55 protein-coding genes and 2 tRNA genes (1 of these 57 running past the window's edge) are annotated in these 57,353 nt (G+C 67.4%); 42 read left to right on the top strand and 15 right to left on the bottom strand.

Annotated elements, in window-relative coordinates; translation table 11 throughout:
- From carB to ACSGC5_RS03295, 23 genes are all read left to right on the top strand, one after another.
- Window positions 1–2,188: the 3' portion of a carbamoyl-phosphate synthase large subunit gene (gene carB, locus ACSGC5_RS03405; protein ID WP_434969205.1), read on the top strand. The gene continues 1,100 nt to the left of window position 1, outside the view; only the last 2,188 of its 3,288 coding nucleotides appear in the window; its start codon lies beyond the left edge, outside the window; it ends in the stop codon at window positions 2,186–2,188.
- Window positions 2,185–3,039, top strand: coding sequence for an orotidine-5'-phosphate decarboxylase (pyrF, locus tag ACSGC5_RS03400; protein ID WP_434969204.1), 855 nt, complete (start codon window positions 2,185–2,187; stop codon window positions 3,037–3,039). Before carB ends, pyrF begins: the two co-directional genes overlap by 4 nt.
- Window positions 3,032–3,940 carry a guanylate kinase gene (gene gmk / locus ACSGC5_RS03395; RefSeq protein WP_434969203.1) on the top strand — a complete coding sequence of 303 codons (909 nt, stop codon included), beginning with the start codon at window positions 3,032–3,034 and terminating at the stop codon, window positions 3,938–3,940. Before pyrF ends, gmk begins: the two co-directional genes overlap by 8 nt.
- 60 nt (window positions 3,941–4,000) lie before the next feature.
- Entirely contained in the window at window positions 4,001–4,255 is a 255-nt protein-coding gene (gene rpoZ, locus ACSGC5_RS03390; RefSeq protein ID WP_267189766.1) for a DNA-directed RNA polymerase subunit omega, read from the top strand.
- A gap of 73 nt (window positions 4,256–4,328) precedes the next feature.
- Window positions 4,329–5,522, top strand: coding sequence for a methionine adenosyltransferase (gene metK, locus ACSGC5_RS03385; protein ID WP_434969202.1), 1,194 nt, complete (start codon window positions 4,329–4,331; stop codon window positions 5,520–5,522).
- Between the two features lies 1 nt (window position 5,523).
- Window positions 5,524–7,521, top strand: coding sequence for a primosomal protein N' (locus ACSGC5_RS03380; RefSeq protein WP_434969201.1), 1,998 nt, complete (start codon window positions 5,524–5,526; stop codon window positions 7,519–7,521).
- A complete protein-coding gene (gene fmt / locus ACSGC5_RS03375) occupies window positions 7,518–8,486 on the top strand; it encodes a methionyl-tRNA formyltransferase (protein ID WP_434969200.1) in 969 nt (322 codons plus the stop codon). The genes ACSGC5_RS03380 and fmt overlap by 4 nt, the downstream gene beginning before the upstream one ends.
- A complete protein-coding gene (locus tag ACSGC5_RS03370) occupies window positions 8,483–9,865 on the top strand; it encodes an RsmB/NOP family class I SAM-dependent RNA methyltransferase (protein ID WP_434969199.1) in 1,383 nt (460 codons plus the stop codon). The genes fmt and ACSGC5_RS03370 overlap by 4 nt, the downstream gene beginning before the upstream one ends.
- Before the next feature lie 26 nt (window positions 9,866–9,891).
- A complete protein-coding gene (gene rpe / locus ACSGC5_RS03365) occupies window positions 9,892–10,587 on the top strand; it encodes a ribulose-phosphate 3-epimerase (RefSeq protein WP_434969198.1) in 696 nt (231 codons plus the stop codon).
- 34 nt (window positions 10,588–10,621) lie between these two features.
- Window positions 10,622–10,885, top strand: a complete 264-nt coding sequence (locus tag ACSGC5_RS03360) for a phosphoribosyl-ATP diphosphatase (RefSeq protein ID WP_434969197.1) — start codon at window positions 10,622–10,624, stop codon at window positions 10,883–10,885.
- Between the two features lie 37 nt (window positions 10,886–10,922).
- On the top strand, window positions 10,923–11,762 hold the full coding sequence (hisG, locus tag ACSGC5_RS03355; RefSeq protein ID WP_434969196.1) for an ATP phosphoribosyltransferase: 840 nt from the start codon (window positions 10,923–10,925) through the stop codon (window positions 11,760–11,762).
- A complete protein-coding gene (hisF, locus tag ACSGC5_RS03350; RefSeq protein WP_434969195.1) occupies window positions 11,763–12,527 on the top strand; it encodes an imidazole glycerol phosphate synthase subunit HisF in 765 nt (254 codons plus the stop codon). It begins immediately after the preceding gene.
- Window positions 12,524–12,883, top strand: a complete 360-nt coding sequence (hisI, locus tag ACSGC5_RS03345; RefSeq protein ID WP_434969194.1) for a phosphoribosyl-AMP cyclohydrolase — start codon at window positions 12,524–12,526, stop codon at window positions 12,881–12,883. The genes hisF and hisI overlap by 4 nt, the downstream gene beginning before the upstream one ends.
- Window positions 12,880–13,467: a Trp biosynthesis-associated membrane protein gene (locus ACSGC5_RS03340; protein WP_434969193.1), complete on the top strand. Its 588-nt coding sequence runs from the start codon at window positions 12,880–12,882 to the stop codon at window positions 13,465–13,467. Before hisI ends, ACSGC5_RS03340 begins: the two co-directional genes overlap by 4 nt.
- Before the next feature lie 43 nt (window positions 13,468–13,510).
- Window positions 13,511–13,741 carry a DUF6704 family protein gene (locus tag ACSGC5_RS03335; RefSeq protein ID WP_434969192.1) on the top strand — a complete coding sequence of 77 codons (231 nt, stop codon included), beginning with the start codon at window positions 13,511–13,513 and terminating at the stop codon, window positions 13,739–13,741.
- Between the two features lie 2 nt (window positions 13,742–13,743).
- Complete coding sequence (gene trpC, locus ACSGC5_RS03330; RefSeq protein WP_434969191.1) at window positions 13,744–14,520, top strand: indole-3-glycerol phosphate synthase TrpC; 777 nt, start codon at window positions 13,744–13,746, stop codon at window positions 14,518–14,520.
- Window positions 14,517–15,731, top strand: a complete 1,215-nt coding sequence (gene trpB / locus ACSGC5_RS03325) for a tryptophan synthase subunit beta (RefSeq protein ID WP_434969190.1) — start codon at window positions 14,517–14,519, stop codon at window positions 15,729–15,731. The genes trpC and trpB overlap by 4 nt, the downstream gene beginning before the upstream one ends.
- Window positions 15,728–16,513 (top strand): tryptophan synthase subunit alpha, encoded by a 786-nt coding sequence (gene trpA, locus ACSGC5_RS03320; RefSeq protein WP_434969189.1) that lies wholly within the window; start codon window positions 15,728–15,730, stop codon window positions 16,511–16,513. Before trpB ends, trpA begins: the two co-directional genes overlap by 4 nt.
- Window positions 16,514–16,585: 72 nt before the next feature.
- Entirely contained in the window at window positions 16,586–17,554 is a 969-nt protein-coding gene (lgt, locus tag ACSGC5_RS03315; protein ID WP_434969188.1) for a prolipoprotein diacylglyceryl transferase, read from the top strand.
- 102 nt (window positions 17,555–17,656) lie between these two features.
- A complete protein-coding gene (gene gltB / locus ACSGC5_RS03310) occupies window positions 17,657–22,237 on the top strand; it encodes a glutamate synthase large subunit (protein ID WP_434969187.1) in 4,581 nt (1,526 codons plus the stop codon).
- Window positions 22,230–23,696: a glutamate synthase subunit beta gene (locus tag ACSGC5_RS03305; RefSeq protein WP_434969186.1), complete on the top strand. Its 1,467-nt coding sequence runs from the start codon at window positions 22,230–22,232 to the stop codon at window positions 23,694–23,696. The genes gltB and ACSGC5_RS03305 overlap by 8 nt, the downstream gene beginning before the upstream one ends.
- Window positions 23,697–23,764: 68 nt before the next feature.
- Window positions 23,765–25,213 (top strand): pyruvate kinase, encoded by a 1,449-nt coding sequence (gene pyk / locus ACSGC5_RS03300; RefSeq protein ID WP_434969185.1) that lies wholly within the window; start codon window positions 23,765–23,767, stop codon window positions 25,211–25,213.
- 116 nt (window positions 25,214–25,329) lie between these two features.
- Window positions 25,330–25,680 (top strand): SHOCT domain-containing protein, encoded by a 351-nt coding sequence (locus ACSGC5_RS03295; RefSeq protein ID WP_434969410.1) that lies wholly within the window; start codon window positions 25,330–25,332, stop codon window positions 25,678–25,680.
- A 69-nt stretch (window positions 25,681–25,749) separates the two neighbouring features.
- On the opposite strand, the gene ACSGC5_RS03290 is transcribed toward ACSGC5_RS03295, so the two are convergent.
- Window positions 25,750–25,832: transfer RNA gene (locus ACSGC5_RS03290), tRNA-Leu, on the bottom strand.
- Between the two features lie 38 nt (window positions 25,833–25,870).
- Here ACSGC5_RS03290 and ACSGC5_RS03285 point away from each other — a divergent pair.
- Window positions 25,871–26,491 (top strand): ANTAR domain-containing response regulator, encoded by a 621-nt coding sequence (locus ACSGC5_RS03285; RefSeq protein ID WP_434969184.1) that lies wholly within the window; start codon window positions 25,871–25,873, stop codon window positions 26,489–26,491.
- A 16-nt stretch (window positions 26,492–26,507) separates the two neighbouring features.
- On the opposite strand, the gene ACSGC5_RS03280 is transcribed toward ACSGC5_RS03285, so the two are convergent.
- Complete coding sequence (locus ACSGC5_RS03280; protein ID WP_434969183.1) at window positions 26,508–26,963, bottom strand: hotdog fold thioesterase; 456 nt, start codon at window positions 26,961–26,963, stop codon at window positions 26,508–26,510.
- 50 nt (window positions 26,964–27,013) lie between these two features.
- Here ACSGC5_RS03280 and polA point away from each other — a divergent pair, with 50 nt between their 5' ends.
- From polA to ACSGC5_RS03255, 5 genes are all read left to right on the top strand, one after another.
- Window positions 27,014–29,662, top strand: a complete 2,649-nt coding sequence (gene polA / locus ACSGC5_RS03275; RefSeq protein WP_434969182.1) for a DNA polymerase I — start codon at window positions 27,014–27,016, stop codon at window positions 29,660–29,662.
- Between the two features lie 27 nt (window positions 29,663–29,689).
- Complete coding sequence (locus tag ACSGC5_RS03270; protein WP_434969181.1) at window positions 29,690–31,363, top strand: DUF885 domain-containing protein; 1,674 nt, start codon at window positions 29,690–29,692, stop codon at window positions 31,361–31,363.
- Between the two features lie 61 nt (window positions 31,364–31,424).
- Window positions 31,425–32,489 carry an LLM class flavin-dependent oxidoreductase gene (locus tag ACSGC5_RS03265; protein WP_434969180.1) on the top strand — a complete coding sequence of 355 codons (1,065 nt, stop codon included), beginning with the start codon at window positions 31,425–31,427 and terminating at the stop codon, window positions 32,487–32,489.
- A gap of 4 nt (window positions 32,490–32,493) precedes the next feature.
- Window positions 32,494–33,273: an SGNH/GDSL hydrolase family protein gene (locus ACSGC5_RS03260; protein WP_434969179.1), complete on the top strand. Its 780-nt coding sequence runs from the start codon at window positions 32,494–32,496 to the stop codon at window positions 33,271–33,273.
- Between the two features lie 20 nt (window positions 33,274–33,293).
- The gene (locus ACSGC5_RS03255; protein WP_434969178.1) at window positions 33,294–33,461 is read left to right on the top strand and encodes a hypothetical protein; all 168 of its coding nucleotides are present in this window, start codon (window positions 33,294–33,296) and stop codon (window positions 33,459–33,461) included.
- A 78-nt stretch (window positions 33,462–33,539) separates the two neighbouring features.
- On the opposite strand, the gene ACSGC5_RS03250 is transcribed toward ACSGC5_RS03255, so the two are convergent.
- Entirely contained in the window at window positions 33,540–34,886 is a 1,347-nt protein-coding gene (locus ACSGC5_RS03250; RefSeq protein WP_434969177.1) for a D-alanyl-D-alanine carboxypeptidase family protein, read from the bottom strand.
- A gap of 221 nt (window positions 34,887–35,107) precedes the next feature.
- Here ACSGC5_RS03250 and ACSGC5_RS03245 point away from each other — a divergent pair, with 221 nt between their 5' ends.
- The 7 genes from ACSGC5_RS03245 to ACSGC5_RS03215 all read left to right on the top strand — a co-directional run bounded on the left by ACSGC5_RS03245 (window position 35,108) and on the right by ACSGC5_RS03215 (window position 39,967).
- On the top strand, window positions 35,108–35,440 hold the full coding sequence (locus ACSGC5_RS03245; RefSeq protein WP_434969176.1) for an ArsR/SmtB family transcription factor: 333 nt from the start codon (window positions 35,108–35,110) through the stop codon (window positions 35,438–35,440).
- A complete protein-coding gene (locus ACSGC5_RS03240) occupies window positions 35,431–36,096 on the top strand; it encodes a cation diffusion facilitator family transporter (protein ID WP_434969409.1) in 666 nt (221 codons plus the stop codon). Before ACSGC5_RS03245 ends, ACSGC5_RS03240 begins: the two co-directional genes overlap by 10 nt.
- A gap of 239 nt (window positions 36,097–36,335) precedes the next feature.
- Window positions 36,336–36,896 carry an SRPBCC family protein gene (locus ACSGC5_RS03235; protein ID WP_434969174.1) on the top strand — a complete coding sequence of 187 codons (561 nt, stop codon included), beginning with the start codon at window positions 36,336–36,338 and terminating at the stop codon, window positions 36,894–36,896.
- Between the two features lie 59 nt (window positions 36,897–36,955).
- Window positions 36,956–37,576, top strand: coding sequence for a DUF4166 domain-containing protein (locus tag ACSGC5_RS03230; protein ID WP_434969172.1), 621 nt, complete (start codon window positions 36,956–36,958; stop codon window positions 37,574–37,576).
- Window positions 37,577–37,622: 46 nt separating this feature from the next.
- On the top strand, window positions 37,623–38,267 hold the full coding sequence (locus ACSGC5_RS03225; protein ID WP_434969171.1) for a hypothetical protein: 645 nt from the start codon (window positions 37,623–37,625) through the stop codon (window positions 38,265–38,267).
- Between the two features lie 117 nt (window positions 38,268–38,384).
- A complete protein-coding gene (locus ACSGC5_RS03220; RefSeq protein ID WP_434969170.1) occupies window positions 38,385–39,305 on the top strand; it encodes an AEC family transporter in 921 nt (306 codons plus the stop codon).
- Window positions 39,306–39,406: 101 nt separating this feature from the next.
- Entirely contained in the window at window positions 39,407–39,967 is a 561-nt protein-coding gene (locus ACSGC5_RS03215) for an HdeD family acid-resistance protein (RefSeq protein WP_434969169.1), read from the top strand.
- 75 nt (window positions 39,968–40,042) lie between these two features.
- On the opposite strand, the gene ACSGC5_RS03210 is transcribed toward ACSGC5_RS03215, so the two are convergent.
- The gene (locus ACSGC5_RS03210) at window positions 40,043–40,816 is read right to left on the bottom strand and encodes an SDR family oxidoreductase (protein ID WP_434969168.1); all 774 of its coding nucleotides are present in this window, start codon (window positions 40,814–40,816) and stop codon (window positions 40,043–40,045) included.
- Window positions 40,817–40,944: 128 nt separating this feature from the next.
- On the opposite strand from ACSGC5_RS03210, the gene ACSGC5_RS03205 reads away from it, so the two are divergent.
- From ACSGC5_RS03205 to ACSGC5_RS03190, 4 genes are all read left to right on the top strand, one after another.
- A complete protein-coding gene (locus tag ACSGC5_RS03205) occupies window positions 40,945–41,442 on the top strand; it encodes an NfeD family protein (protein WP_434969167.1) in 498 nt (165 codons plus the stop codon).
- Window positions 41,435–42,364: an SPFH domain-containing protein gene (locus tag ACSGC5_RS03200; protein WP_434969166.1), complete on the top strand. Its 930-nt coding sequence runs from the start codon at window positions 41,435–41,437 to the stop codon at window positions 42,362–42,364. Before ACSGC5_RS03205 ends, ACSGC5_RS03200 begins: the two co-directional genes overlap by 8 nt.
- Window positions 42,361–43,149, top strand: coding sequence for a glycerophosphodiester phosphodiesterase family protein (locus ACSGC5_RS03195; protein WP_434969165.1), 789 nt, complete (start codon window positions 42,361–42,363; stop codon window positions 43,147–43,149). The genes ACSGC5_RS03200 and ACSGC5_RS03195 overlap by 4 nt, the downstream gene beginning before the upstream one ends.
- A 155-nt stretch (window positions 43,150–43,304) precedes the next feature.
- Window positions 43,305–43,688, top strand: a complete 384-nt coding sequence (locus ACSGC5_RS03190; RefSeq protein ID WP_434969164.1) for an RNA polymerase-binding protein RbpA — start codon at window positions 43,305–43,307, stop codon at window positions 43,686–43,688.
- Between the two features lie 85 nt (window positions 43,689–43,773).
- On the opposite strand, the gene lnt is transcribed toward ACSGC5_RS03190, so the two are convergent.
- The 9 genes from lnt to ACSGC5_RS03145 form a co-directional block, all read right to left on the bottom strand.
- Entirely contained in the window at window positions 43,774–45,324 is a 1,551-nt protein-coding gene (lnt, locus tag ACSGC5_RS03185) for an apolipoprotein N-acyltransferase (RefSeq protein WP_434969163.1), read from the bottom strand.
- A 50-nt stretch (window positions 45,325–45,374) separates the two neighbouring features.
- Window positions 45,375–47,870, bottom strand: a complete 2,496-nt coding sequence (locus ACSGC5_RS03180) for a DEAD/DEAH box helicase (protein ID WP_434969162.1) — start codon at window positions 47,868–47,870, stop codon at window positions 45,375–45,377.
- Entirely contained in the window at window positions 47,867–48,628 is a 762-nt protein-coding gene (gene tatC, locus ACSGC5_RS03175) for a twin-arginine translocase subunit TatC (protein WP_434969408.1), read from the bottom strand. The genes ACSGC5_RS03180 and tatC overlap by 4 nt, the downstream gene beginning before the upstream one ends.
- 69 nt (window positions 48,629–48,697) lie before the next feature.
- On the bottom strand, window positions 48,698–48,967 hold the full coding sequence (tatA, locus tag ACSGC5_RS03170; protein ID WP_434969161.1) for a Sec-independent protein translocase subunit TatA: 270 nt from the start codon (window positions 48,965–48,967) through the stop codon (window positions 48,698–48,700).
- Between the two features lie 98 nt (window positions 48,968–49,065).
- Entirely contained in the window at window positions 49,066–50,031 is a 966-nt protein-coding gene (locus tag ACSGC5_RS03165) for a helix-turn-helix transcriptional regulator (RefSeq protein ID WP_434969160.1), read from the bottom strand.
- Window positions 50,028–51,026, bottom strand: a complete 999-nt coding sequence (locus ACSGC5_RS03160; protein WP_434969159.1) for a helix-turn-helix transcriptional regulator — start codon at window positions 51,024–51,026, stop codon at window positions 50,028–50,030. Before ACSGC5_RS03160 ends, ACSGC5_RS03165 begins: the two co-directional genes overlap by 4 nt.
- A gap of 37 nt (window positions 51,027–51,063) precedes the next feature.
- Window positions 51,064–52,026 (bottom strand): FKBP-type peptidyl-prolyl cis-trans isomerase, encoded by a 963-nt coding sequence (locus ACSGC5_RS03155; RefSeq protein WP_434969158.1) that lies wholly within the window; start codon window positions 52,024–52,026, stop codon window positions 51,064–51,066.
- 4 nt (window positions 52,027–52,030) lie between these two features.
- A complete protein-coding gene (locus ACSGC5_RS03150) occupies window positions 52,031–53,071 on the bottom strand; it encodes a tRNA (adenine-N1)-methyltransferase (protein ID WP_434969157.1) in 1,041 nt (346 codons plus the stop codon).
- The gene (locus tag ACSGC5_RS03145) at window positions 53,068–53,748 is read right to left on the bottom strand and encodes an HAD family hydrolase (protein ID WP_434969156.1); all 681 of its coding nucleotides are present in this window, start codon (window positions 53,746–53,748) and stop codon (window positions 53,068–53,070) included. The genes ACSGC5_RS03150 and ACSGC5_RS03145 overlap by 4 nt, the downstream gene beginning before the upstream one ends.
- Before the next feature lie 124 nt (window positions 53,749–53,872).
- Between ACSGC5_RS03145 and ACSGC5_RS03140 the strand changes: the two genes are divergently transcribed.
- A complete protein-coding gene (locus tag ACSGC5_RS03140) occupies window positions 53,873–54,739 on the top strand; it encodes a PAC2 family protein (protein WP_434969155.1) in 867 nt (288 codons plus the stop codon).
- Between the two features lie 25 nt (window positions 54,740–54,764).
- On the opposite strand, the gene ACSGC5_RS03135 is transcribed toward ACSGC5_RS03140, so the two are convergent.
- Both ACSGC5_RS03135 and ACSGC5_RS03130 read right to left on the bottom strand, forming a co-directional pair.
- Entirely contained in the window at window positions 54,765–55,589 is an 825-nt protein-coding gene (locus ACSGC5_RS03135) for an undecaprenyl-diphosphate phosphatase (RefSeq protein ID WP_434969154.1), read from the bottom strand.
- Between the two features lie 14 nt (window positions 55,590–55,603).
- Window positions 55,604–56,905, bottom strand: a complete 1,302-nt coding sequence (locus ACSGC5_RS03130; RefSeq protein ID WP_434969153.1) for a M20/M25/M40 family metallo-hydrolase — start codon at window positions 56,903–56,905, stop codon at window positions 55,604–55,606.
- A 119-nt stretch (window positions 56,906–57,024) separates the two neighbouring features.
- Here ACSGC5_RS03130 and ACSGC5_RS03125 point away from each other — a divergent pair.
- Window positions 57,025–57,109: transfer RNA gene (locus ACSGC5_RS03125), tRNA-Leu, on the top strand.
- The last annotated feature ends 244 nt before the right edge of the window (window positions 57,110–57,353 follow it).

Raw genomic sequence — 57,353 nt, 5'->3', positions numbered from 1 at the left:
CGCCGCCGACACGACCCTCACGACGACCATGAAGTCGGTCGGCGAGGCGATGGCGATCGGTCGCAATTACACGACGGCGCTGCAGAAGGCACTGCGCTCGCTCGAAAAGCGCGGATCCAGCTTCCACTGGGGCGACGAGGATCGTTCTGTGGACGAACTGCTCGAGATCGCCCGCACGCCCACGGATGGCCGCATCGTCGTCGTCCAGCAGGCCCTGCGCAAGGGCGCAACGGTGGAGCAGGCCTTCGAGGCCACCGCGATCGACCCGTGGTTCCTCGACCAGATCGTCCTGATCAACGAGGTCGCGACGTTCGTCGCGCACGCCGGGGAACTGGATGCCGAGACGCTGCGCGTGGCGAAGGAACACGGTTTCAGCGACGCGCAGATCGCCGAGCTCCGCGGGATCTCGGAGTCCGAGGTCCGCGGCATCCGACACGGCCTCGACATCCGTCCCGTGTACAAGACCGTCGACACCTGTGCCGGCGAGTTCCCGGCACTGACCCCTTATCACTACTCGAGCTACGACACCGAGACCGAGGTCAGCGCATCCGAGCGCACGAAGGTCGTGATCATCGGTTCCGGCCCGAACCGCATCGGTCAGGGCGTGGAGTTCGACTACTCCTGCGTGCACGCGTCCTTCGCCCTGAGCGACGCCGGTTTCGAGACCGTCATGGTCAACTGCAACCCAGAGACGGTGTCCACCGACTACGACACGTCCGACCGCCTCTACTTCGAGCCGCTCACGCTGGAGGACGTTCTGGAGGTGCTGCACGCCGAGTCCCGTTCCGGGACCATCCTGGGGGTCATCTGCCAGCTGGGCGGCCAGACACCGCTCGGGCTCGCCAAGGGCATCGAGGCTGCCGGTTACACGATCCTCGGCACAAGCCCGGCAGCCATCGACCTCGCGGAGGAAAGAAGCCTCTTCAGCGGCATCCTCGCTGATGCCGGCCTCATCGCTCCGCGCCACGGCACCGCGGTCGACGTCGACGGCGCCGTCGCAGTGGCCGAAGACATCGGTTACCCGGTGCTTGTGCGACCGAGCTTTGTGCTGGGCGGCCGCGGCATGGAGATCGTGTACGACACCGCCAGCCTGCGCGACTATTTCGTGCGGATCGCCGACCAGGCGATCATCGGTCCGGGGATGCCCCTGCTGGTCGACCGCTTCCTCGACGACGCGATCGAGATCGACGTGGACGCCCTCTACGACGGCGACGAGCTCTATATCGGCGGGGTCATGGAGCACCTCGAGGAGGCCGGCATCCACTCCGGCGATTCGAGTTGCACGCTGCCGCCGGTCTCCCTCGGGCGCACCGAGGTCGACCGGGTCCGCGACGCCACGCTGGCGATCGCGCGCGGGGTCGGCGTTCGCGGATTGTTGAACGTGCAGTTCGCGATCAGCGCCGGCGTGCTCTATGTCATCGAGGCGAACCCGCGTGCGAGCCGCACTGTCCCGTTCGTCTCGAAGGCTCTGGGGATTCCGCTCGCAAAGGCGGCAAGCCGCATCATGGCCGGCGCCACGATCGCCGAGCTCATCGCAGAGGGCTTGCTGCCGGCATCCGACGGTTCCCGGGTGCCGCTGGACGCGCCGGTCGCGGTCAAGGAAGCGGTGCTTCCCTTCAAGCGTTTCCGCACGAAGGACGGCCAGATCGTCGACTCCGTCCTGGGCCCCGAGATGCGGTCGACGGGCGAGGTGATGGGCATCGATCGCGACTTCCCGACGGCGTTCGCAAAGAGCCAGGCCGCGGCGTACGGCGGCCTGCCGCTGGAGGGCACGGTGTTCATCTCGGTGTCCGATGCCGACAAGCGTGCCGTCATCCTGCCGGCGCACCGTCTGCAGGAACTCGGGTTCGAGCTTCTCGCGACCGAGGGCACCGCCGAGATCCTGGCCCGCAACGGCATCGCCGTCGAGGTCGTCAACAAGTACTCCGCGACGCAGGCCTCGGGCGAGACCAATGTCGTGGATCTCATCAACGACGGCCGGATCGACATCGTGGTCAACACGCCCAGCGGCGGCATGGCCCGGGCTGACGGCTACGAGATCCGCGCTGCCGCGGTCGCGGGGGACAAGGCCCTGTTCACGACGATGGCGGTGCTCGGCGCTGCCGTGAGCGCGTTCCCCGTACTGCGGGAGGGCTTCGAGGTGAAGAGCCTGCAGGACTATGCGCGCGAGAGGGCTGAGCGCGCGTGACATCGTTCGGTACGCGACTGTGGGCGACGCTGGGGGAGTACGGCCCCCTCTGCGTGGGCATCGACCCCCATGCGAGCCTGTTGGAATCCTGGGGACTGGGCGTCAGTGCCGACGGGGCACGCGAGTTCGGACTCCGCGTCGTCGAGGCGTGCGCCGGACGCGTGGGCATCGTCAAGCCGCAGGTCGCGTTCTTCGAGCGGTACGGGTCCGCGGGTTTCGCAGCCCTGGAGGAGGTCATGGCGGCTGCTCGCAGCGCGAACCTGATCGTCATCGCCGACGCGAAGCGGGGCGACATCGGTACGACGATGGACGGGTACGCCGCCGCATGGCTCGAGCCGGGTTCCCCGCTGGAGGCGGATGCCGTGACGCTCAGCCCTTACCTCGGCCCGGACTCCCTCTACCCGACGATCTCGGCGGCCATCCGGCGAAACAAGGGCGCATTCGTCCTGGCGGCGACGAGCAACCCCGAGGGCAGGCCCGTCCAGACCGCCATCACCCGGGACGACTCGGCGTCGGATGACGAAAGCGTGGCGTCACGGATCGCCCGGGAGATCGGCGGTCTCAATGTCGGCCTCCCCGGCGCGCTCGGGTCGGCGGGCCTGGTCGTCGGCGCCACCGTCGATCGCGCTGCCTTCGGGCTCAGCGATGTGGTCCTGGCCGGAACGCCCGTCCTTGCCCCGGGGTTCGGAGCACAGGGGGCCGAGCCGGCGGACCTCCCGCGTCTGTTCGGCTACGTCGCGGCCAACGTGATCGCTTCCGAAAGCAGAAGCATCCTGGCGGTGGGTCCCAGCCGGCTCGAATCGCGGATCGAGCAGCGCGCCGCGCTCTATCCTCGAGTCAGCCATGACTGAACGTCCCGCCCCGCCCGAGGTCGATCGCATCGCGGCGTCGCGGCGCGCCGTCGCCGCCCGTCGCGAACGCGCGTCGCTGAAGCAGGATGTCGCGATGAGAGTGATCTCGCCGCAGGAGCTCCTGCGGCGGGCCCTCGCCGCGCCCGACTCGCCGGCGGGGGCGATGCGCGTCACCGAATTCCTGACCGCGATACCCGCGATCGGTGTGGGAAAGCGCGACAAGATCATGGAGCGGCTCCAGATCTCGCCTGCCAAGCGCCTCGGCGGACTCGGAGCTCGGCAACAGCGCGCACTGCGTGCTTTCCTCGACGAGCGCGTTCCGCAGCCGCATCCGCGCGCCGACCGTTCGCGTCTGGTCGTCCTCGCCGGCCCCACCGCCGTCGGCAAGGGCACTGTCGCTCAACACATCCGCACTCATCATCCCGAGATCCATCTCTCGATCTCGGCGACCACTCGCCCGGCGCGGCCGGGCGAACTCGACGGGGAGCACTATTACTTCGTCGACGATGCGGAGTTCGACAGGCTGATTGCCGACGGGGAACTGCTCGAATGGGCAACCGTCCACAATGCCTACCGATACGGAACCCCGCGCGCCCCCATCCGTGCGGCGCTTGAGCGCGGTCAGTCCGTGCTGCTGGAGATCGATCTGCAGGGGGCGCGACAGGTTCGCGCCGCGCAACCGGATGCGACACTCGTCTTCTTGCTCCCGCCCAGCTGGGACGAGCTGGTCAGCCGACTGATCGGACGCGGCACGGAGGACGCCGAGGAACGTGCGCGACGCCTGCGCACCGCTCGTGTCGAGTTGGCGGCCCAGGATGAGTTCGATTACCGCGTCGTGAACGCCGACGTCGCCGCTGCGGCACGCGAGGTCGTAGAATTGATGAATGCGCCCGCGCGCTGAGCGCGACTGCGGCGCCGTAGACCTCTCACCGACATCCGTCGCCAGCGAAGGGATTCCGCCATGGCCGGGAACAATCAGGGCATCATCGAGCCGCCCATCGACAGTCTTCTCGAGAAGGTCGATTCCAAGTACCAGCTCGTGATCTACGCCGCCAAGCGGGCCCGTCAGATCAACGACTACTACTCGGATCTGCATGAGGGCAACCTCTTCGACAACGTGGGTCCGCTCGTCGACTCCACCGTCGAGGACAAGCCGCTCACGATCGCGCTTCACGAGATCAACGAAGACAAGCTCCGCCTGCGTCCGATCGACTGACCCTCACCTCCGCGCGCGCCGGTGTCGTCCACCGGCGCGATACTGATCGGCGTCCACCACTGACGGGAGCTCCATGACCTCGTTGCGTCTGTTCACGTCCGAATCGGTCACCGAGGGTCATCCGGACAAGATCTGCGACCAGATCTCCGACAGCATTCTCGATGCGATCCTCAATGAGGATCCGCGGGGGCGCGTCGCCGTGGAGACGCTCGTGACGACCGGTCTGGTCCACGTCGCCGGCGAAGTCAGCACCTCGGCGTATGTCGAGATCCCCGCGATCGTTCGGGATGTCGTCAACCGCATCGGGTACACGTCCAGCGAGACCGGCTTCGACGGCGAATCGTGCGGCGTGAGCGTGTCGATCGGGGCGCAGTCCTCCGACATCGCGTCAGGGGTGAACAAGGCCTTCGAACAGCGTGAGCGCGGTTCCTCCGACCCGCGGGACGAACAGGGCGCCGGTGACCAGGGCATCATGTTCGGCTACGCGACGACCGAGACGCCGCAGCTCATGCCCGTTGCGGCGTGGACTGCGCACCGGATGGCGGAGCGTCTGGCCGCCGTCCGGCGCTCCGGAGAGCTCGCGTTCCTGCGGCCCGATGGCAAGACGCAGGTCACGCTGGGCTTCGAGGGCGCAGTGCCCCGCACAGTCGAGTCGGTCGTGCTGTCCACCCAGCACCATCCCGACATCTCTCAGGACGATCTGCGGGCCCAGGTCCGCGAGGCGGTCATCGATCCCGTTCTCGAGAGCACGGGGTTGGACCTTCCCGACGTGAAGTACTACATCAATCCGGCGGGCCCGTTCGTCATCGGCGGACCCAAGGGAGATGCGGGGCTGACCGGCCGCAAGATCATCATCGACACATACGGGGGAGCGTCCCGTCACGGCGGCGGGGCCTTCAGCGGCAAGGATCCATCGAAGGTCGACCGTTCTGCGGCGTACGCCATGCGCTGGGTCGCGAAGAACGCCGTCGCGGCAGGTCTGGCAGAGCGCCTCGAAGTGCAGGTCGCCTACGCGATCGGCAAGGCCGCACCGGTGGGCCTGTACGTCGAGACCTTCGGCACCGGACACGTGCCGGATGATGTCATCACCGCGGCGATCCTCGAGGTGTTCGATCTTCGCCCGAAAGCGATCATCGACCAGCTCGACCTGCTTCGTCCCATCTATGCCCGAACAGCTGCGTACGGGCATTTCGGTCGGGAGCTCGCAGACTTCACGTGGGAGCGCACCGACCGCGCCGACGATCTGCGCGCTGCCGCCGGTTTGTGAGATGACCACTCGGCGCATCGCGCGAGTGCTTCTGGACTCGCCGCTGCCGCAATTGGATCGGCTCTTCGACTACGCGATTCCCGACGATCTCGCCCCCACCGCACGCGAAGGTGTGCGCGTGCGCGTTCCGCTTCGCGCGGCGGGCCGCATCGTCGACGGCTACATCGTGGAGCTGAGCGACGAACCCTCCGCAGACCGTCCGCTGTCGGCGGTGGACGCCGTCGTCTCTCCGGTCCCCGTGCTGCCGCGCCGGCTCTACGACCTCGCCCGAAAAGTCGCCGACCGATCGGCAGGATCCGCATCCGACGTTCTGCGCCTGGTCGTGCCCCGGCGTATGGTTCGCGCCGAGAAAGCCTGGCAGAGCGCCGACCGTGCCTCAGCGCCGCCCCTTGGTGCGGACACCGTGGAACGGGCGGCGCACACGTTGCGGGAGTTTCCCGCACTGGAAGAGGCGCTTGCTGCGGGCACGCGCGCGGCGATCACGGCGCCCACAGGGCGCGCGCCGACCCCACAGACGCCGTCGGGGTGGGTGCAGATGCTTGCCGCGTCCGCGGTTTCCCTCTTGGCGCGCGACCGCAGCAGCATCCTGGTGGTGCCCGACCACCGGGATCTCGATCAGCTCGAGCAGGGCCTGATCGCACTCGGGGTCGCAGACGCAGTGGTCAGGACGGATGCTGCGCAAAGCGCGCCCGCCCGCTACGCGGCGTACCTCCGTCTGCTCGAGCCGGTGCCCTCGATCGTGATCGGGAACCGGTCCGCCGTCTACGCGCCGGTCCACGACCTCGGCCTCATCGCCCTCTGGGACGACGGCGATCCACTCCTTCGCGAGCCGCTCTCGCCGGGAGTCCACGCGCGCGATGCCGCCCTTGTGCGCCAGGAGCAGGAGCACTCCGCACTTCTGTTCGCCGGATACACGCGATCGACGGACGTGCAACGGTTGGTCGACATCGGGTGGGTCACCGAGATCACCGCTCGCCGACCGACCTCGCCGCGCGTGGTCCTCACTCCGCTGCGCGAGGGCGAGACCGGTGCCGCGCGGATTCCGTCAGCGGCGTTCACCGCGGCGCGCGACGCGGTCCGGACCGGACCGGTTCTCATCCAGGTCGCCCGCCCGGGGTACGCTCCTGTGCTTGCCTGCGCTGACTGCCGCCGGCCCGCACGCTGCCGCTCCTGCGGCGGACCGTTGCACGCCGCTGCGCGTGGTGCGACGCCGGTCTGCGCAGCCTGCGGGCGGCGCGCCGACGCCTGGACCTGCGCGACCTGCGCGGGGACGCGGCTGATCCTCGTCGGATCGGGCAGCCGGCGCACCGCCGAGGAACTCGGTCGCGCCTTTCCCGGCATCCGTGTCATCGTCTCCGACTCGGAGCACCAGGTCCACGACGTGCCCGCCGCGCCGGCGCTGGTCGTTGCGACGCGGGGCGCAGAGCCGTTCGTCCCGGGCGGGTACCGAGCGGTCCTGCTGCTAGATGGCGAACGGATGCTGCTCGCGGAAGACCTGCGGATCGCTGAGCATTGTCTGCGGTGGTGGTCGAACGCGGCAGCTCTGGCCGCGCCCGGAGCGCCGGTTCACCTGGTCGGCGTCGCCGGTGCGCTCGGACGCGCCCTCGCGACCTGGACGCAGCCCGCCTTCGCGCGCGCCGAACTGGCCGAGCGCGCGGAGCTCCGGATGCCACCCGCGGTCCGGGTCGCTGCCCTGGAAGGCACACGCGCATCGGTGGAGGCTGCCCTGGCAGCCTTGCGCGAGGATCTGCCTCGACTGCGGGCGGCTGACATCCTCGGACCGGTACCGGTGCAGACCGAGACACCGCACGAGAACGGCGTGCGCGCGCTCGTGCGTTTCGACTACCACGATGGCGCAGACGTCGCGCGGTCGCTGCGTGCCGCGGTTGTGGCCGACGCGCTCCGAGGCCGCCGCAGCCGCACGCGCGGCGGAGCCGCACGTGCGACACTGCGGATCCGACTCGATCTGCCCGATCTCACTTTGGAGGCGCACTCATGAGACTCGTTTTCGCGGGAACTCCCGACGCCGCTGTCCCCTCGTTGCGGGCTCTCGCGGACGCCGGTCACGACATCGCCTTGGTGATCACCCGTCCCGATGCGCCGGTGGGGCGCCGACGGACACTGACCCCCTCTCCGGTGGCGAGCGCCGCTACCGCGCTCGATCTTCCCGTGCTACGTACCGCACGCCTCGACGACTCCGCCCTCGAGGCGGTGCGCCTGGCGGACCCCGAGCTCGGCGTGATCGTCGCGTATGGCGCGCTCATCCGTGAGCCGCTGCTGTCCACGCCGCCCCATGGCTGGATCAACCTCCACTTCTCCACGCTTCCGCGGTGGCGAGGCGCCGCGCCCGTTCAGCACGCCATCATCGCCGGCGACGCCGAGATCGGGGCGGGAGTCTTCCATCTCACCCCCGGTCTGGACGACGGCGACGTCTTCGGCGAGATCCGGTTCCCTCGGCCCCCGGAGGCCACCGCGGGCGAGCTCCTCTCCACGCTTGCGGACGCCGGCGCGCGCCTTCTCACCGACGTCGTGCACGACATCGCTGACCGCAGAGCCCACGGCCGTCCACAGCGCGGGGAGGTGACGTACGCGCCCAAGCTCTCCATCGCCGATGGCCGCGTCGACTGGGATCAGCCGCGCGAGCGAGTGGTGTCGCGCATCCTCGGGGTCACACCCGAACCGGGTGCGTTCGCGACCGCAGGCGGAGCACGCCTGAAGATCCTGGCGATCGGCCCTGCGCCCGCGGGCACGCCGCCCCTGCGCCCCGGGCTGGTGAGGGCACACGCCAAGACCGTGGTGGTCGGAACGGGGACCGAACCGATCGCGTTGCAGCGCGTCCAGCCGGCCGGCAAACCCCCGATGGATGCCGGCGACTGGTGGCGCGGCGCCCGCGCCGACGATCTGCAGCTCGACGGTCCCGGGGAATCCGACGCACACCCTGACGTCGCCGGGGCGGACGCATGAGCGGGACCGTCTCGGCTCGGCGCGTCGCATACGACACGCTGCGAGCGGTGCATGAGGCCGACGCGTACGCCAATCTCGTCCTCCCACCCGCGATCGCGCGCGCCCGACTCAGCCCGGGCGACGCCGCGCTCGCCACGGAGCTCACGTATGGCACCCTGCGTCAGCAGGGCACCTGGGATGCCGTCATCGCGGTGGCGGCGAACCGACCCCCGGAATCCCTCGACCCGCCGGTGCGCGACATCCTGCGCCTGGGCGTGCACCAGCTCCTGGCCACACGGGTTCCCCCGCACGCCGCCGTCAACGAGTCCGTCGCTCTGACCCGCTCGGTGGCGGGGGAGCGGGCCGTCGGTTTCGTCAACGCGGTGCTCCGCGCCGTCGGAAAGACCGACGCGGCCACCTGGATCAGGCGTGCCGAACAGGCGGCGCGATCAGACGACGAACGGCTCGCCGTGCGGACCTCGCATCCGGTGTGGGTCATCCGCGCCCTCCGACGGGCACTCGATGACGAGGGACGGGCCGGGGAGCTCCTCGAGCTCCTGTCGGCCGACAACGACCCACCCCGCGTCACGATGACAGCGCTTCCGGGGCTCGCCGCGATCCCCGAAGACGCCGAGCCTACCCCGTTCTCCCCCCACGGTTTCCGGGCGCCCAGCGGTGACCCCGGACGGCTCGTCGCGCAATCCCAGGGGACGGTGCGTGTCCAGGATGAGGGTTCGCAGTTGGCGGCGCTCGCCCTCGCGGAGTCGGGGCCGATACGCGCGGGGGAGCGGTGGCTCGACCTGTGCGCCGGACCCGGGGGGAAGACCGCGCTCCTGGCTGCCCGTGCACTTCAGGCGCAGCAGGCGGGAACCGCCGTCCAGCTCGAAGCGAACGAGGTGTCGACGGCGCGTGCAGGGCTCGTCCGCCGCTCGCTGGAGGCGATCCCGCTCGCGGTCCCCGTCTCGGAGCAGGACGGTCGCGACCGCGCCGGCTCGGCCGAGTACGACCGGATCCTCGTCGATGCTCCGTGCACCGGGCTCGGCGCCCTGCGCCGTCGACCCGAGGCGAGGTGGCGTAAGTCCCCTCAGGACGTTGCGCCGCTCGCTGAGCTTCAGCGCGCGCTGCTCGACGCCGCGATCGCCGGCCTGCGTCCGGGCGGCGTCGTCGCATACGTCACCTGCTCACCTCACCTCGCCGAGACACGCGACGTCGTGGCGGCGGTGGTGGGCCGCTACGGGGACAGCGTCCAGGAACTCGACGCCCGGGACGTGCTGCGTCGGGTCTCGGGGTCGCCTCTCGACCTTCCCGCGCCACGGGCTGGAAGCGGCCGAGCGCAGCTGTGGCCGCACCGCCACGGAACCGATGCGATGTCGATCACCCTGCTGCGCCGAACGGGGTGACACAGCGAGTCGCCCATAATGGAGGGGTGAGTTCGCATGACGCCGCAACGCAGACGGGCGCGGTGCGCATCAATCCCAGCATCCTCGCCGCCGACTTCGTGAACATGCAGGCCGAACTGCAGCGCATCGCCGCCGCTGATTTCGTCCACGTCGATGTCATGGACAATCACTTCGTCCCGAACCTCACGTTCGGACCGCAGATGGTCGAGCGGATCCAGGCCACGTCCCCCGTGCCGCTGGATGTGCACCTGATGATCGATGACGTCGACCGGTGGGCGCCCGGCTACGCCGAGCTGGGGGCTGCGTCGGTGACGTTCCACACCGAGGCCACGACCGAGCCGGTGGCCCTCGCGCGCAGGCTCCGATCAATCGGCGCACGCGCCGGTATCGCGCTCAAGCCCGCCACCCCCGTGGAGCCCCTGTTCCCCTACATCGACGAGTTCGACCAGATTCTCGTGATGACGGTGGAGCCGGGCTTCGGCGGTCAATCCTTCATGGCCGACATGATGCCCAAGCTTCGCCTGCTCACCGACGAATGTCGCCGGCGGGGCTCGTCGGTCTGGCTCCAGGTGGACGGCGGTATCTCGGATTCGACGATCGAGCAGGCAGCCGCCGCGGGAGCCGATACCTTCGTGGCCGGGTCGGCGGTGTTCGGGGCAGACGAGCCCGATCTCGCGATCTCACGCCTGCGCGCGCTCGGCACCGGCGCGCATCGGCACTGACCGACGATCGCGCGCGGTTCGCTACCCTGGCATAGTGAAGTCGTTCGAGGAGCTGTTCGCCGAGTTGACGGTGAAGGCGCAGGTCCGCCCCGAAGGGTCGGGCACGGTTGCCGAACTCGACGCAGGCATCCACACGATCGGGAAGAAGATCGTCGAGGAAGCCGCGGAGGTCTGGATGGCCGCCGAGTACGAATCGGACGATGCCGCCGCGGAAGAGATCTCGCAGTTGCTGTACCACCTGCAGGTGCTGATGCTCGCGAAGGGGCTTTCACTCGAGGACGTGTACCGACATCTCTGAACCCGTCGCCCCTCCCGCTTCGACCCGAAAGACCCCCATGCTGCGAATCGCCGTGCCCAACAAGGGTTCGCTGTCCGAGACATCCGCCGCCATGCTGAGCGAGGCCGGGTACACCGGCCGCCGCGACCCGAAGGACCTTCACGTCATCGACCCCGCCAACGAGGTCGAGTTCTTCTACCTGCGCCCGCGCGACATCGCCACATACGTCGGGTCCGGCGCCCTCGACGTAGGGATCACCGGCCGGGATCTGCTGTTGGACGCGCGCATGCCCGCTCGCGAGATCGAGGCGCTGGGCTTTGCCGATTCCACGTTCCGGTTCGCCGGCCCTCCCGGCCGCTTCAGCGACATCACCGACCTCGAAGGGATGCGTGTCGCGACGGCCTATCCGGGTCTGGTGGACTCCTTCCTCGATGACCGCGGGATTGCCGTTGACCTGGTGCCGCTCGACGGCGCCGTGGAGTCAGCCGTGCGGCTCGGCGTCGCGGACGCGGTCGCTGACGTGGTCTCGACGGGCACGACGCTCAAGCAGGCGGGGCTGGAGATCTTCGGGCCCGTACTCCTCGAGTCCGAGGCCGTCCTGATTGGAGGGCCGAGGCAGGTCGAGGGCACCGAGACGCTTCTGCGGCGTCTGCGCGGCGTGATGGTCGCACGCCGGTACGTCCTGATCGACTACGACCTTCCGGCCGACCTGGTCGACCGCGCCGTGGAGATCGCCCCGGGCATCGAGTCACCGACGATCTCGCCGTTGCGCGACCCGTCGTGGGTCGCGGTGCGCGTCATGAGTCCTCGCAAGGGCGTCAACCAGGTGATGGATGCGCTCTACGCGATCGGCGCTCGCGCCATCCTCGTGACCGAGATTCACGCGGCGAGGCTGTAGATGGCCGTCGCGACCCGTGTCATTCCGTGCCTCGACGTTGCCGCGGGCCGTGTGGTGAAGGGCGTCAACTTCCTGAACCTGCGCGACATGGGCGACCCCGTCGAGTTGGCTGCGACGTACTTCCGCCAGGGCGCAGACGAGATCACGTTCCTCGACGTCACCGCGACCGTCGATGAGCGCGCGACGACCTACGATGTCGTCCAGCGCACCGCCGAGGAGGTCTTCATCCCCCTCACGGTGGGGGGTGGCGTGCGTTCCGCCGACGACGTCGCGCGACTTCTGGGCGTCGGGGCCGACAAGGTCGGTGTCAATTCGGCGGCGATTGCGCGGCCGAGCCTTATCGACGAGATCGCCGATCGCTTCGGAGCCCAAGTGCTCGTGCTCTCACTGGATGTCACACGTTCGGATGCCGTTCCCTCGGGTTTCGTCGTCACGACCCACGGTGGTCGGACCGAGACCGCGCTCGACGCTCTCGCCTGGGCCCGGGAGGCGATTGATCGCGGTGCGGGGGAGCTCTTGGTCAACTCGATCGATGCTGACGGTACTCGTGAGGGCTTCGATCTGGAGCTCGTCTCCCTGATGCGCGAGGTCTCTTCCGTCCCTGTCATCGCCTCCGGCGGCGCCGGGGCCGTCGAGCACTTCGCACCGGCCGTGCACGCGGGAGCGGATGCCGTGCTCGCGGCGAGCGTGTTCCACACCGGTCAACTCACCGTCGGCGAGGTCAAGACCGCCCTGGCCGCCGAGGGCGTGGAGGTGCGTCGATGACCGATCTTGAAGCGCGCATCGCTGCCGTCGCGTTCAACACCGATGGGCTTGCCCCCGCCATCATCCAGCAGTGGGATACCGGCGAGGTGCTCATGCTCGGGTGGATGGACGCCGAGGCCCTCCGACGCACGCTCAGTACCGGTCGGGTGACATTCTGGTCCCGCTCTCGCCGCGAGTACTGGCGCAAGGGCGACACGTCGGGTCACGTTCAATATGTCCGGGGTGCGCGGCTGGACTGCGACGGCGACGCCCTCCTGATCCAGGTGGACCAGATCGGCGCCGCGTGTCACACCGGTACGCGCAGCTGCTTCGACACGACCGATCTGGAACCGACCGTCGGCAGTGAGACGTTATGATCGCGCGAGCTCGGCTGATCGGTGTCGTGGCGTTCCTGCTGTCAGGGGCCACCGGGCTCATCTCGTCCACGCAAACGTGGCTGTTGGTGCTGCTCAGCGACGGAGCGGCCGAACCTCTGGCCGTTCCCGGTGCGTCCGCGGTCGTACTCCTTGCGCCGCTGAGCCTCACGGCGCTGGCGCTGGGAGCTGCCGTGTCGATCGTCGGGCGAGTGCTGCGCCCCGTGTTCGGTGTCCTCGGAGCGGCGCTGGGCGTCGTCCTGATGATTCTGACCGCGCCGGTGGTCTTCGGACCGCCGCTGAGCGCCGTCGCCACCGAGGTCAGCGCCGTGACGGGGATCCGTGGCCAGAACGCCATCGACGAACTGGTCGAGGGGATCTCGACGACCGCGTGGCCCGCGCTGACCCTCGTCGCGGCCGTCATCCTCGCAGCCGGCGGACTCTGGGTCGTGATGACCGCGCACCGGTGGCCCGAGGGTGGCCGACGGTACCGGGCAGGCCGGGGAGATCGTGCACGCCACGGCGAACCGCTCGATGCCATCGACTCGTGGGACGACCTTTCGCGTGGCGAGGACCCCACGACCTGACCGCTAGACTGAGCCAGAGCCCGAGCACTACCGGAGGAGATCCATGAGCAACACCATCGGCGACCCCGGCCACGGACACTCGCCGGCGGCCTGGACGGCTGTCGTCATCATGCTCGCCGCCATCGCGCTGGGCACGGTGGCGTTCTTCCTCGACATCCCGTGGCTCGTATGGGCTTCCGTCGCCCTCGTCGTTGTCGGCCTGCTCGTCGGCTGGATCATGGCCAAAGCGGGATATGGCGTCGGCGGCTCCCGGTACAGCGCGAAAGAGCATTGAGCATGCTCGCCGACCTCACGGCCGGCGCACTCGAGGACGCCCGGACGCGCGAATCCGTGCGGCCGCTCGCCGATGTCGAACGCGTCGCTCTCTCGCGCCCAGCCCCCCTCGCGGCATTGACGGCGCTCGCACCGGCGCCCCAGGTGCGCATCATCGCGGAGGTGAAGCGCGCGAGCCCCTCGCGCGGCGACCTCGCAGCGATCCCTGACCCTGCCCATCTCGCGTCGCTCTATGAGCGCGGTGGCGCATCGGCGATCTCGGTCCTGACCGAACAACGGCGCTTCAAGGGCAGCCTGGACGACCTGACGGCGGTGCGTGACGCGGTCAGCCTGCCGGTGCTGCGCAAGGACTTCATCTCGACCGAATACCAGGTGTTCGAGGCCCGCGCCGCGGGAGCGGACATCGTGCTGCTGATCGTGGCAGCCCTTGACCAGCCAACCCTCACGCGCCTGCTCCGCCTCATCGAAGACCTCGGGATGACCGCGCTGGTCGAAACCCATTCGCTCGACGAGGTGCAGCGAGCATCCGACATCGGTGCCCGCCTGATCGGAGTGAACGCGAGGGACCTGTCGACCTTCGAGCTCGACCGCGACCTGTTCGGTCGCCTCCGCGACTCGCTCCCGACGGATGCGATCGCGGTCGCGGAGTCCGCGGTGCTCACCCCCGACGACGTCGCCCACTACCGGGCTGCCGGCGCCGATGTCGTGCTCATCGGCGAGGCGCTGGTCACCGGCGATCCCGTCGCAACCCTCAAGACGTTCCTGGAGGCAGGATCATGACGACGAGCCTGCGAGAGCAGCGCGGTCCGTTCTTCGGCGAGTTCGGTGGGCGCTTCATGCCCGAATCGCTGATCGCCGCGATCGATGAACTCACCGCCGAGTACGAGGCCGCCCGGGTGGACCCCGCGTTCCAGGCGGAGTTTCTTCGGCTGCTCGGCTCCTACGCGGGCAGACCCTCGGCGCTGACCGAGGTGCCGCGGTTTGCTGAGCACACCGGCGCCGGCCGCGTCTTCCTCAAACGTGAGGACCTCAATCACACCGGATCGCACAAGATCAACAACGTGCTCGGACAGGCGCTGCTGACGCAACGGCTCGGCAAGACCCGGGTGATCGCCGAGACGGGAGCCGGCCAGCACGGCGTCGCGACGGCCACCGCAGCTGCGCTTTTCGGTTTCGAGTGCACCATCTACATGGGCGAGGTCGACACCCAACGCCAGGCGCTCAACGTCGCACGCATGCGACTTCTCGGCGCCGAGGTCATCCCCGTCACGACGGGGTCGCGGACGCTGAAGGATGCGATCAACGAGGCGTACCGAGACTGGGTCGCGAGCGTCGAGACCACGAACTACATCTTCGGCACGGCGGCGGGCCCTCATCCGTTCCCCGCGATGGTCCGAGACTTCCAGAAGGTGATCGGCGAGGAGGCGCGCGCGCAACTGCTCGACGAGATCGGACGGTTGCCAGACGCCGTCTTCGCCTGTGTGGGCGGCGGATCGAACGCGATCGGCATGTTCGATGCGTTCTTGGACGACGAGGGCGTTGCGCTGTACGGCGTCGAGGCCGCTGGCGACGGCGTCGACACCCCCCGGCACGCGGCATCCATTGAGCGGGGAACGCCCGGGATCCTGCACGGCGCGAAGACCTTCGTGCTGCAGGACGAGGACGGGCAGACGGTGGAGTCACACTCCATCTCGGCGGGCCTGGACTACCCAGGTGTCGGTCCGGAACACGCGTGGCTGGCGGACATCGGCCGGGCGCAGTACATCCCCGCGACGGATACCGAAGCGATGGAGGCGCTGCGTCTGCTCTCGCGTACCGAGGGCATCATCCCCGCGATCGAATCCGCGCACGCTCTTGCCGGCGCCCTGCGGATCGGACGGGACCTGGGTCCCGACGCGGTGCTCGCGATCTCCCTGTCGGGCCGTGGAGACAAAGACATGGACACCGCAGCGCGGTGGTTCGAGCTTTACGACGCGGAGGCGGAGGCGTGAGCGCCGTCGCCGCAGCGATCGACGCGGCCCGCGCAGAGGGCCGAGGGGCGCTCATCGGCTACCTCCCACTCGGCTTCCCTGACCTGGCCACGAGTATCGAGGCGGCGGTCACGCTCGCCGACAGTGGCGTCGATGTCCTCGAGCTCGGTCCGCCGTATTCCGATCCGGTCATGGACGGCCCCGTCATCCAGGAGGCCACAAACGCGGCACTGGCCGCGGGCTTCCGGATGCGGGACACGTTCACCGCGGTGCGGGAAATCACGGCACGGGTCGACATTCCGGTGCTCGTCATGACGTACTGGAACCCCGTTGTGCAGTACGGCGTCGCCCGGTACGCGGACGACCTCCGCTCCGCCGGCGGAGCGGGGCTCATTACGCCCGACATCACCCCCGATGCCGCGCCGGACTGGCTCGCCGAGAGCGGGCGAACGGGACTGGACCGCATCTTCCTGGCCGCACCCTCGTCCACCGACGATCGACTCGAGATGATCGTGCGAGAGACGACGGGGTTCGTCTACACGGTCTCGACCATGGGCATCACGGGGGAGCGAGCACAGCTGGATGCCGCCGCGCGTACGCTCGTAGCGCGCCTGCGGGAACACGGTGCCGAGCGTGCATGCGTCGGGATCGGCGTCTCGAACGCGGATCACGTCCAGAGTGTGCTTCAGTACGCGGACGGTGCCATCGTCGGCACGGCGCTCGTACGCGCGCTGCGCGACGGCGGTCTGGCGGGACTGGCTGCGACGGCGCGCGAGCTCGTCGCGGGCACCGCCCGCGGGTGAGCACGGCCCACTCGAACTAGACTCACGTCGTCGGCCCACCGGTCGGCGCCCGACCAACCGAGGACGATCGACATGATCACCGCTTCCCAGAACGTTCTGACGAGCATCCCCAGTCCCGACATCAGTTCGTTCCCCGTGGGTCCGTTCACCATCCACTTCTACGCGCTGTGCATCATCACGGGCATCGTCGTCGCAGTCCTGCTGACCAACTACCGCTTGACCAAGCGCGGGGCCGAGAACTGGGTCGTGATCGACATCGCCCTTCTCGCGGTTCCCCTGGCCATCATCGCCGCACGCATCTACCACGTCCTCACCCACCCGGGCTTCTACTTCGGAGAGGGCGCGGACTTCTGGGCGGTCTTCCGGATCTGGGAAGGCGGCATCGCGATCTACGGCGCCCTCATCGGCGGTGCCGTCGGCGCGTGGCTCGGCTGCCGGTGGACGGGCATCAGATTCTGGTCATTCGCCGATGCTTTGGCGCCAGGTCTGATCATTGCGCAGGCCCTCGGACGACTCGGCAACTGGTTCAATCACGAGCTGTTCGGGCTCCCCACAGACCTGCCGTGGGGCCTCGAGATCGAATCGACCAACCCCGCTTTCCCGCCCGGGCTTGCACCGGGGACGCTGTTCCACCCGACGTTCCTCTACGAGATGATCTGGAACCTGCTGGGCGCCGCCGTGCTGCTATGGGCTGGGCGTCGTTTCGCGCTGCAGTGGGGCCGACTGTTCGGGCTCTACCTCATCTGGTACAGCGCCGGGCGGATCGTCTGGGAATCGATCCGGATCGATCCGAGCGAGATCTATTTCGGCATCCGCACCAACGTGTGGGCGGCGATCTTCGGAGTCCTGATCGGGCTTGGCATCATGATCGTTCAGAAGCGCCGTCATCCCGGCCGCGAGCCGTCACCCTACGTTCCCGGGCGCGAGCCCGGCGCGAAAGGCACTGTACAATCGCAGGACACTCCCGACTTCGTCGACGTCAGCGAACCACCGGCACCCGAAGTCGCCGCCGGCGCCACAAGCACCCCACGGCCGCAGTGATCCGATCACCGGAGTAGCACACACAGAACCGATCACCGCGTTCACCACCCACAGCCGGGCCGACGTCGTCCCATCATGAGCATCAATGTGAGGACGGTAGGAATGGCATCGAGCCCCCGTCGCATCGCCACTGGCGAAACCGGCTTCCCCGCCAAGCAGGGGATGTACAACCCTGACTTCGAACGGGACGCATGCGGTCTCGCCATGGTGGCTACCCTTCGCGGGGAGCCCGGCCACGACATCATCGATCTCGCCCTGACGGCGCTTCGCAACCTGGAGCACCGTGGTGCGATCGGTTCGGACGCCGGTACCGGCGACGGAGCTGGCATCCTCACCCAGATGCCGGATGCTTTCCTGCGTGCCGTCGTGGACTTCGACCTCCCGCCGATGGGAGAGTACGCGGCGGGCATGGTCTTCCTCCCGCTCGACAACGAGGCACGGCTCGAGCAAAAGGCCGGGATCGAACGGATCGCCGCCAGCGAGAACCTCGAGGTCCTCGGCTGGCGTGAGGTGCCCACGGATGACGCGCACCTGGGCAAGCTCGCCTTCGAGGCGCGTCCCGCCTTCGAGCAGCTCTTCGTCGCTCGCCCCGCCGTCGGGGATGCCCCCGCGCTGTCGGGGATCGCTCTGGACCGCCGGACCTACCGGCTCCGCAAGCGCAGCCGCACGGAACTGGGCGCCTACTTCGTGTCGCTGTCGGCACGCACGCTCGGCTACAAGGGAATGGTCACGACCCTGCAGCTGGAGCCCTTCTACCCCGACCTGCAGGATGAGCGGTTCGCCTCCGAGCTGGCTGTCGTCCACTCGCGCTACTCGACCAACACCTTCCCGTCGTGGCGGCTCGCCCAACCGCTGCGCATGCTCGCGCACAACGGTGAGATCAACACCGTCAACGGCAACCGCAACTGGATGCGCGCCCGCCAGTCACAGCTGGAATCGGAGCTCATCGGCGACATCCGCCCGCTCCTGCCCATCTGCACGGACGGCGCCAGCGACTCGGCATCCTTCGACGAGGTTCTCGAGCTGCTCACACTCACCGGCCGCAGCCTGCCCCACGCGGTCATGATGATGGTGCCCGAGGCCTACGAGAAGCAAGCGGGGATGGACCCCGCTCTGCGCGCGTTCTACGACTATCACGCCATCCAGATGGAGCCGTGGGACGGCCCCGCCGCGCTGATCTTCACCGACGGCACTCTCGTCGGAGCGACGCTGGACCGCAACGGGCTGCGCCCGGGGCGCTGGACGGAGACGACCGACGGCCTGGTGGTCATCGGCAGCGAAACCGGCGTGCTCGACTTCGCCCCCGAACGGATCAAGCGGCGCGGACGCCTGCGTCCCGGTCGGATGTTCCTCGTCGACACGGCTCAGCGCCGAATCATCGAGGACGACGAGATCAAGCGTGACCTGGCCACCATGCAGCCGTGGCAGGAGTGGCTGGACGCGGGCCGGGTTCGGCTGGCCGAGCTTCCCGAACGCGAGCACATCGTGCACCCGATCGCCTCCATCACCCGTCGCCAGCGCACGTTCGGCTACACGGAGGAAGAGGTCCGCATCCTGTTGACCCCCATGGGGCAAAAGGGTGCCGAGCCGCTCGGCGCGATGGGGAGCGACACACCCGTTGCTGTCCTCAGCGACAGGCCGCGCCTTCTGTTCGACTACTTCACGCAGCAGTTCGCGCAGGTGACCAACCCGCCGCTGGATTCGATCCGTGAAGAGGTGGTGACGTCGCTGTCTCTGGGAATCGGGCCGGAGCGCAATCTGCTGGCGTGGGGGCCGGAGCACACGCGCACCGTGACCCTGGACTTCCCGGTCATCGACAACGACGAACTCGCGAAGATCCAGCACATCGACACGGCCGTGCCCGGGCGCTCCTCGGTCACCATCCGCGGGCTGTACCGCGTCGAGGCGGGGCACAAGGGGATGCAGAAGCGCATCGCCCAGATGTGCAGCGAGGTGGACCAGGCGATCGAGGACGGCGCGGAGTACATCGTGCTCAGCGACCGCGACTCCAACAAGGACCTCGCGCCGATTCCCTCGCTTCTGATGGTCGCCGCCATCCACCACCACCTCATCCGGCGTGAGACCCGCATGAAGGTGGGACTGGTGGTCGAGGCCGGCGACGTGCGCGAGGTGCATCACGTTGCGACCCTGCTCGGCTACGGCGCGTCAGCGGTGAACCCGTACCTGGCGATGGAGACCGTCGAGTACCTCGTGCGTGCGGGCTACATCACGGGGCTTACGCCGGAAAAGGCCGTCAAGAACCTCATCTACGCGCTCGGCAAGGGCGTGCTGAAGATCATGTCCAAGATGGGAATCTCGACGGTGTCGTCCTACGCGGGCGCTCAGGTGTTCGAGGCTGTCGGTCTGTCGCAGGACTTCGTGGACGCGTACTTCACGGGCACGGAGACCAAGCTCGGCGGTGTCGGACTCGACGTCATCGCGGCTGAGACGCGTGCCCGTCATGCCTACGCCTACCCCGAGGATGAGGCAGAACGCGCCCACGAGCGGTTGTGGACCGGTGGAGAGTACCAGTGGCGTCGCGACGGCTCGCCGCACCTGTTCAACCCCGAGACCGTCTTCCGTCTTCAGCACTCCACTCGGACACGCCGATACGACATCTTCCGCGAGTACACCAAGCTCGTCGACGACCAGGCCAGCGAGCTCAAGACGCTTCGGGGTCTGTTCCGCCTGCGCACGGGCGTGCGAAAGCCTGTGCCGATCGATGAGGTCGAGCCGGTATCGGCGATCGTGAAGCGATTCTCGACGGGCGCCATGAGCTACGGCTCCATCTCGAAGGAAGCGCACGAGACGCTCGCGATCGCGATGAACCGGATCGGTGGCAAGTCCAACACCGGCGAGGGCGGCGAGGATGTCGACCGGTTGCTCGATCCAGAGCGTCGCAGCGCCATCAAGCAGGTGGCTTCGGGACGGTTCGGCGTGACGAGCCTCTACCTCACCGAGGCCGATGACATCCAGATCAAGCTCGCACAGGGCGCGAAGCCGGGCGAGGGCGGGCAGCTGCCCCCCACGAAGGTGTACCCCTGGGTGGCGCGGACACGTCATGCGACGGCAGGTGTCGGTCTCATCTCGCCTCCGCCCCACCACGACATCTACTCGATCGAAGACCTCAAGCAGCTCATCTTCGACCTCAAGCGCGCCAATCCGCAGGCTCGTATCCACGTGAAGCTGGTGAGCCAGTCGGGCATCGGAGCCGTCGCCGCGGGCACCGCCAAGGCTCTCGCCGACGTCATCCTCGTCTCGGGGCACGACGGCGGCACCGGTGCGAGCCCGTTGAACTCGCTCAAGCACGCCGGGACCCCGTGGGAGCTGGGTCTGGCCGAGACGCAGCAGACCCTGATGCTCAACGGCATGCGGGACCGTGTCGTCGTGCAGGTCGATGGGCAGATCAAGACGGGTCGCGACGTCATCATCGGCGCGCTGTTGGGAGCCGAGGAGTTCGGTTTCGCGACCGCGCCTCTGGTCGTGTCGGGCTGCATCATGATGCGCGTGTGCCATCTGGACACGTGTCCCGTGGGCGTTGCCACTCAGAACCCCGTCCTGCGGTCTCGGTTCACGGGCAAGCCGGAGTTCGTCGAGACCTTCATGGAGTTCATCGCGCAGGAGGTGCGGGAGTATCTTGCAGAGCTTGGCTTCCGCTCGCTCGACGAGGCGATCGGCCATCACGAGCTGCTCGACACGAACCGGGCGATCGCGCATTGGAAGGCGAGCGGCATGGACCTGTCTCCGGTTCTGGAGGGCCCCGCGTTCGCCGACGATGAGCCGCGACGGAATCTGCGTCCCCAGGACCACGAACTCGACGAGCACTTCGACGTGCCGATCATCGAGAAGGCGCAGGATGTCATCGCGCACGGCGGTCAGATCACGATCGACCTTCCCGTGCGCAACACGGCGCGCGCCGTCGGCACGCTGCTCGGCCATCACGTCACCAAGGCGCAGGGCCAGAACGGGCTTCCGGCCGGCTCGATCACGATCAACTTGACGGGCTCGGCGGGCCAGTCCCTGGGCGCGTTCATGCCGGCGGGGATCACGATCCGCCTCACCGGCGACTCGAACGACTACGTCGGGAAGGGCCTGTCGGGCGGCCAGATCGTCATCCGCCCCCCGGAGGGTGCCAGCTTCGACGCGTCCCAGAACGTCATCGCCGGCAATGTGATCGGCTACGGCGCCACGCAGGGCACACTCTTCCTGCGCGGCGTTGTCGGTGAGCGCTTCTTGGTCCGCAACTCCGGTGCGACCGCCGTGGTCGAGGGCGTCGGTGACCACGCGCTCGAGTACATGACCGGTGGACTCGCCGTCATCCTGGGCCCCACGGGCCGTAACCTCGGCGCCGGTATGTCGGGGGGGACGGCGTACGTCTATCGCCTGGACACCGACCTCGTGAACCGTGAGGCACTGGCAAGCGGCGAGCTGGAGCTGGGCCCGCTCGGCTCGGCGGATGCGGAAATGCTGCGCGACCTGCTGGTACAGCATGTGGAGCAGACCGGTTCGGCACTCGCGGCCGGCTTCCTCGAGCGGTTCGACGAAGAGGTGTCCCACTTCGTTCGCGTCGTGCCCCGCGATTACGCCGCAGTGCTGCGAACCCGACAGGAGGCCGTCGACGAAGGCCTCGACCCCGACGGCGATGTCGTCTGGACCCGCATCCTGGAGGTGACCGGTGGCTGATCCCAAGGGCTTTCTGAAGGTAACCGAGCGGGAGCTGCCCGCACGCCGCCCCGTTGCGGTGCGCATCATGGACTGGAAAGAGGTCTATGAGCCCGGCGACAGCGCTGTGCTCCGCCGGCAGGCGGGACGCTGCATGGACTGCGGCATTCCCTTCTGCCACCAAGGGTGCCCCCTCGGCAACCTCATCCCGGAGTGGAACGACCTGATGTGGCGAGGGGAGGGGCGTGCAGCGATCGAGCGCTTGCACGCGACGAACAACTTCCCCGAATTCACCGGGCGTTTGTGCCCCGCGCCCTGCGAGAGCGCGTGTGTGCTGGGAATCAATCAGCCCGCGGTGACCATCAAGCAGGTCGAGGTCTCGATCATCGATCAAGCATTCGCAAACGGCTGGGTCGAGCCCAAGCCGCCCGGGCGACTGACCGGCAAGACCGTCGCCGTGGTCGGCTCGGGTCCCGCGGGTCTTGCGGCCGCACAGCAGCTCACGCGAGCAGGACACACGGTCGCCGTGTACGAACGCGACGACCGCATCGGCGGCCTGCTGCGCTACGGCATCCCGGACTTCAAGATGGAGAAGCGGCACCTGGAGTCGCGGCTTCGCCAGATGCAGGACGAGGGCACTCGTTTTCGCGCCGGAGTGAACATCGGTACGGACATCACGTGGGATGCGCTTCGTGCTCGATACGACGCCGTCGTGGTGGCCACCGGGGCGACGGTTCCCCGCGACCTCCCCATCCCGGGGCGTGATCTGGCGGGCGTCCACTTCGCGATGGAGTATCTCGTCGAGTCCAACCATGCCGTCGCCGGGGATGCCGTCCCGAACCAGATCACGGCCGAGGGCAAGCACGTCATCGTCATCGGTGGGGGCGACACCGGCGCGGACTGCATCGGAACGGCGCACCGGCAGGGCGCGCTCAGCGTCACGAACCTCGCGATCGGGCGACGTCCTCCCGAGGCACGCCCCGACGCGCAGCCGTGGCCGATGGCTCCGACCCTCTTCGAAGTGCAGTCCGCACACGAGGAGGGCGGGGAGCGCATGTACCTGGCTTCTACCGTCGAGTTCCTCGGCAACGAGGCAGGCGAAGTGCAGTCGCTGCGCGTCGCGGAGACCGAGTTCGTGGACGGGCGACGTGTCCCCAAGAGCGGCACCGAACGCGAGATCCCGGCGGATCTCGTCCTGATCGCCATGGGATTCACCGGACCCGAGCGGCTCCTTCTCGAAGAGCAGTTGGGCACCAGATTCACTGAACGCGGCAACGTTGCCCGTGAGGACGATTACCAGACGACGCATCCGGGGGTGTTCGTGGCCGGTGACGCAGGCCGCGGTCAGTCCCTGATCGTCTGGGCGATCGCCGAAGGACGCGCGGCAGCCGCAGCCGTTGATCGATATCTCATGGGCGACACGGAGCTTCCCTCTCCTGTTCACCCGACGGATGTCGCCATCGGTGTGGCGCACGCGTAGGCTGGGCCCGCCCCTGCCTGTACCCGCAGGCCTCTGCCTGCATCACGCAAACAACGGAGCACACTCGGATGAGACGCGCGAAGATCGTCGCAACCTTGGGCCCGGCAACCTCGACGTACGAGATGGTTCGCGCCATCATCGACGCCGGCGTTGACGTCGCCCGCTTCAACCTCTCCCACGGCGACTACTCGGTTCACGAGAACAACTTCGCCAACGTCCGCAAGGCTGCCGATGACGCCCAGCGCGCCGTCGCGGTCCTCGTGGACTTGCAGGGCCCCAAGATCCGTCTCGGCAGGTTCGAGGACGGGCCGCACGAGCTTGCAGCCGGTGACATCTTCAAGATCACGATCGAGGATGTCCCGGGAACCAAAGAGATCGTTTCCACGACGTTCAAGGGCTTGCCCGCGGACGTGAAGCCGGGAGATTTCCTCCTGATCGATGACGGCAAGGTGCGCGTCAAGGTCGTCGAAACCGACGGGACCGTCGTGACCACCGAAGTCATCGTCGGCGGTATGGTCTCGAACAACAAGGGGATCAATCTCCCCGGCGTCGCGGTCAACGTCCCCGCGCTCTCTGAGAAGGACGAGGCGGATCTGCGGTGGGGCCTTCGTACCGGCGCTGACCTCATCGCGCTCTCGTTCGTGCGTGACGCCAAGGACGTGCAGCGTGTTCACGTGATCATGGCCGAAGAGGGTCGACGCATCCCCGTCATCGCGAAGATCGAGAAGCCGCAAGCGGTCGAGAACCTCGAAGAGATCATCGACGCGTTCGACGGCATCATGGTCGCTCGTGGCGACCTGGGCGTCGAGCTTCCGCTCGAGGCCGTCCCCATCGTCCAGAAGCGTGCCGTCGAGCTCTGCCGCGCCATGGCCAAGCCGGTCATCGTTGCCACCCAGATGCTCGAGTCCATGATCACCAATCCCGTGCCCACGCGCGCGGAGACCAGCGACGTGGCCAACGCCGTCCTGGACGGGGCGGATGCCGTGATGCTCTCCGGTGAGACCAGCGTGGGGGAGTACCCCGTCGTCGTCGTGCAGACCATGGCCCGCATCATCGAGTCCACCGAGGAACACGGCCTCGAGCGAATCGCGCCGATCCACACCAAACCCCGCACGCAGGGCGGCATCATCACGCTCGCCGCCAACGAGGTCGCGGACTTCGTCGAGGCGAAGTTCCTCTGCGTGTTCACGGAATCGGGCAACTCCGCACGGCGGCTCTCCCGTCTGCGGCCGAAGATCCCCATGCTCGCGTTCGCGCCGGATCCGGCGATCCGTCGCCGGATGGCGGTCACGTGGGGGATCCAGTCGACTCTCGTCGAGCACGTTCCTCACACCGACCGGATGTTCATCCAAGTGGATGACTACCTCCTTGCCAACGACCTGGCCAAGGTCGGCGACAAGGTCGTCGTCATCTCCGGCTCGCCTCCCGGAATCGAGGGGACGACGAACGACATCCGCATCCACAAGGTGGGCGACGCGGTGCACGGGAAGGCCCCTGCCTACCAGGTCGGCAACTGACCTTCGTCTCTGACGCCGATGAGCGGTCGCGTTCAGCACTAGGCTGAGCGCGACCGCTTCACCGTTCGGAGGTAGCCGTGCTCGGCATCTGGGAGATCTTCTGGTTCGCGCTCGTGATGTTCTACATCGCCGCGTACATCTACGTCGTGGCGCTGATCATCATCGATCTGTTCCGCGATCACACCCTCGCCGGCGGATGGAAAGCGCTGTGGATCGTCTTCCTGATCCTCGTGCCGTTCCTGACGGCCCTCGTGTACGTCATCGCCCGAGGCCGCGGAATGGCTGCGCGCGCGAGCATCCGTCGTGGGGTCGTTCCGGAAAACGACGGCTACCGCCCGGCAGCTGCCGCCGACCCAGCGGCGGAGATCGAGCGTGCGCGGGCGCTCCTCGATGCCGGCACGATCTCACAGGGCGAGTTCGATGCGCTCAAGAGCAAGGCACTCGGCAACCAATACTTCGGCGCATAGCTCTTCCCAAGCCTCGCCATCGTGACGTGAGGAAGGCCGCAACCCTGGCGGGTCGCGGCCTTCCTCACGTGCCGGTGGTGGGAGTCGAACCCACACGCCCTTTCGGGCAACCGATTTTGAGTCGGTCGCGTCTGCCATTCCGCCACACCGGCCGGGTACGTCCGCATTGACGATACCGTAGGATTCAAAGGTGACAGAGCAAGATCAGGCCGCTACGTCCGCCGCCCAGACCCCCCGTCGTGTCGTCGTCGCCGAGGATGAGTCCCTCATCCGGCTGGACATCGTCGAGATTCTGCGCGACAACGGATTCGACGTCGTCGGTGAGGCAGGTGACGGCGAGAGCGCTGTGCAACTCGCGACCGAGCTGCGGCCGGACCTGGTCATCATGGACGTCAAGATGCCGCAGCTGGACGGTATCTCGGCTGCCGAGAAGCTCAACAAGAACCACATCGCTCCGGTCGTCCTGCTCACGGCCTTCAGCCAGAAGGAGCTCGTGGAACGCGCGAGCGAGGCCGGTGCCCTCGCATACGTCGTCAAGCCGTTCACCCCGAACGACCTGCTTCCCGCCATCGAGATCGCCCTGGCACGTCACGAGCAGATCCTCACGCTCGAAGCTGAGGTCGCTGACATGGTCGAGCGGTTCGAGACCCGCAAGCTCGTCGACCGGGCGAAGGGGTTGCTCAACGAGAAGATGGGCCTGTCCGAACCCGAAGCGTTCCGCTGGATCCAGAAGGCGTCGATGGATCGCCGGCTCACGATGCAGGATGTCGCGAAGGCGATCATCGAGCAGCTGGCGCCGAAGAAGTCCTAGCCTTCGCGAGATCGACTCACACCTCGGGACGCGTCAACTCCTCGGGCAGCGGCACGTCCTTGATGAGGTTCGTGATCCGGATGGTGGAGCAGCGGCGGCCCTGATCATCGGTCACGACGATCTCGTGGACCGTCATGCTCCGGCCCAGGTGCAGTGGCGTGCAGACGCCGGTGACAAGGCCGGACTGGGCAGAACGGGTGTGTGTGGCGTTGATGTCGACGCCGACGGCCAATCGGCCCGGACCCGCCCAGAGGTTCGCAGACATCGAGCCGAGGGACTCGCCAAGCACCACGTACGCGCCGCCGTGCATGAGGCCGACCGGTTGGGTGTTCCCCTCGACCGGCATCGTTGCCACTGAGCGGTCGACGGTGAACTCGAGGAACTCCATCCCCATCTTCTTGGCGAGAGTTCCCATGCCCCGCCGCGCAGCCCATTCCATGCCGTTGACGTCTGCCGGGTGTTGCGTGCTCATGACCACCTTCGTGGGGAAATGCTGTCGGATGCCGTGAGTAGGCTGACAGGGTGACGGACTCCTCGAAGCCTACCCTCCTGGTTGTCGACGGCCACTCGCTCGCCTTCCGGGCGTTTTTCGCCCTCCCCGTCGAGAACTTCACGACGAAAGACGGCCAGCACACGAACGGGATCTACGGCTTCCTCTCGATGTTCGTGAACCTGCTCAAGGCCGAGAAGCCGACGCACGTCGCGGTGGCGTTCGACACGTCGCGCCAGTCGTTTCGCACCCGGGAGTACTCCGAGTACAAGGCCAATCGCGCCGAGACGCCCCAGGAGTTCCAGGGCCAGATCCCCCTCCTGCAGGATTGCCTCCGCGCGATGAACATCACTGTGCTCCAGCAGGAGGACATCGAAGCGGACGACATCCTCGCCACGCTGGCCACTCGCGGGGCAGACGCCGGCTATGACGTTCTCGTCTGCTCGGGCGACCGAGACACGATCCAGCTCGTCGACGACCGCATCACCCTCCTGTATCCGAGCGTCCAGGGCGTGTCACAGCTGAAGCGCTACGACCCGGAGACGGTCCGAGAGCGATACGGGGTCCCGCCGGAGCAGTACCCGGACATCGCCGCTCTCGTCGGCGAAACCAGTGACAATCTCCCCGGCGTACCCAAGGTGGGGGAGAAGACCGCTGTCAAGTGGCTCACGCAGTTCGGGTCCCTCGATGCGCTTCTCGAAAACGCCGACCGCGTGACGGGGGTGGTCGGGAACAACCTCCGCGAACACCTTGAGGACGTCAAGCGCAATCGCGCGCTCAACCGACTGCTGCGCGACGTCGAGCTGCCCGTCGGCCCCGAGGATCTGGCCGTGACCGCGATGGACGCGCAGAGCGTGCGCGACATCTTCGCGCGCCTGGAGTTCCGTACCCTCCTCCCGCGGGTCTTCGAGGCGTTCGGCGGCGAGGAGCCTGCGGCGCCCGCATCCACCGTCGTGGTGCCCGCCGCGGCCGAGCTGGAGCCGGAAGCTCTGGCTGCCTGGCTCGCGGGGGAGCCGGGCGAGGTCGCGATCACCGTGGTCCCGGATGCGGGACTGTCGGGGCAGGCGGCGCTGCCCGGCCGCCTGGGGTTCGCCCGAGAGGGCGAGGTCGCCGAAACCACCTGGAGCAAGGCATGCGCCGACAGGCTGGCACCGTGGCTCGCATCGGATAGTCCCAAGGTGTTCGCCGACGCGAAGCCGCAGATCAAGATGCTGCGCCGCGCAGGCCTGTCGGTGGGCGGCGTCGTGTTCGACACCGCCCTGGCGGGCTGGCTGCTGCGACCGAGCTTCCCTGACAAGACCCTCGCCGATCTCGTCGACCGCTACCTGGGCGAGAAACTGCCGGAAGCAGACCCGACACAGCTCCTGCCGGAGACCGAGGGTGCCACACCGGGTCAGCTCTCATGGTTCACGCTCCGCGTCGCCGCTGCGCTGCGTACCGAACTCCCCGACGTGGTCATGAACGTGCTGCGCGACATCGAGTTGCCGACGCTCGACGCTCTCGTGGATATGGAGCTGGACGGGGTCGCCGTCTCCCACGAACGCTTGGCGGGATTCTCGGTCGAGTTGGGCGCGCGCGCCGACGCAATCGCGGCCGAGGCCTTCCAGACGATCGGACGCGAGGTCAATCTCGGTTCTCCGAAGCAGTTGCAAGAGGTGCTTTTCGAGGAACTCGGACTGCCGAAGACCCGCAAGACGAAGACAGGCTACTCGACGGATGCGGCCGTGCTGGCCGACCTGCAGGAGACGAACCCGCATCCGTTCCTCGGTCTGCTGCTGCAGCACCGAGAAGCGACGAAGCTGCGCCAGATCATCGAGTCTTTGGATGCCGCGATCGGCTCCGACGGACGCATCCACACCACCTACGTGCAGACCGGGAGCCAGACGGGACGGCTCTCGAGTACCGACCCGAACCTGCAGAACATCCCGATCCGCACCGATGACAGTCGACGGATCCGTTCCGCCTTCGTCGTCGGCAACGGCTACGAGACGCTCCTGACCGCCGACTACTCGCAGATCGAGATGCGTATCATGGCGCACCTGTCGGAGGACCCGGGGCTCATCGAAGCATTCAATTCGGGGGAGGATCTTCACCGATTCGTCGGAGCTCGGGTCTTCGCGGTCGACCCCGCGGATGTCACCGCGCAGATGCGCACCAAGGTGAAGGCCATGTCGTACGGGCTCGTCTATGGATTGTCGGCGTTCGGGCTGTCCAAGCAGCTGCGAATCGAGCAGGCTGAGGCCAAGCAGCTGATGACGGAGTACTTCGCGCGGTTCGGTGCCGTGCGCGACTATCTGCGCGCCTCCGTCGAGAAGGCTCGGATCGATGGATACACCGAAACGATCTTCGGCCGGCGCCGGCCCTTCCCCGACCTGACGAGCCCCAATCGCGTCCTTCGAGAGAACGCGGAGCGCGCCGCACTCAACGCGCCGATTCAGGGGAGCGCGGCAGACATCATGAAGATCGCGCTGCTGCGCATTCACCAGGACCTCCGCGACAGCGGACTGCGTTCGCGCGTGCTGCTGCAGATCCACGATGAACTCGTCGTGGAGGTCGCGGCGGGGGAGTGGGAGGCCACCGAGCGGATCGTGCGGGAACAGATGGCGGGTGCGGCGACGCTCTCCGTCCCGCTGGATGTCGAAGTCGGCCGGGGTGGCGATTGGAATCAGGCCGGGCACTAACGGCTCTCACTGGCTAGGCTCGATCGCATGACTGACGCCCCTCGATCTGCCACGCCCATCGATGCGATCGCAGACGCGTGGGTCGACACGCTCGCCGAGCGCGTCCCCACCCTCGCGACCTACATCGGTCGCTCCGAGCACAACGCACGCTATGGCGACTATTCGCCCGCAGGAGCGGACGCACTCGCCGACGAAGCCCGCCGAACCCTCGCCGAACTTCGCAGCGCTGATCCCGTCGACGACATCGATCGCGTGACGAAAGCAGATCTCACGCGTGAGCTCGAGCTCGATCTGGAGCTTCATGACGCGCGGTGGCACCTTCGCGACCTCAATGTGATCGCTTCACCGCCGCAAGACATCCGGTCCGTCTTCGATCTGATGCCCACCGACACGGCCGATGACTGGTCAGTCATCGCGGCACGGTTGGGAGCGGTCCCAGAGGCTGTGCGGGGGTACATCGAGACACTGCGTGCGGGAGTTGCAGAGGGCATCGTGCCGGCGCAACGCCAGGTGCGCGAGGTCGTCACCCAGATCGGCCGCTACACGAGTGATCGCGGCTTCTTCGCTGAGTTCACTGCAGAAGCGGCGCCGACAGAAGGGCAGCTCCCGGCATCCCTCGCACGGGACCTGTCCGATGCGGCCGGCGCCGCGCGCGTCGCATACGAGGAACTGGCCGACGTCCTGGCGACCGAGGTCGCCCCCGCGGCGTCAGAGCAGGATGGCGTGGGTCGTGAGCTCTACGCGCTGCACTCGCGGCGTTTCCTCGGCGCGACGATCGATCTCGACGAGACGTACGAGTGGGGCATCGAGGAGCTCGCACGGATGGTCGCCGAGCAGGAGGAGATCGCCGGTGAGATCCTTGCCGGGGCGAGCGTCGAGGAGGCCGTCGCGTTCCTCGAGAAGGATGCCTCCCGCAAACTGCACGGCACCGAAGCCCTGCAGGCCTGGATGCAGCAGACAAGCGATCGCGCGGTCGCCGAGCTGGGCAAGACCCACTTCGACATCCCCGAGCCGATTCGCACGCTCGAATGCATGATCGCTCCGACGCGCGAGGGCGGGATCTACTACACCGGTCCCACCGATGACTTCTCTCGCCCCGGCCGCATGTGGTGGTCGGTTCCGGAGGGAGTCGAAGAGTTCGACACGTGGCGCGAACTCACCACGGTGTACCACGAGGGTGTGCCGGGTCACCATCTGCAGATCGCCCAGGCGGTCTACAACCGAGCGCAGCTCAACTCGTGGCGGCGCCTGCTCGCCGGGACGTCCGGACACGCCGAGGGGTGGGCGCTGTACGCGGAGAGGTTGATGGAGCAACTCGGCTACCTCGATGACCCGGCTGATCGACTGGGCATGCTCGACGGCCAGCGCATGAGGGCCGCGCGCGTCGTCCTCGACATCGGTGTGCACCTGGGCAAGCCGCGCCTGGATGGCGACGGCGTGTGGGACCACGACTACGCACTGGCGTTCATGCGCAGGAATGTGAACATGCCGGATGAGTTCATCCAGTTCGAGGTCAACCGCTATCTCGGCTGGCCTGGACAGGCACCCTCCTACAAGGTCGGGCAGCGGATCTGGGAGCAGCTTCGCGACACCGTGGCCGAACGGCAGGGCAACGCCTTCGACATCAAGGCCTTCCACAAGCGGGCGCTCGATATCGGCGGAGTCGGCCTCGACACCCTTCGCTCCGCACTTCTGTCCTGAGGGTTCGGAATACGCGCGGGACGCGGATGGTTCTATGCATGTGCATGGAAAGGATGTCGTCATGATCCAGTTCGGCCTCGATACGTTCGGTGATGTCACTCTCGATGAGCGGGGTGCACGGCTCACCGATGCCCAGACGCTGCGCAACCTCGTCGACCAGGCGGTGCTGGCCGATGAGTTGGGGATCTCGTTCATCGGGGTGGGGGAGCACCACCGTCCGGAGTTCGCCGTCTCGAGTCCCGAGATCGTTCTTGCTGCGATCGCCGGCCGCACGCGCGACATCCATCTCGGCACTGCCGTGACGGTGCTCTCGTCCGATGACCCGGTCCGCGTCTACGAGAGGTTCGCCACTCTTGACGCGATCTCCAACGGTCGGGCCGAGGTGGTCCTCGGCCGCGGCTCGTTCATCGAATCCTTCCCGCTGTTCGGCTACGACCTGAAGGACTATGAGGCGCTCTTCGAGGAGAAGCTCGAACTGTTCGCGCTCCTGCGCGAGGAACGTCCCGTGACGTGGTCGGGCCGCACCCGAGCGGCGTTGACGGATGCCGATGTGTACCCCAAGACGGAGGGCGCCGGCCTCACGACCTGGGTGGGCGTCGGCGGCTCGCCGGAGTCTGTCGTGCGGACCGCGCGATACGGCTTCGGCCTGATGCTGGCGATCATCGGGGGACCCGCGGAGCGTTTCGCTCCCTATGTGGAGCTGTATCACCGTTCACTCGCCTCCTTCGGACACGAACGCAAACCGGTGGGCGTTCATTCGCCCGGACACATCGCCGACACCGACGAGCAGGCCTGGGAGGACGCCTACCCGGCGTTCGAGACGATGAACAACACGATCGGAGCCGAGCGCGGTTGGCCGCCGTACAGCCGTATGCGCTTCCAGCACGATGTCGGTGCCGGAGGCTCGGTGTACTCCGGTTCGCCCGAACGGGTCGCCCGGAAGATCGCCGACACTGTCCTGGCTCTGGGCATCGATCGCTTCGACCTCAAGTACTCCAACGGCACACTGGGCCATGACAAGCTCATGCGCTCGATCGAGCTCTACGGCACGAAGGTGATCCCGTTGGCTCGCGAGCTCATCGCCGAGGGTGCGCAGACCCGAGACGACGTCGCGCCCGTAGGCTAGGCGCGTGCACGAGATCCGCTACGTCGCCATCGGCGACTCCTTCTCGGAGGGCGTCGGCGATGAGCTGCCGGACGGCACGGTGCGGGGGTGGGCCGACCTGACGGCACTCGGCTGGGCCCGTTCGCTGGGGACGAGGATCTCATACGCGAATCTCGCCATCCGCGGCAAGCTCGCCCGTCCGATCGTGGAGGAGCAGCTGGAACCGGCGCTGGCCCTGCGGCCGACCCACCTCTCGTTCAACGGCGGCGGCAACGACATGCTGCGCCCTCGCACGACGATCGAGAGCATCGCGAATGCGTTCAGCACGGTCCTACGCCGATGCGATGAGGAGGGCGTCCAGCTGATCCTCCTCTCAGGCGCCAACCCGTCATCCCAACTGCCTCTGCGTTCGCTCATCCAGCGCCGCGGTGACGAGCTGTCCCGTGCTGTGGTGGCGCGCATCGCCGACCGCCCGGACGTCATCCGCGCCCTCAACTGGCCCGATCGCGAGCTGTCGCATCCGTCATTCTGGTCGCCTGATCGCCTGCACATGAACTCTCGCGGGCATCACCGGGTTGCGGCTCGGCTGCTCGGCGCACTCGGCCACGCCGCACCGGGGCAGTGGTGGTCGATGCCCGAGCAGTCGACCGCGGATGCGGTTCGAGGCCTGGCCTACTACCGGGAGCACGTCGGACCATGGGTGCGCCGCCGGCTCACGGGTCGCTCGTCCGGCGATGGGCGGCAGCCGAAGTTCGGCGATTGGGTCACGATCGAGCCGGATGCGGGTGCACCGGGTCTACAGTGAAAGCAGGGGAAGGGGATGCGATGAGATCACTCTGGAATCGCCTCGCCCGGCTGTTCCGGCCGAAAGCCGTCTCCCACGACGAGGCGATAGCGGGCAGGGCGGCGCAAGACGAGGTGGATCGGGCCCGAGCGGCAGCGCAGCACCACTATCAGGTGCGTACGGTCCAGAACAGCGGATGGTTCATGTGACGTCGTCGCTCGCCGCGTGAGCGGCGGGCGCTGATGGACGGCTCACGTGCGAAAGCGTCCTGGAGAATGCGGCGCGGGTTACTGCGCGAGGAGTTCTCCCGGGTGAGTGAGTCGCCACCATTCCGTGGGCGGGTCTAGGGACTCCGCGACGATGAGGTTGGTGCGCGCCTCATGCGGCCCCGCCGTCCACGTGAGTTCCCCGACGACATCACCCCTCGCGAACTCCCGCGCGTCGGCCATGATGACCTCGACGGTGATGGGTGTGTCCGACCAGGTGAACAGGTCGACGTCGTCCGCAATCACGACATCCGTGCTCCCACCCCACGGTGCGGTGACGGTGCCGACCTTCTGGCCCGCATCACCGACGCGAACGTCGTGGAAGCCGCGACGTAGGCTGTCGAGTATCCGGAGCGCATCTGCGTTGACCGACTCGCGGGTCGCGCCGCCCTGGATCGCTCCGGCCACATCCAGGTGGAGGGCACCGACATCCAGGCCCGCCGTGAACAAGAACGCATAAGTGCCGTAGCCGAGGTTTCCCGTCTTGAGCCCCGTGATCCCTTCGACGCCGAGCAAGGCGTTCGTGTTCTGCATCGCGCCGGGTCCGGGCAGGGTGAGCGATGACGTTGCCGCGATCGCGGAGATCGTCGGATCGGCAGCGGCCAGCTTTCCTACGGCGACGAGGTCTGCGGGGGTGCTGACGTTCCGAGCATCGAGACCCGTCGGCTCGACGACAGTCGTGCCGGACAGTCCGTGGGCATCGAGCCACGCACGGGCTGCCGATCGGAAGCCTGCCACCGACCCGAACGCCCACCTCGCGATCGCTTCGGCGTAGTTGCTTGCCGAGGGGATGAGCATCGTCGCGAGGGCGTCGTGGAGCGACATCGTCGTGCCGGTCGGCATCGCGGCGATCGTCGCGCCACGCACGTAGTACTGGTCATACAGATCGTGATCGGCCTTTGAGAAGGTGATCGTGGGGCCGGGGTCCGAGGCGTCGGCCAGCGGGTACTTCTCGAGCACGACAAGCGCGGTGATGATCTTGCTGATGCTCGCCATGGGCTGGGCGTCTTGCGCGCCGCTGGTCAGCCAGATGCCGCTGGCCGACTCGCCGAGATAGACATCCGCGCCGCCCACACTCAGCGCCGATGCCCCGAACGAGGGCATGTCGATCTGCGCCGGCCCGGGGGTCTCCACAGATGGCGCGTGCCACTCGAGCGTCGGGTCGGGCAGGGGAGCGGTCAGCGCCCACGCGACGTAGCCGCCCGACGCTACCAGGGCCAGCACGAGGACGATCGCGGTGACAAGACCAGCGATGCGCAGGCCACGAGAGGGGCGGGTGGGCACGAACGGCGCGTCGGTGTCATCGGTCGCGAGCAGTTCGGCGATCGTCGTCAGTTCGCCGTCCGGGGGAGGCGTCGACGGCATCATGAACCGTCGCCGCGGCGAATACCCGCAGCACGCCCGAACACGCCCATAGCGACACGCCCCCGCATCCGACACGCCCCCGCGTGCCCACCACTCCCGATGCACACGAGGCTAACGGCCCGACCACCGAAACGCGAGCCCGCCGACGGCATGCTTCTGGTCGAGTCAACCACGCCACTCGTCCAGGCGTGTCATTAGTACAGCGTTTCCTGTACCATTTGGACATGCCCACGGCAACGCGCACGCACACCGAGGCGCTGTCCCGCCTCGGTCACGCCCTGTCCGACGTGACGCGCGCCAGCGTGCTCCTCGAGCTGAGGCATGGCGCGGCCTATCCTTCCGAACTCGCGGGCCGGCTGGGCGTGTCGCGCCAGGTCATGTCCAATCAGCTGGCATGCCTACGCGGGTGCGGACTGGTGGAGGCGGTCCCCGAAGGTCGTCGAGTGTCGTATCGACTGACTGATGCGCACCTCGGTCCCGTACTGAGCGATCTGTTGCAGCTCGTGCTCTCGGTCGACCCGCAGTGCTGCACGGGGGAGGGGTGCGCCTGCGCGTGAGTGCCGGTTCTCTGACGCATGGCCGGCGCTCGCTTCTTCAGCGCCGCATTCGATGGATCGTCGCCGCAACGATCAGCTACAACGTCATCGAGGCCGCGGTCTCGATTGCCGCCGGCATCGGCGCATCCTCCGGAGCACTCATCGCCTTCGGGCTGGACTCAGCTGTCGAAGTCCTCTCTGCCGCAGCAGTTGCCTGGCAGTTCACGCGGCGGGATCCGGAGCGATGGGAGGCGGGGACGCTGCGCGTAATCGCGGTCGCGTTCTTCGCACTCGCCGCCTACGTGATCACGACGTCGCTGTTCGCGCTCATCAGCGGGGTCGATCCGCAACACAGCTCCTGGGGTATCGCAATCACTGCACTGAGCGTCGTCGTGATGCCGTTCCTCTCCCTTGCAGAACGGCGAGCGGGCCGCGAGCTCGGGTCAGCCACGGCCGTTGCCGACTCCGCTCAGACGCTCATCTGCGCCTACCTGTCTGCAGCGGTACTGGCTGGGCTGGTGGTCAACAGCCTGCTGGGATGGTGGTGGGCTGACGCGCTCGCCGGACTGGTCATCGCCGGATTTGCGATCCGCGAAGGAGTCGAGGCATGGCGTGGCGACGCGTGCGCGACCGCGGTCGGCATGATTCTCGACGACCACACCGATCACGACGGGTGACCTGCACGAGGCCTCTGCAGGTCACCGGGGGACCGCGTGGTCGCTGGCAGGCGCGGCACCTCCGAACGAACTGACATAATGTGCATTATCGGCTATCGACTATCGACTATCGGGTGCGGACGCGGAAGGAGCGGACATCGCCGAGAATCGGGCCGCGGTAGCACCGAGTCGAGCGAGCCGTCGGGGGAAATGTGCGTGCAGCGCGAGCCTTGTATGTCGAGACAGTGATTCGTGCCGACATGGAGACGGTCTGGCACCTCACTCAGGACCCGGAACTACACGCGCGCTGGGATCTGCGATTCAGCGCAATCGCACCGATGGGCGTCGACGAGCGCGGCAGAACGCGGTTTCGCTACGAGCGTTCTCTCCCGTGGCATGTGATCAAAGGCATGGGTGTCTCCCTGGGCGAACGCGATCGCCCGGACGGAACCCGGACCTCCGCGCTCGCCTTCTCCACCGACGACCGGCTCTCGCCGCTGCGGAGCGGACAAGGTTACTGGCGATACATCCCAACCGATGACGGGATCCGCTTCATCACGGGTTACGACTACCGGCCTGGGTGGGGTCGCCTTGCCGACCTGGCCGTGCGTCCCATCGTGCTGTGGATGACGGCCTGGAGTTTCGACCGGCTTCGACTGTGGGCTGAAGGCATCACCGCACCCGAGCAGGCGCGGGTGCGGTCGATCCTGGCACTCTGGCGGCGTGAACGTCCGCGTGCGCGTCGCTGCCGGACCTCACCACCCGGACGGGATGCGATGCGCGATGCACCGGCGACACTGCGCGAGGTCACGGCCTCGTGACCGGGACGTCGGTGTTTCGTGCGGCCTTGGGCGACGAGGCTTTCGACAGGCTTCACCCGATGATGCAGCGTCGGTTCGGGGTTTCTCTGAGCGCAGGGTACGCGTGTATCGGCCGGGGCGTCATGACCCGCATCCGTCGGGGGCCATGGTGGACCCGTCCATTCCTGGCGTTGGGGCGGCTCCGCAACATCCTCGTCGCCGACATCGGCACAGATGTGCCCTTCGTCATCGAGAACTTTCCGTATCGGGATCCGGGTGGCCGCGAGACAGTGACGTTCGTACGGCAGTACGCCCTCTCCCCCCGCCCCGCACGCTTCGACGCGACGATGGTGTTCGATCCCGGGCGTGGCATCGTCGTCGATTATCTCGGCACGCATCAGCATCTCGCCGTTGATCTCGAGCTCGAGGTCGATCAGGAGGGCGGGCTGATCCTCAGGTCGGGGGCGCAGCGGTTCTACGAGGGACCGATTGCATTCCGGTTCCCGATGCTCTTGTCCGGTCACGCCCTCCTCCGAGAGAGGTACGACCCCGAGCGTGAGCAGTTCCATGTTTCGCTGGAAGTGCGAAACCGTGCACTGGGCTTTCTCTTCGGCTACGAGGGTTGGTTCGTCTGCGAGTTCCCGCCGGCAAACGACGCGCCCGCACGACTGAAGCCCCGAAGGCACGAGACGCGCCTGTAGCGATGCGACGTATGGTCGGCGCGGGCCGGCTCATTAGGCTCGAACGATGCGAACGCGGAACATGACGTGGACCTTGGGCGGCAGCGCACTGATTCTGGCCGGCGTGATCATGATCCTGCAGTACGTTGTGACCGCGCCGTCGGCGCGCCCCGCCCTGTACCTCATCGGTGAGCTGGTCTGGGCCGTCGGCGTCACCGCGTTTGCGATCGGGCGCCGCCGCTACGACAGCGTCGTCTCACGCAAACCCTTGGGTGTGTCAGCACTCCTCGTCCTGGGATGGTGGCCGCCCATCAACCGCGTGCTCCTTGATGCGATCGCTCTGTCCGAGCCGATCATGAGACCCGACCAGATCTCGGATGCTCATGTCGCCCTCGGCTACCTCGGCTTGTTCGTCCCACTTGCCGCCGGTCTCGTCGCCTCGGTTCAGATCGCTCGGGCGCGCATCGTCCCTTCCCCGTGGCGCTGGGCACCACTGTGGGTGCTCGTCTTCGGTATCGCGGGCGGCGTGCTCACCCAGGCCCTGTACGCGACATTGCCTCACACAGCCCCACAGCCGCTCACGGACATAGCCGCACTCCTCGGCGCGATGACCGCACTCGCGCGCACCATGGGTCTCGGCGTGCTCGCCCTCGTCCTGAGCGAACGTGCGCGCCCCTCAAGCGTCCAGATCTTCCGCTCCGGTCAGCCCTGACCCGGAGCAGTGGCGACACCAACGACGACGGAGCGCGCGCGAGGGACGGCGCTGCCAGTCGGCCTGTTTCGCCCTAGTGCGGCGGTAGCGTGGAACGGTGAGAACTGCGGACCCGACGTGCTGAACGCAGCCACGGGGTTCGCGGTCATCGGCCTGGCGATCGCGGTCGGATATGTCATCGGACGAATCAACCTGCTCGGCCCGCAGGCTGGACCGGTTCTGGGGCGACTCGTCTTCTTCGTCCTCTCCCCCGTGCTGCTGTTCGTCGTGCTGTCTGAAGCAGACATCGCGACTTTGTTCTCTGCACTGCTGCCCGTGTCGGCGATCACCGCGATCATTGTCATCGGCCTCTACGCGACGATCTCCCGCCTGTCGTGGCGGCGCCCGGTGGGCGACACCCTCATCGGCGCTCTCGCGGCAGGACAGGTCAACTCGAACAACATCGGGATCCCGCTCTCGCTCTATCTCCTGGGATCTGCTGCCTACCCGGCGCCGGTCATTTTGTTCCAGCTGCTCATACTCGTCCCCATCTCGATGGCAATCCTCGAGAGCGTCACCGCCGCGACACGCAACCTCGGGAAGATCGTGGTGCGCACTGTCACGAATCCGGTTGTGATCGGTTCGGTGGCAGGAACGATCGTCTCGGTGACGGGTCTGGAATTGCCGACACTGGTCACCGAACCCCTCCACTTCCTTGCTGCCGCGTGCGTTCCGGTGCTGTTGTTGAGCTACGGGATGTCGCTCCACGGCCAGCGGGTGCTCGCAGCCGGGGGCCATCGACGCGAGGTCATCCTCGCGACCGCGCTCAAGCTCATCCTCATGCCGCTCGTGGCCTGGGCGCTCGCCAGCCTGGTCTTCGGGCTGTCGAGACCGGAAACCCTCATCGTCGTGGTCCTCGCGAGCCTTCCCACCGCGCAGAACGTCTTCAACTTCGCTCAGCGATTCGGAGTGGCAGAAACCGTCGCGCGCGACACGGTGTTCCTGACAACGATCGGGTGTATCCCGCTCCTGCTGACGGTGCTCGCCCTGCTCGGGTGAAGGCTGCGGCGCGGATTTCGGCCACCACTCCCCCAGTTTCGGTGTATTCAGCGATACGCTGGGTCCGCAAGCTCTCAGCTAACTCCCAGAAAGGGAACGCCATGTCAACCGAAAGCTCCGTCGCCAAGGAGGCCGTCAACGGCGTCCGCACGGCGCTCGGCATCGCCGGTGTCCTGTCGCTCATCGTCGGAATCCTCATCCTCGTCTGGCCGGGCCGCACGGCGATGGTCGTCACGGCGATCATCGCGATCTACGCGATCGTCGGGGGCCTCGTCTACGGCGGGCTCGGCATCTTCTCGAAATCGATGGGTGGCTGGTCGCGCGTCGGCCACATCATCCTCGGTGTCGTGTTCATCGCCGCCGGTATCTTCGCCTTCTTCAACCTGGCAGCCACCACCGGGTGGTTCGCCGTCTTCCTCGGCATCCTCGTCGGAATCATGTGGATCGTGGAAGGCGTGGTGTCGCTGACGACTCTCAGCGACGCCGCCTCGAAGGGGTGGACGATCTTCTTCGCAATCATCAGCATCATCGCTGGTGTCGTGCTGCTGTTCTCGCCGCTGTGGGGCGCCGTCGTGCTGTGGTGGCTGCTCGGAATCTCGCTCGTCGTGCTCGGCATCATCCAGATCGTGCGCGCGTTCACGTTCGGTAAGAAGAGCCTCTAGTCGGGCTGAACCGCCCACAAGAAGACCCCGGGGTTTCCCGGGGTCTTCTTCGTTGACGGGGGATCCGGATGCCTGTCACTCCCCCACGAATGAGCTCGTGTCGCCGACCAGTCGGGTGTGGTCTGCGGGGATCGGGTCGACCGCGGCCTGCGCGACCTCCGCTGCGAACTCCGAGACGTTGTAGAGCTTGCCCGCGGATTCTCGGCGCGAGGCGATCGCACCCGGGTTGGCACGCTCCAGAAGCGTGGCCGTGATCGTTCCCTCGATCATGTCGCCGGAGACGACGACGAACCCGATCCCGCGCTCGAGCAGTGCGGGGATCCGTTCGCGAAGCGCATCCTCACCGGCGCGCTTGGACAGCGCCACCGGCTCGTACTCGGGCATCGTGGGCGTCGTCCGGATGAAGTGGGCCTGGTGGCTGGTGACGAAGACCACGCGAGCATCACCGCGCAGGAGCGGGACGGCCGTCTCGAGGACGTTGATCTGGGCGTCGCGGTTGAGAAGGAGCGCGTAATCGTCGGCCATTCCGGCCTCCATGCCACCGGAAGCGTTGAGCACGAGGATGTCGAGCCCCCCGAAGGCTTCCTCGACGGCGGCGAACATCGCGGCCACCGAGGAGGGATCGGTGAGGTCCGCGCCCACGACAAGCGCGTCGACGCCGAGCTCCCGGACCTCCACGGCGAGTTTCTCGGCGCGGGGTGCCTTGTTTCGGTAGTTGATCACCACGTTCGCTCCCGCGGCGGCGAGATAGCGGACGGTGTCCGCGCCGATACCGCGAGAGGAGCCGGTGACGAGGGCGGTCTTGCCGCGTAGGGTCCCAGGGGCGATCGGGGAGGAAGTATCGGTCACTGTTGCTCCTGTTGCAGGGCGGCGCGTCGGCCGCGGGGCAGCGCCGGAATGGCGTGCGTACCGACCCTACCAACCGCGCCACCGCGGCCCCCGCGTTGATAGGGTCGGACCAGGCGGAAGGAGGAGGGGTGTTGCCCGATCTCACGCAGTACCTGTGGATCCTCTGGCTGGCGCTGGCGGTGCTCTTCGTGATCATCGAGTTGCTGACGCTCGAGTTCACCTTCCTCATGCTCGCCGCCGGCACGCTCATCGGGGGCCTGGGCACCAACCTCCTCGGTGGACCGTGGTGGCTTCAGATCGGACTGGCGGCGGTCGCGTCGGCGCTCCTGCTGTTCACGATCCGTCCGCTCCTCCTGCGCGCCCTCCGACGAAGCTCTCCGGTCGTGTTGACGAACGTTGACGCGCTCGTCGGCATGCCCGCGCGGGTCACGCGTGCGTTCCTTCAGGGCGCAGGCGAGGTCAAGCTCGACAACGGCGAAACGTGGTCGGCACGGTTGACCGCCGGGGTCACGGATGGCGAGGTCACCGTCGGCGAGACAGTCACGGTTGTGGCCGTCCGGGGCGCTGCCGTCGAGATCGCTCCAGCATCTTCGCCAACGACAGAAAGGACCGTGGAACATGATTGACATCGGCGCGTTCGCGGGACAGATCTTCGTCATCATCCTCCTCCTGGTCATCGCGATCTTCGTGGTCGTGGTGATCTTCCGTTCGATCCGGATCATCCCCCAGGCCACCGCCGGGGTCGTGGAGAGGCTCGGCCGCTACCACAAGACGCTTTCGCCGGGACTGAACCTGCTTGTCCCCTTCATCGACCGGGTACGACCGCTCATCGACATGCGGGAACAGGTCGTGTCATTCCCGCCGCAGCCGGTCATCACCGAAGACAACCTCGTCGTCTCCATCGACACCGTGGTCTACTTCCAAGTGACGGATGCGCGGGCTGCCACCTACGAGATCGCCAACTATCTCGGCGCCGTCGAGCAGCTGACCACGACGACGCTTCGCAATGTCGTGGGCGGACTGAATCTCGAGGAGGCGCTCACGAGCCGCGATGAGATCAACACCAAGCTGCGGGTCGTCCTCGACGAGGCAACCGGTAAGTGGGGCATCCGTGTCTCGCGCGTGGAGCTGAAGGCCATTGATCCGCCAGTGTCGATTCAGGACTCGATGGAGAAGCAGATGCGAGCGGAGCGCGACCGCCGTGCCGCAATCCTCACGGCCGAAGGGACCAAGCAGTCGGCGATTCTGCAGGCCGAGGGCGCCCGGCAGGCCGAAATCCTGCGTGCCGAGGGTGAGAAGCAGGGCCAAATCCTGCGCGCACAGGGAGAAGCGGAAGCGATCGCGACGGTCTTCAACGCGATCCACGAGGGCAACCCGGATGACAAGCTTCTGGCCTACCAGTACCTCCAAACGCTGCCCAAGATCAGCGACAGTGCGTCGAGCAAACTCTGGATCATTCCGAGCGAGTTCACCGAGGCGCTCAAGGGAGTATCGGGCGCGTTCGGGCCCCGCGAGGCAGCCCGTCCGACACCCGATGAGCAGGCGTGAGCCACCCCTATTTCCAGGACGCACCGTACCCGCGCGTCCTTGCCCATCGCGGGCTGAGGCCGGACGACACGGTAGCCGAAAACTCCTACGCCTCGGTTGCTGCGGCACAGCAGGCGGGCGCCGTGTTCGTGGAGTCAGACTGCCACCTGACTCGCGACGGCGAAGTCGTCCTCTTCCACGACGGTGACCTGCGGCGAGTCACCGGCGACCCGCGGCGCCTCGTCGACGTCGACCTCACGGAGCTGAGTGCGCTGATGGCCGATCGCGGCGGACTCATCACGCTCAGATCCGCGCTGGCAGACTTCCCCGACGTGCGGTTCAACCTCGATGTGAAGGCTCCGGCGGCCGCCGAGGCGGTCGGCGCGCTCGTTGCCGACCACGGGGAGCGAGTGCTCGTGACGAGTTTCGCGGATGCACGACGGCGGGCTGCCCTCGCCTCGGCGTCGCGTCATGCGCCTGCGGGCGCCGCCGCTCCCGCCACCTCCGCGGGGCGAGAGACGATCACCCGCGTTCTCTGGGGACTGACGGCGCGGAATCCGCGCATCATCGCCTCAGCGCTCGCCGGCGTCGACGCGCTGCAAGTGCCGGAGCGTCAGGGCCCGGTGCGCGTGGTCACCCCGCGGCTGATCGATGCTGCGCATCGTCACGGCGTGGAGGTGCACGTGTGGACGGTCAACGATCCCACCGAGATGCGTCGCCTGGTCGCCATGGGCGTTGACGGGATCGTCACCGACAGCGCCGATGTGGCGATCGCAACCCTCCGAACCGCCTCGGATCCGGGCTGAGCCGCAGCGCCGACACCGGGGCAACGCACATGCGATACCCCGTTGCCTCACTCCCCCGCTGAAGATCCGCTGAGAATGCTCTCATCTGTCGGTCCTCATGGATGATCTGCCCAGGTGAGAGCGTTATACCTGAACAGCGACGAGAGGACCACACAATGGCAGACCGCAGCCTCCGCGGCATGCGACTCGGCGCCTCCAGCCTACAGAGCGAGGACGGCGTCGTATTCCATGAGCGGGCACAGTTCACCTACTCCTGCACGTCTTGCGGACGTGACACCACCATGACCTTTGCGGCAGACGCCGAGGTCCCCGAGACATGGGAATGCCGCACCTGCGGCGCCGAGGCGCTCCTGCGCGTCGACGGCGAGACCGTCACGGTGGACCATGGGGACGTCAAGGCGCCCCGATCACACTGGGACATGCTTCTGGAACGTCGCACGATCCCCGAGCTCGAGGAGCTCCTCGAAGAGCGTCTCGCTTTCGTCCGGGCTCGCCGGGGTGCGGGCGACGACGTCACCGCCGACAAGTTGAGCGCCTGACTAGCGCTGCAGTCAGCCGTGCCTGGGAGCACGGCTGACGCACAGTTCACAGGGGGGTCGATCCGGTCACGGATCGACCCCCCTCTCATGCGCGGCGCCGGCCGGCGATCACGCCCGCGGCGATGAGTCCGACGACGCTGAGGATCGCGATCGCCGTGCCGAGGGCGCCTCCGATCACGATGCTCGGGGTCAGACCGGTGCGCAAAGGCACCTCGGTGAGCATCGAACCCGCTTGCGCGGCCGGAAGAGAATCGATGGTCGCCCCGTCGGGTCCGATGACCTGGCTCGTCCCGACAGTCGAAATGTTGACCACGGCGCGCCCTGTCTCGATCGCGCGCATGCGGGCGAACGCGAGCTGCTGCAGATTTTCGTCCGTATCGCGGAAGTCGGCGTTGTTCGTCTGGAACATATAGACCTGAGCGCCGTCTCGTGCTCCGTCGTGAATGACGTCGTCGTAGATGACATCGAAACAGATCGCGAGTCCCACTCCGACACCGTCCACCTCGACGTAGGGCGGATTGGAGCCCGGTGTGTACTCCCGGCCAATGAGCCCGACCAGATCCGGGACGATCATCTCGTAGAACCAGCGGTCCGGGACGTACTCACCGAACGGAACCGGGTTCGACTTGTCGTGATACTGAACGGCGCCCTGACCTGGTTCCCACAGGATGGACGTGTTGTAGGTCAGCTCTCCACGCGTCGTCGCCGCGTTGACCAGCAGTGGCGCATCCACCGCCTCGGCGAGGGCATCCAGCACCTCTGCCGTGGTCTCGTTCGCAAGCGGATCCGAGTCGATGCCGCCCTCGGGCCACAAGAGGAGGTCCATGTCCTCCCCGAACAGTGGCGTGGATGCTGACAGCTGGGCGTTGAGAATGTCTCCAGGCGATCGGGTGTCGAAGTACCCTGAGGGACCGTTTCCCTGCACGCTTCCGACCGTCATGGTCCCCGCCGGTGTCGTCGGGAACTGGGGGGTGATGAGCAGGATCACGCCGAGAGCAGCCACGGGGATCGCCGTCCGCACATCGGACCACTGTCGCAGCCGCAGCCACTCGATGACCCCCGCGGTGAACGCGACCATCAGAAAGGACAGACCTGTCACGCCGATCCACGACGTGATGTGCGCCAGCGGACTCTCCGACTGGCTCATTCCGACCCGTGCCCACGGAAACCCCGTGTACGGCCAGGACCCGGTGACGAGCTCCCGCAGCGTCCACAGTCCGGCGACAAGGAGCGGCGTGAGCACGAGCTGTGTCCACCGACCCGGCGCGGCTTTCGGCATCCAGCGATATGCGAGCGCGATGAGCACGGAGCCGAGTGCGACGTAGGCCGTGGCCGCCCCCGCCAGCGCGAACCACGGGATCACGCCGAGATAGCGGTTGAGCCACACGATGTGCACGAGATAGAACGCGATCCCGAAGACGAACCCGACCAGCAGCGCGCCCCAGGCGCTCCGGCCGATGAGCGCCACGAGCGAAAGCCCTACCCCGACGAAGGCGAGGGGCCACCACCCGACAGACGGGTAGGCGAGATCCAGAATGAGGCCCGCGGCAACGGCGACGAGCACCGCTGCCCAGAGCGGAAGCAACGCTCGCGGGCGACGGGAATCGGGCGCGGCATCACGTCGATGTTCGGGCATGACCTCCAGCCTAGATTCGCCAGCCTGATCTCCGGCTGAAGGCTCGGCCATCACACCGACGAGTACGCCACGATGCCGCGACGCACGCTCTCGAGGGCGCGGCGCGCAACCGTCGCGAGGCGTGGTTCGGCGACCAGCGACATCTGATCGAGGAGGTCGATCGTCTGCTTGGCCCAGCGCACGAAGTCACCGGCGGCAAGGTCTGCTTCGCGCAAGACGCGGTCCAGTGGGACCCCCCTGGCCCAGGAATGCATCGCGAGCGACAGTCCCGCGGCAGGTGGCTCCGAGCCGGGAAGCCGCGAGTCGCGCTCGAGGTCGTCGAGTCGCTGCCACAGGTCCAGCGTCTGCGCGAGTGCCTCGCGGAAGGCACCGCGGGGCAGCGCGCGCTCCCCCATCCCCGCCTCGTCACGGCGCGGTTCATAGACCAGCGCACACGCCAGTGCGGCCAGCGATGGCGCATCCAGCCCGCCCCACAATTCGAGCCGCAACGATTCGGCAACCAGCAGGTCGCGCTCGCCGTAGATCCGCCGCATGGTGCGACCGGATGCCGTCAGTGTCGCGGTACCGTCTGCGGCAACGCGGACGTAGTCCAGGGTCGCGAGCACATCGACGATACGATCGAAAACCCGGGCGACGGTTCCGGTGCGCGCGTCGATCTGGCTGCGAAGGCGCTCGACCGTGCGCTTCAGCTTCCAGTAGCGCTCTGCCCATCGGGCGTGGTGCTCGCGGTCGGGGCACTGATGGCACGGATGCCGCTGCATCCGTCGACGGAGGTCGCTGATTTCGCGCTGGCGGGTGTCCCGCGTCTGCCGAGACGCGTTCGCATCCTTGCGGCCCAGCTTCTCGAGATCGCTGAGTTCGCGACGGATGCTGGAGTACTCGGCGAAGTCGCCCTTGTCGCAACTCATGGCCTTCGCGTAGCCCGCGAGGGACTCTTCCGATTCCTTCACCTGGCGCGCGAGCCCGACCACGGCCCGGTCAGCCTGGAACTGCGCGAACGAGGACTCCAGGATCTCTCTCGCGCGGGCCCTGCCGAACTGGTCGATGAGGTTCACCGCCATGTTGTAGGTCGGCCGGAAGCTGGAGTTCAGCGGATAGGTGCGCCGCGATGCCAGTGCGGCGACGGCCTGGGGGTCGAGCCCTTCGGTCCACTGGACGACGGCGTGGCCTTCCACGTCGATCCCCCGGCGTCCGGCACGGCCGGTGAGTTGGGTGTACTCCCCCGATGTGATCGCGACCCGCGCTTCGCCGTTGAACTTCTCGAGCTTTTCGAGCACGACCGTTCGCGCCGGCATGTTGATCCCCAGCGCAAGAGTCTCGGTCGCGAAGACGACCTTGATGAGCTTCCGCTGGAAGAGCTCCTCGACGACCTCCTTGAACGCCGGCAGAAGACCCGCATGATGTGCGGCGACTCCCCGCTCGAGGTTCTCGCGCCATTCCCAGAATCCGAGGACAGCCAGGTCTTCCTCGAGCAGGGTTCGCGTGCGCTCCTCGACGATCGCGCGAATCTCCGCGCGCTCCTCGGGTGTCGTCAAGCGCGCTCCAGATCGCCGCACCTGCTGCACCGCAGCGTCGCACCCGGCACGGCTGAAGATGAAGAAGATCGCGGGAAGCAGATTCGACCGCGCGAGCAGCTCGATCACCTCGGGGCGGTCAAGCCGTTCGATCCGTTGCGCATTGGCTGAGCGCACCGGGCGATGCCCTCCCCGATGGGGTCGACGATGCTGGCCGTCGCGTCCGCGGCTTCCCGACATGGCAGCACTGCGGCTGGCCTGGACGCGCCGGTTGTTCTCGTACGTCGGGCCCTTGAACGAGCGGATGCGCATGAGCTCCTGGTTCACCTGCGCCGTGGCGATCCCGGCACGATCGTCGAACAGCGGCAGGAGGTCCCCGCGCACGAGAACGTGTTGCTCGAGCGGGACCGGTCGCGTCTCCGACACGATGACGTCGGTGTCTCCGCGCACGGTGTCGAGCCAATCGCCGAACTCTTCGGCGTTCGACACCGTCGCCGAGAGCGAAATGAGTCGCACCGCCGGCGGCAGGTGGATGATGACCTCTTCCCACACGGCGCCGCGGAACCTGTCGGCGAGATAGTGAACTTCGTCCATGACGACGTAGCGCAGGTCGCGCAGCGCAGGCGAGCCCGCGTAGAGCATGTTGCGCAACACCTCGGTCGTCATAACGACCACGCGGGCGTTTCCGTTGATGTTGGTGTCACCCGTTAGGAGTCCCACGTCGTCGGGTCCGTAGACGTCGACGAGCTCGCGGAACTTCTGGTTCGACAGAGCCTTCATCGGCGTCGTGTAGAACGCCTTGTCCGCCGGCTCGCGCATCGCCAGGTGTACCGCGAACTCCCCGACGATGGTCTTCCCCGCGCCCGTGGGTGCCGCGACGAGGACGCTTCTGCCCGATTCCAGTGCGTGGCATCCAGCGATCTGGAACTCATCGAGCTCGAAGCGCTGCATGTCGGCGAACCCGGCCGTCACGGGGAACGCACGGGCGGCCTCGGCCCGCGCGAATCGCTCCGCCGGGCTCGGGACGCTCACCCGGTGGCCTCGGGGGGCAGCAGTGCCGCCTCGCGCTTGGATCGGCGCCGATCGAACAGCATGGAGACCCCGGCGGCGGCGAAGAAGAGCACGACCAAGATTCCGGCCAGCAGCAGCATCGATACTGCGTCCGCGGCAGGGGTTGCGACGGCGGCGAACAGCGTCGCGACCAAGACGGCCACCCGCCAACCCTTCAGGATGCCGCGCCCCGAGATGACGCCGGCCACGTTCAGAGCGACGAGGAAGACAGGCAAGACGAAGGAGACACCGACGACGAGGAGGAACTTGAAGACGAAGTCGTAGTAATAGGTCGCGTCATAGAAGAGCGACGTCTGCTCGGGGGCGAACGTGGCCATGATCTCCACGACGTGCGGAAGCACAAGCCATCCCACGACTGTGCCCGCGAAGAACAGGGGTACCGCGGCACCGACGAAGCCGGCTGTGTATCCCACCTCCTTGCGGGTCAGCCCCGGCATGATGAACGCCCAGATCTGCCACAGCCAGATCGGCGCTGAGATCAGGATGCCGATCGCGAACGCGATACGGATGCGGAGATCGAAAGGCCCGGTGACCGTTGTGAACATCACTTCGACGTTCAGCTCGTCCCCACGCATGGCGGCGACATCGGCAATGGGGATCGTGATCAACCGGATGATCGGATCGGTGATGATGAACGCCACCACCATGCCCACGACCAGGGCGATGGCCGAGATCATGAGCCGCTTACGCAACTCGATCAGATGCTGCCCGAGGGACATCCTCCGGTCACGGCGCGGCCGGTCGGGCTCTCCCACCTGAGGCAGGGAACTGGTTGCCACGCGGCAGGGTCAGGCTGTGGAATCTCGACCGCTGGACGACGCGGCCTGCGACGAACCGGACGAACCGGTCGACGACGAGTCGGCGGCCTCGGATGCGGCGACCTCGGGCTTCGCGGCATCCTTCGAGTCGTCGTCCTTCATGGCCTTCATCTCGCCCTTGAAGACACGGGCCGACTGGCCGAGGCTCTTTGCCAGCGCGGGCAGCTTCGCCGCGCCGAACAACAGCAGGATCACCGCGAGAATGATCAGCAGGTGCGGCCACCCGAATGCGTTCCCCATAGGGTCTCCTCACGATTGCGGTGCCTGCAGTCTACCCCGGACGTGCGCAACCGTCCCGAAACCGGCCTGCGAACCGGCCAAGTCGTGCGTTCGCGCTGTCAGGACGCGTCCGAATACTGCGCCAGCGCCGCCTCGGCCCAGTTCCGTGCCGCCTCACGCGCCCCGACCGGCGCGACGACCCGGACCTCACCCCCGCGCCGTGCGGCGAGACGGCGAAGGCTCACTTCATCGGCGATGCGCATACGGGCCGTACTCACCCCCGCCGATGTCGTGACGGTCGCCCGGTCCAGATAGTCACCGAGCAGAGGTGCCACGGATGCGGGAAACTCCAGCGTCGCGATCACGTCCTCACCCGCGTCAGCGAACCACCCCGGCACTGCCTCCTGCTCGTGCGTGATCGGGATGTCGGTGAGGCTGAGATCGCTGACCCTGTCCAGGTGGAATGTGCGCATCGCCTCACGAAGATGGCACCAGCCCTGCAGGTACCACTGTCCTTGAGCGATCAAGACCTTGACCGGATCGACCGTGCGCGTCGTCGGAGATCCCTCGGGTGTCTTGTACGTGAAACTCACCGCGACCTGCCGTCCCAAGGCATCCGCCACGAGGCGACGAACCGCGTCGACGGGTTCGGACGCCACGACCACGGCTGCGGGCGTGCGAGATGCCCCACGAGAGAGTTTGGCCAGCAGCCCAGCGAACAGCTGCGAGTCACCGACACCAGGAATGGTCGCCGCGAGCTGGAGCCCGGCAAGCAGAGCCGCCGCCTCGCGAGCGGTCAGGCGCGGCGCACGCTCCAGTCCGACTGAGTTCGTGATGACGATGAGGTCGCGCTCGTCCAGCAGATCCCAGTCGATGTCGAACAACTCATTCGCCATCTGCCAGTACCCGGAGTCCCCCGGCAGGCCGATCACCGTGAGACCGCGCACCATGGTCCGCATCTGCTCGGCTGTGACGTCGAACTCGTCGGCAGCCTCGGCCACCGAGACCTCACCCTTGGAGATGAGGTACGGAACCAGCTGCAACAGAAGCGCCGCGCGATCGGTGGCCACCGACGGACCGCTCACTCGTCCCCTCCCCTATGCGCATCACGAACGGCACGCAGCCGTCGAATCACCTCGGACCTGACGATGTCGGGTTCGACGACGCGGACCTCCGGCCCATACGAAGCCAGTTCGTCGGCGAAGATGTGCACATCGACGTACGGCACCCAATAACCCTGCGCTGCCGGCTCGGCCCGACGCGACAGGCGCAGCCACGCCTCGGTGCCGGGATCGATCTCCACCAGCGCCCGCTGCCGCGCGGCCAGAGCGCGCAGACCCTCGAGTGCCCGCTCACCTGCCCCCTCCCGCAGGTCGGGATCGCCCACGGTGCGAGTGACCACGACATCGTCGACGATGCGGGTCAGCAGGAAGGTGCGCGGCGCGTCGAGGTCCAGATCCAGTCCGTACACGTGCCAGCGCGCCTCGAACTCGACCAGTGCCAGCGGTTGCAGCCGCCGAACTCGCGGTGCCGCGCTTCCTGGCCGCATGTAGCTGAAGCTGACGATCCGTGAGTCTTCGATGGCCCGCTGCAACGGCGCGAACGAGGGTTCGCGCAAGCTGATCCGGGGCGAGTAGCCGAGGATGGGGTTATCCACCGGGATGCCGAGCGCGCGGATCTTGCGCAGCCCACTGCGCGCATCGGCCGACAGCGAGCTTTCGCTCCACACTCCGCCGGCCAGATTGAGCAGCGCGATCTCCGCCGGCGTGAACTCGATATCGGCCGGCAGCTCGTACTCCGTCGTGGGAACGCGGTATCGCGCCTCCCGAAGGTCATCGGGGTCGGCGCGGTCACCGATCGTCTCGATCGGAACGCCAAGACCGCGCAGACTCTCTTTGTCGCGCTCGAACATCTTCTCCAGCGCGTCCTTCGAGGTCCCGGACTCCGACTGCTCGCGGTAGCCCGACACCGACGACAGGATCGTGTCTTTCGTGAGGCCCTGCTCGGTGGCCATCAGAGCCACCACGAGGTTCACCAACCGCTCCTCTGGCGGGATGCGCGTCGTGTTCTTGGGGGGCACGCCCTCATCCTAGGCGCGCGATGCGCGGCATCCGACGTTACGAAGTCGGTTCCGGATCGAGGCCCAGGATGTCGATCACAAACACCAGGGTCGCCCCGCCGGGAATCGCACCCTGGCCCGCGTCGCCGTAGCCCTGGTCCGGTGGGACGACGACGAGCACCTGCGATCCGACCGTCTGGCCTTCGAGCGCCGCGGCGAATCCGGGAACCACGGCGTTGAGGTCGAACGAGACAGGTTCGGAGTCCCAACTCGTATCGAATACCTCTCTGGTGTCCCACAGCAGGCCGGTGTAGTGAGCCCGGACCGGCTGGTCTCCCGTGACGACCTCACCGTCACCCTTCTTGAGGGTCTGAATCGAAAGCTCCTCCGGCGCGGGAGCATCGGGGATGATCACCCCGGGACGTCCATTGGGCGCCCGAACCACGGAAGGAAGACCGTTGCTGTCGGTGAACTGATCTGCCCCCGTTGCCTTGGGCAGGTAGACCTTGCGCACATCGACCACGGCGACCGCCGAATCGTCTTCGTCGAGGCCGATCTGGGCGGCGGCGGCCGGGTTGATGGCGTCCGACGGCAGCGCGACGACGACGCGATCGCCCTCCTGCGCGCAGCGCAGTGCATCGTCCAGGCCCGGGAGCGTATCGATCCACCGGCCCATCGAGAACACACTGGAGAGAGTCACGTCGTACGAGGTGGCCACGGCAGTCTCGCCGGTCTGCCCGTTCAGCAGGACCATGTCCAGCACGACCATCTGTTCCGGTGTCGTGATCGGGGTGCCCTCGCCCTCGGTGAGATCGACCCACCCCAGCTCGTCGACGTGGAACGGCGTGTAGACCTCCACGTCGGGAACCTGGCCGAACTCGCCGTCGACGCTGACGAGCTCGTTGACCGCGGCATCCGAGGTGACCACGCGCGCGCAGGAATCTGCCGCGTTGGTCGAGCAGCCGACGAGCGCGGCAGCGGACAGGCCGAGGATCGCGAGGAAGGCGGGTGTCTTTCGCACCGGATCAGTCTAGGCGGTCGACGTCGGCCGCTCCGTCGCCGGCGGCCTCGCGGGCCCCCTCGCCCGCTGCCTGGCGTGCGCCGTCGGCGGCCCGCTGGGCTTCCCGCACTCGCTTGCGCAGGTTCTTGTCGGTGATCTGCCGGTCGCCGACGGCTCCGGGCGTCCACAGCTCGACATCGTCGTCGCCGTAGCTCGTCTTGGATGCGCGCCGCTTCTGTTCCGGCGGCACGGCGCCCGGTGCGAGCCGTCGCGCCCACAGCAAGAACCCGGTGTGCGCGACCATACGGTGGTCGGGCCGAACCGCGAGCCCCTCGACATGCCAGCCGCGAACCATCGTCTCGTTGGCATCCGGCTCGGTGAAGACGCCGGTGTTGCGGATGTACTCAGCGACCCGGCTCAGCTGGGTGGCAGTGGCGACGTAGCACAGCACGACGCCGCCCGGGGTGAGCGCCTCGGCGACGGCATCGATGCACTCCCAGGGGGCGAGCATGTCCAGGATGACGCGATCAACCGAGCCCGGCTCGATCGCTGTGGGCAGCTCCTCGGCCAGGTCCCCGACGCGCACCTCCCACGACGTCGGGCGGTGACCCAGGAAGGTTTCGACGTTGGCCTGCGCGACCTCGGCGAACTCAGGCCGCCGCTCGAATGAAAGGAGCCGTCCTGCATCGCCGATCGCGCGCAAGAGCCACAGCGACAGCGCACCGGAACCGACCCCCGCTTCCACCACGACTGCGCCGGGGAACACGTCCGCTTCGGCGAGGATCTGCGCGGCATCCTTCGGGTACACGATGGCTGCGCCTCGCGGCATCGACATGACGAAGTCGCGCAGCAGCGGGCGAAGCGCAAGGTACTCGTGTCCGGCGCTGTTGCGGACGACCGAGCCGTCGGGAAGGCCGACGAGCGTGGAGTGGGGCAGCACGCCGTGATGGGTGTGCAGTTCGCCGCCCTCGCGCAGCGTGATGGTGTGCAGGCGGTTCTTCGGTCCCGTGAGCTGGACGCGGTCGCCGATACGGAAGGGGCCGGACAATCGGGGGGTGGCGCTCATGACCGCTCCTCTCGGTGGGTGCGGTGGAGACGTCCCAGGTCCGATGCCGTGACGCCGTCAAGCGTCGGCCATACCTCGTGCGCGCCAGCTCCCACGAGCGAGACCATCGCCGGCACGCCCAGGACCACGGCCCCGGCGGCGACCGCCGAGCGCAGCCCGTTCGGCGAGTCCTCGATCGCGACCGTGCCCGCGGGATCCACTCCGAGCATCGCGCACGCCTGGAGGTAGGGGTCGGGGTAGGGCTTCGGGCGAGTGACGTCGTCGCCGGCGACGACGACATCGAACGCCTCGAAATCGATGAGATCCGCGATGTGGGTCGCCATCCGCCGCATCGACATCGTCACGAGTGCGGTCTTCACCCCCGCAGCCTTCAGGTCGGCCAGGAGCGCTCGGGCGCCCGGACGGAAGGGGACGCCATCGCGCGAGATGGTGCGCATCACTTCACTCGTGAGGTGGTCGATGATGTCGTCCACCGACATCCGGACACCCTCCGCCTGCAGGATCCGCGCGGAATCCTCGAGTGCGAGACCGACCAGGGAAAGCGCCTTCTCGTGAGTCCAGGTGCCGCCGAAGCTCTCGACGAGCGGTGTCTCGGCAGCGATCCAATACGGTTCCGTGTCGACCAGGGTCCCGTCCATGTCCCAGAGCACGGCAGCAGGAGCGGGAACGGCAGTCACCGCACCATGCTACCGATGGGCCGGATGGCGCTGGTCCGTCGCCGGATTCGGGGCACTCGCCGTTTCTCGCGCCCGCCGGACGGCGGCGTCCTATCCTGGATGGATCGCCACCTGAGGAGGTTACGTGGAGGGACTGGGACGCCGGGTTCTCGTCGCCGCATTCGACGGCTGGAACGACGCGGGCGAGGCTGCTTCCTCCGCAGTCGCCCATCTGCGGGAGACAGGCGGCTACGAACCGATCTACTCGGTCGATCCCGAACTGTACTTCGACTACCAGTACACGCGGCCTCAGATCCGCACCACAGCAGACGGCTCACGAGAGCTCACCTGGCCGGAGACCACCATTCATCGCCCCACTCGACCCACCCGCGGCACACAGCTGTGGCTGCTGACCGGCGTCGAACCGGCCCGCGCCTGGCAGGCTTTCGCGGCTGAACTCGTCGATGTCGCCCTGCGAGAGGACATCACCGGATTCGTGGCAATGGGTTCGATGATGTCGGATGTCCCGCACACGCGCCCCATCTCCGTCTTCGCGGGCAGCGAGAGCGAGCCGGTACGCACCGCTCTCGACCTGGAGCGCAGCACCTACGAGGGCCCCGTCGGTATCTTGAGTGTCATCTCCCACGTCGCCATGAGCGCGGGCATCCCGTCCGCCCAGCTGTGGGCCAGTGTTCCCCACTATGTGGCTGGTCACACGCCCTCGCCGAAGGCGAGCCTCGCGCTGCTCGACCGCCTGGAAGACATCACCGGCGCGCAGCTCGACCGGGGGGACCTCCCGACGCAGGCGAGGACCTGGGAGGCGTCCATCGACGCGGCCGCCGCCGAGGACGAGGAGATGACGGAGTACATCCATCAGCTCGAACGCACCCGGGACACCTGGGACTCGCCGGAGGCGTCGGGAGACGCGATTGCGCAGGAGTTCGAGCGGTATCTGCGCCGCCGGGGCGACGGTCCCGGCCGTGGCGGGCGCGACGAGCCGCGCAAGCCCTAGTTCTCTCGCGCGATCGACAGTCCCCTCAGTACGGCTGGATGACGCCCATGCTCAGCAGCACGAGCAGGGTGGCGCCAAGGGCGACCCGGTAGACCACGAAGGGCAGGAAGCTGCGCTTGGAGATCCAGCTCATGAAGAAGGCGATCACGCCGAGGGCCACGATGAACGCCACGCCGGTGGCGGCAGCAGTCTCAAGCGGCGTGAACGGCCCCTGCTCATCGGCGCTCTTGAAGAGCTGGTAGAACCCGCTCCCGAAGACGGCGGGAATCGCCAGCAGGAACGCGTACCGAGCGGCCGCTGCGCGTTCGTAACCGAGGAACAGACCCGCGGTGATCGTGCCGCCCGACCTCGATACGCCCGGTATCAACGCGAGGGCCTGGGCGAACCCGAAGATCACCCCGTTCCCGACGGTGAGTTGATCGAGCTTCCGGCGCTTCGCGCCCACGAGGTCGGCGATCCCCAGGAGGACTCCGAAGAAGATCAGCATCCCCGCCACAAGCCACAGCGACCGGAGTGTCGTCTCGATCTGATCCTGGAACAGCAGGCCCAGCACGACGATGGGGATCGAGCCGATGATGATCAGCCACCCCATGCGGGCATCCGGGTCGCTGCGCGGCGCCTTGCCGACCAGAGAGAGCGACCACCGCGAGACGATCCGCACGATGTCGCGCCAGAAGAAGACGACCACCGCAGCCTCTGTCCCGATCTGGGTGATCGCGGTGAACGCTGCGCCGGGGTCCTCGGCACTCGGCAGGAACTCGCCCAGGATGCGCAGGTGTGCGCTCGACGAGACCGGCAGGAACTCGGTGAGCCCCTGCACGAGCCCGAGGATGAGTGCTTCCAGCAGCATGGATGCCTTCCGGATCAGTACGACAGCAGAAGATCGGTCAGCACCCGCTGTCCGAACACGAGGGAATCCAGGGGAACGCGTTCGTCCACACCGTGGAACATGCCGGTGAAGTCGAGATCCGCCGGGAGCCTCAGCGGCGCGAACCCGTACCCGCGGATGCCGAGGGCCGCCAGCGCCTTGTTGTCGGTGCCCCCGCTCATCAGGTAGGGCAGCACGGGAACTCCGGGGTCGTGTCGACCGAGCGCCCCGACCATGGCGCTGACCAGCTCACCCTCGAAGGGCACTTCGAGGCCGATGTCCCGGTGCACGACCTCGATCGCGATGTCGGGCCCGATGATCTCTTGGATCGCCTGAAGGGCGGCATCCTCGGCGCCGGGGAGTGTCCGCACGTCGATCAGCGCTTCTGCGCGATCCGGGATGACGTTGTGCTTGTAACCGGCGGCCAGGCCCGTCGGGTTGGCTGTCGTGCGGATCGTCGACCGCAGGAAACGGGAGGCGGGTCCGGCAGCGGCGGCGACGGCATCCGGATCGTCGGCGGATGTCCCCGTGAGTTCGGCGATCCGTTCCGTGAGTCGCTGCGTCGTTGCGGTCATTTCGACCGGCCAGGCCGTCTGACCGAGTGCGGCGACCGCCTCCGCGAGCCGCGTGACGGCGTTGTCCTCGTGAAAGGCGCTGCCGTGCGCCGCGCGACCGCGAGCGACCAGACGGATCCAGACCAGAGCCTTTTCGCCCACCTGGAGCAGGTACGCGCGTCGACCGGCGAGATCGATCGAGTACCCGCCGACCTCGCTGATCGCCTCGGTCGCTCCCGCAAACCACTCGGACCTGTCGCGGACCACGAGGGATGACCCCTCGCCGCCGCCGTTCTCCTCGTCAGCGAAGAATGTCACTACGAGATCTCTTGCCGGCTGCCGCCCGCTCCGCAGGATCTCGGCCACCGACGTGAGGATCATGGCGTCCATGTTCTTCATGTCGACGGCACCGCGGCCCCACAGCATGCCGTCGCGGATCTCTCCTGCGAACGGGTCGACCGACCAGTCCTCCGCGACCGCGGGGACGACGTCCAGGTGACCGTGAACGACCAGGGCAGGCTTGTCGCGGTCGGCGCCCGGGATGCGCACACAGACGTTCGTGCGCCGATCGATCGGCTCGTAGATCTCGGGCGTCAGACCCAGCCCACGCAGGTATGCGGCGACGTACTCGGCGGCTTCTCGTTCGCCTCGAGCGTGCCCCCCGCCCCAGTTGGTGGTGTCGAAGCGGATGAGGTCCCGCGCGACGACGACGACTTCGGGAAGCTCCGACTCGGTACCAGACACGGGCACAAACCTATCGCGCCCAGACGACGCGAGTGTTTCATCGCTGCGCCCAAGACGATTATCGGCGACCGCCCGGACGTGATAATGTCAATCTTCGGTTGTGAGACCGACACCACTCTGCGCGGGTGGCGGAATAGGTAGACGCGCTAGCTTGAGGTGCTAGTGCCCGTATAGGGCGTGGGGGTTCAAGTCCCCCCTCGCGCACAGACGAAATGGGTCCCGAAAGGGGCCCATTTCCGTCTGTCCGGGCGGGGTCGATGCGAACGCCCCCGGGGTGGGCCCACGCCGCCGGAGGCTCCGCACGGCGCGCAGCGACGTGTGGAGTGGCGGCGGGGACAAGTCCCCCCTCGCGCACAGACGAAATGGGTCCCGAAAGGGGCCCATTTCCGTCTGTCCGGGCGGGGTCGACGCGAACGCCCCGGGGGGGTCGATGCGAACGCCCGCGCTG

Source organism: Microbacterium sp. bgisy207, from assembly GCF_965345035.1.
In the GTDB taxonomy this organism is placed as follows: domain Bacteria; phylum Actinomycetota; class Actinomycetes; order Actinomycetales; family Microbacteriaceae; genus Microbacterium.
The sequence above is the reverse complement of the archived record's forward strand: the minus strand, read 5'-3'. Positions and strand labels throughout refer to the sequence as shown.

What these genes read in the sequence shown, in the direction of transcription:
- gmk (WP_434969203.1), top strand. Translation starts at nt 3,032, where the DNA reads ATGACTGAACGTCCCGCCCCGCCCGAGGTCGATCGCATCGCGGCGTCG.
- rpoZ (WP_267189766.1), top strand. Translation starts at nt 4,001, where the DNA reads ATGGCCGGGAACAATCAGGGCATCATCGAGCCGCCCATCGACAGTCTT.
- metK (WP_434969202.1), top strand. Translation starts at nt 4,329, where the DNA reads ATGACCTCGTTGCGTCTGTTCACGTCCGAATCGGTCACCGAGGGTCAT.
- ACSGC5_RS03380 (WP_434969201.1), top strand. Translation starts at nt 5,524, where the DNA reads ATGACCACTCGGCGCATCGCGCGAGTGCTTCTGGACTCGCCGCTGCCG.
- fmt (WP_434969200.1), top strand. Translation starts at nt 7,518, where the DNA reads ATGAGACTCGTTTTCGCGGGAACTCCCGACGCCGCTGTCCCCTCGTTG.
- ACSGC5_RS03370 (WP_434969199.1), top strand. Translation starts at nt 8,483, where the DNA reads ATGAGCGGGACCGTCTCGGCTCGGCGCGTCGCATACGACACGCTGCGA.
- hisG (WP_434969196.1), top strand. Translation starts at nt 10,923, where the DNA reads ATGCTGCGAATCGCCGTGCCCAACAAGGGTTCGCTGTCCGAGACATCC.
- hisF (WP_434969195.1), top strand. Translation starts at nt 11,763, where the DNA reads ATGGCCGTCGCGACCCGTGTCATTCCGTGCCTCGACGTTGCCGCGGGC.
- hisI (WP_434969194.1), top strand. Translation starts at nt 12,524, where the DNA reads ATGACCGATCTTGAAGCGCGCATCGCTGCCGTCGCGTTCAACACCGAT.
- ACSGC5_RS03340 (WP_434969193.1), top strand. Translation starts at nt 12,880, where the DNA reads ATGATCGCGCGAGCTCGGCTGATCGGTGTCGTGGCGTTCCTGCTGTCA.
- ACSGC5_RS03335 (WP_434969192.1), top strand. Translation starts at nt 13,511, where the DNA reads ATGAGCAACACCATCGGCGACCCCGGCCACGGACACTCGCCGGCGGCC.
- trpC (WP_434969191.1), top strand. Translation starts at nt 13,744, where the DNA reads ATGCTCGCCGACCTCACGGCCGGCGCACTCGAGGACGCCCGGACGCGC.
- trpB (WP_434969190.1), top strand. Translation starts at nt 14,517, where the DNA reads ATGACGACGAGCCTGCGAGAGCAGCGCGGTCCGTTCTTCGGCGAGTTC.
- lgt (WP_434969188.1), top strand. Translation starts at nt 16,586, where the DNA reads ATGATCACCGCTTCCCAGAACGTTCTGACGAGCATCCCCAGTCCCGAC.
- gltB (WP_434969187.1), top strand. Translation starts at nt 17,657, where the DNA reads ATGGCATCGAGCCCCCGTCGCATCGCCACTGGCGAAACCGGCTTCCCC.
- pyk (WP_434969185.1), top strand. Translation starts at nt 23,765, where the DNA reads ATGAGACGCGCGAAGATCGTCGCAACCTTGGGCCCGGCAACCTCGACG.
- ACSGC5_RS03295 (WP_434969410.1), top strand. Translation starts at nt 25,330, where the DNA reads ATGTTCTACATCGCCGCGTACATCTACGTCGTGGCGCTGATCATCATC.
- ACSGC5_RS03280 (WP_434969183.1), bottom strand. Translation starts at nt 26,963, where the DNA reads ATGAGCACGCAACACCCGGCAGACGTCAACGGCATGGAATGGGCTGCG.
- ACSGC5_RS03270 (WP_434969181.1), top strand. Translation starts at nt 29,690, where the DNA reads ATGACTGACGCCCCTCGATCTGCCACGCCCATCGATGCGATCGCAGAC.
- ACSGC5_RS03265 (WP_434969180.1), top strand. Translation starts at nt 31,425, where the DNA reads ATGATCCAGTTCGGCCTCGATACGTTCGGTGATGTCACTCTCGATGAG.
- ACSGC5_RS03255 (WP_434969178.1), top strand. Translation starts at nt 33,294, where the DNA reads ATGAGATCACTCTGGAATCGCCTCGCCCGGCTGTTCCGGCCGAAAGCC.
- ACSGC5_RS03250 (WP_434969177.1), bottom strand. Translation starts at nt 34,886, where the DNA reads ATGATGCCGTCGACGCCTCCCCCGGACGGCGAACTGACGACGATCGCC.
- ACSGC5_RS03245 (WP_434969176.1), top strand. Translation starts at nt 35,108, where the DNA reads ATGCCCACGGCAACGCGCACGCACACCGAGGCGCTGTCCCGCCTCGGT.
- ACSGC5_RS03235 (WP_434969174.1), top strand. Translation starts at nt 36,336, where the DNA reads ATGGAGACGGTCTGGCACCTCACTCAGGACCCGGAACTACACGCGCGC.
- ACSGC5_RS03230 (WP_434969172.1), top strand. Translation starts at nt 36,956, where the DNA reads ATGATGCAGCGTCGGTTCGGGGTTTCTCTGAGCGCAGGGTACGCGTGT.
- ACSGC5_RS03225 (WP_434969171.1), top strand. Translation starts at nt 37,623, where the DNA reads ATGCGAACGCGGAACATGACGTGGACCTTGGGCGGCAGCGCACTGATT.
- ACSGC5_RS03215 (WP_434969169.1), top strand. Translation starts at nt 39,407, where the DNA reads ATGTCAACCGAAAGCTCCGTCGCCAAGGAGGCCGTCAACGGCGTCCGC.
- ACSGC5_RS03200 (WP_434969166.1), top strand. Translation starts at nt 41,435, where the DNA reads ATGATTGACATCGGCGCGTTCGCGGGACAGATCTTCGTCATCATCCTC.
- ACSGC5_RS03190 (WP_434969164.1), top strand. Translation starts at nt 43,305, where the DNA reads ATGGCAGACCGCAGCCTCCGCGGCATGCGACTCGGCGCCTCCAGCCTA.
- lnt (WP_434969163.1), bottom strand. Translation starts at nt 45,324, where the DNA reads ATGCCCGAACATCGACGTGATGCCGCGCCCGATTCCCGTCGCCCGCGA.
- tatC (WP_434969408.1), bottom strand. Translation starts at nt 48,628, where the DNA reads ATGTCCCTCGGGCAGCATCTGATCGAGTTGCGTAAGCGGCTCATGATC.
- tatA (WP_434969161.1), bottom strand. Translation starts at nt 48,967, where the DNA reads ATGGGGAACGCATTCGGGTGGCCGCACCTGCTGATCATTCTCGCGGTG.
- ACSGC5_RS03150 (WP_434969157.1), bottom strand. Translation starts at nt 53,071, where the DNA reads ATGAGCGCCACCCCCCGATTGTCCGGCCCCTTCCGTATCGGCGACCGC.
- ACSGC5_RS03135 (WP_434969154.1), bottom strand. Translation starts at nt 55,589, where the DNA reads ATGCTGCTGGAAGCACTCATCCTCGGGCTCGTGCAGGGGCTCACCGAG.